This is a genomic window from Roseateles sp. YR242, assembly GCF_900109745.1.
Classification (GTDB): Bacteria; Pseudomonadota; Gammaproteobacteria; order Burkholderiales; family Burkholderiaceae_C; genus Roseateles.
Genome location: NZ_FOAV01000004.1, coordinates 230,297 through 287,967, shown reverse-complemented (window position 1 = coordinate 287,967; position 57,671 = coordinate 230,297). Strand labels below are relative to the sequence as shown.

At 65.7% G+C, this 57,671-nt stretch carries 44 protein-coding genes and 1 pseudogene (2 of these 45 running past the window's edge); 20 read left to right on the top strand and 25 right to left on the bottom strand.

The genetic code is table 11. The annotated features are described in order from the left end of the window. The 10 genes and pseudogenes from ntrC to BMY53_RS10805 form a co-directional block, all read right to left on the bottom strand. Nucleotides 1–981 carry the 5' portion of a nitrogen regulation protein NR(I) gene (gene ntrC, locus BMY53_RS10850; protein WP_092946389.1) on the bottom strand. 498 nt of this gene lie to the left of the window's left edge, so 981 of the gene's 1,479 nt are visible here — the first part of the coding sequence; its start codon is at nt 979–981; its stop codon lies beyond the left edge, outside the window. Nucleotides 982–1,025: 44 nt separating this feature from the next. Beyond that, a complete protein-coding gene (gene glnL / locus BMY53_RS10845; RefSeq protein WP_092946388.1) occupies nt 1,026–2,129 on the bottom strand; it encodes a nitrogen regulation protein NR(II) in 1,104 nt (367 codons plus the stop codon). Nucleotides 2,130–2,228: 99 nt separating this feature from the next. Beyond that, nucleotides 2,229–2,744, bottom strand: a complete 516-nt coding sequence (locus BMY53_RS10840; RefSeq protein WP_177200826.1) for a hypothetical protein — start codon at nt 2,742–2,744, stop codon at nt 2,229–2,231. A 351-nt stretch (nt 2,745–3,095) separates the two neighbouring features. Next, complete coding sequence (gene glnA / locus BMY53_RS10835; protein WP_092946386.1) at nt 3,096–4,514, bottom strand: type I glutamate--ammonia ligase; 1,419 nt, start codon at nt 4,512–4,514, stop codon at nt 3,096–3,098. Between the two features lie 334 nt (nt 4,515–4,848). Beyond that, nucleotides 4,849–5,667 carry a competence/damage-inducible protein A gene (locus BMY53_RS10830; protein ID WP_092946384.1) on the bottom strand — a complete coding sequence of 273 codons (819 nt, stop codon included), beginning with the start codon at nt 5,665–5,667 and terminating at the stop codon, nt 4,849–4,851. Next, entirely contained in the window at nt 5,664–6,635 is a 972-nt protein-coding gene (locus BMY53_RS10825; protein ID WP_255370134.1) for an EI24 domain-containing protein, read from the bottom strand. Before BMY53_RS10825 ends, BMY53_RS10830 begins: the two co-directional genes overlap by 4 nt. A 191-nt stretch (nt 6,636–6,826) precedes the next feature. Next, nucleotides 6,827–7,783, bottom strand: a pseudogene (locus BMY53_RS10820) (sterol desaturase family protein); the annotation flags it as partial. Between the two features lie 117 nt (nt 7,784–7,900). After that, entirely contained in the window at nt 7,901–8,710 is an 810-nt protein-coding gene (locus BMY53_RS10815) for a polysaccharide deacetylase family protein (protein WP_255370149.1), read from the bottom strand. 52 nt (nt 8,711–8,762) lie between these two features. Continuing rightward, the gene (locus tag BMY53_RS10810) at nt 8,763–9,845 is read right to left on the bottom strand and encodes a YncE family protein (RefSeq protein ID WP_143074026.1); all 1,083 of its coding nucleotides are present in this window, start codon (nt 9,843–9,845) and stop codon (nt 8,763–8,765) included. A gap of 504 nt (nt 9,846–10,349) precedes the next feature. Continuing rightward, nucleotides 10,350–11,162, bottom strand: coding sequence for a TIGR00266 family protein (locus BMY53_RS10805; RefSeq protein ID WP_092946380.1), 813 nt, complete (start codon nt 11,160–11,162; stop codon nt 10,350–10,352). Between the two features lie 84 nt (nt 11,163–11,246). On the opposite strand from BMY53_RS10805, the gene BMY53_RS10800 reads away from it, so the two are divergent. Continuing rightward, entirely contained in the window at nt 11,247–12,050 is an 804-nt protein-coding gene (locus BMY53_RS10800) for an IclR family transcriptional regulator domain-containing protein (protein ID WP_177200825.1), read from the top strand. 91 nt (nt 12,051–12,141) lie between these two features. Here the strand turns inward: BMY53_RS10800 and phbB are convergent, their stop codons facing one another. The 3 genes from phbB to phaC form a co-directional block, all read right to left on the bottom strand. Further along, complete coding sequence (phbB, locus tag BMY53_RS10795) at nt 12,142–12,879, bottom strand: acetoacetyl-CoA reductase (RefSeq protein ID WP_092946376.1); 738 nt, start codon at nt 12,877–12,879, stop codon at nt 12,142–12,144. Nucleotides 12,880–13,033: 154 nt separating this feature from the next. Next, complete coding sequence (locus tag BMY53_RS10790; protein ID WP_092946374.1) at nt 13,034–14,221, bottom strand: acetyl-CoA C-acetyltransferase; 1,188 nt, start codon at nt 14,219–14,221, stop codon at nt 13,034–13,036. 65 nt (nt 14,222–14,286) lie between these two features. After that, entirely contained in the window at nt 14,287–15,924 is a 1,638-nt protein-coding gene (gene phaC / locus BMY53_RS10785; RefSeq protein WP_092946585.1) for a class I poly(R)-hydroxyalkanoic acid synthase, read from the bottom strand. A 699-nt stretch (nt 15,925–16,623) separates the two neighbouring features. On the opposite strand from phaC, the gene BMY53_RS10780 reads away from it, so the two are divergent. Then, on the top strand, nt 16,624–16,908 hold the full coding sequence (locus BMY53_RS10780) for a hypothetical protein (RefSeq protein WP_177200824.1): 285 nt from the start codon (nt 16,624–16,626) through the stop codon (nt 16,906–16,908). Nucleotides 16,909–17,209: 301 nt separating this feature from the next. Here BMY53_RS10780 and pgeF read toward each other — a convergent pair whose 3' ends face one another. Continuing rightward, the gene (gene pgeF, locus BMY53_RS10775) at nt 17,210–17,986 is read right to left on the bottom strand and encodes a peptidoglycan editing factor PgeF (RefSeq protein WP_092946372.1); all 777 of its coding nucleotides are present in this window, start codon (nt 17,984–17,986) and stop codon (nt 17,210–17,212) included. Between the two features lie 41 nt (nt 17,987–18,027). Here pgeF and BMY53_RS10770 point away from each other — a divergent pair, with 41 nt between their 5' ends. Further along, nucleotides 18,028–18,576, top strand: coding sequence for an NUDIX hydrolase (locus tag BMY53_RS10770; protein ID WP_092946370.1), 549 nt, complete (start codon nt 18,028–18,030; stop codon nt 18,574–18,576). Between the two features lie 411 nt (nt 18,577–18,987). Here BMY53_RS10770 and BMY53_RS10765 read toward each other — a convergent pair whose 3' ends face one another. Together BMY53_RS10765 and BMY53_RS10760 are read right to left on the bottom strand one after the other, a co-directional pair. After that, entirely contained in the window at nt 18,988–20,916 is a 1,929-nt protein-coding gene (locus tag BMY53_RS10765) for a bifunctional diguanylate cyclase/phosphodiesterase (RefSeq protein WP_092946368.1), read from the bottom strand. A gap of 52 nt (nt 20,917–20,968) precedes the next feature. Continuing rightward, nucleotides 20,969–21,667: a transglutaminase-like cysteine peptidase gene (locus BMY53_RS10760; protein ID WP_092946366.1), complete on the bottom strand. Its 699-nt coding sequence runs from the start codon at nt 21,665–21,667 to the stop codon at nt 20,969–20,971. 132 nt (nt 21,668–21,799) lie between these two features. Between BMY53_RS10760 and BMY53_RS10755 the strand changes: the two genes are divergently transcribed. Next, complete coding sequence (locus BMY53_RS10755) at nt 21,800–22,669, top strand: HDOD domain-containing protein (protein ID WP_092946364.1); 870 nt, start codon at nt 21,800–21,802, stop codon at nt 22,667–22,669. Nucleotides 22,670–22,714: 45 nt separating this feature from the next. Here the strand turns inward: BMY53_RS10755 and BMY53_RS10750 are convergent, their stop codons facing one another. The 4 genes from BMY53_RS10750 to aceE all read right to left on the bottom strand — a co-directional run bounded on the left by BMY53_RS10750 (nt 22,715) and on the right by aceE (nt 29,993). Next, entirely contained in the window at nt 22,715–23,596 is an 882-nt protein-coding gene (locus BMY53_RS10750) for a delta(1)-pyrroline-2-carboxylate reductase family protein (protein WP_092946362.1), read from the bottom strand. Between the two features lie 10 nt (nt 23,597–23,606). Beyond that, nucleotides 23,607–25,421 (bottom strand): dihydrolipoyl dehydrogenase, encoded by a 1,815-nt coding sequence (gene lpdA, locus BMY53_RS10745; protein ID WP_092946360.1) that lies wholly within the window; start codon nt 25,419–25,421, stop codon nt 23,607–23,609. Nucleotides 25,422–25,536: 115 nt separating this feature from the next. Beyond that, nucleotides 25,537–27,264, bottom strand: a complete 1,728-nt coding sequence (gene aceF, locus BMY53_RS10740; protein ID WP_092946358.1) for a dihydrolipoyllysine-residue acetyltransferase — start codon at nt 27,262–27,264, stop codon at nt 25,537–25,539. Nucleotides 27,265–27,287: 23 nt separating this feature from the next. Next, nucleotides 27,288–29,993 (bottom strand): pyruvate dehydrogenase (acetyl-transferring), homodimeric type, encoded by a 2,706-nt coding sequence (gene aceE / locus BMY53_RS10735; RefSeq protein WP_092946356.1) that lies wholly within the window; start codon nt 29,991–29,993, stop codon nt 27,288–27,290. A 297-nt stretch (nt 29,994–30,290) separates the two neighbouring features. Between aceE and BMY53_RS10730 the strand changes: the two genes are divergently transcribed. From BMY53_RS10730 to BMY53_RS10715, 4 genes are all read left to right on the top strand, one after another. Beyond that, on the top strand, nt 30,291–32,867 hold the full coding sequence (locus BMY53_RS10730) for a PAS domain-containing sensor histidine kinase (RefSeq protein WP_092946354.1): 2,577 nt from the start codon (nt 30,291–30,293) through the stop codon (nt 32,865–32,867). After that, on the top strand, nt 32,864–33,490 hold the full coding sequence (locus BMY53_RS10725; protein WP_092946352.1) for a response regulator transcription factor: 627 nt from the start codon (nt 32,864–32,866) through the stop codon (nt 33,488–33,490). The genes BMY53_RS10730 and BMY53_RS10725 overlap by 4 nt, the downstream gene beginning before the upstream one ends. Before the next feature lie 72 nt (nt 33,491–33,562). Further along, on the top strand, nt 33,563–34,423 hold the full coding sequence (gene folD / locus BMY53_RS10720; RefSeq protein ID WP_092946350.1) for a bifunctional methylenetetrahydrofolate dehydrogenase/methenyltetrahydrofolate cyclohydrolase FolD: 861 nt from the start codon (nt 33,563–33,565) through the stop codon (nt 34,421–34,423). 220 nt (nt 34,424–34,643) lie between these two features. Beyond that, nucleotides 34,644–36,710, top strand: coding sequence for a M3 family metallopeptidase (locus BMY53_RS10715; RefSeq protein WP_092946348.1), 2,067 nt, complete (start codon nt 34,644–34,646; stop codon nt 36,708–36,710). A 7-nt stretch (nt 36,711–36,717) separates the two neighbouring features. Here BMY53_RS10715 and BMY53_RS10710 read toward each other — a convergent pair whose 3' ends face one another. Beyond that, complete coding sequence (locus BMY53_RS10710) at nt 36,718–39,579, bottom strand: M16 family metallopeptidase (RefSeq protein WP_092946346.1); 2,862 nt, start codon at nt 39,577–39,579, stop codon at nt 36,718–36,720. 441 nt (nt 39,580–40,020) lie between these two features. Between BMY53_RS10710 and BMY53_RS10705 the strand changes: the two genes are divergently transcribed. Next, entirely contained in the window at nt 40,021–40,473 is a 453-nt protein-coding gene (locus BMY53_RS10705; RefSeq protein WP_092946344.1) for a hypothetical protein, read from the top strand. Between the two features lies 1 nt (nt 40,474). Here the strand turns inward: BMY53_RS10705 and BMY53_RS10700 are convergent, their stop codons facing one another. Continuing rightward, nucleotides 40,475–40,909, bottom strand: a complete 435-nt coding sequence (locus BMY53_RS10700) for an HIT family protein (RefSeq protein ID WP_092946342.1) — start codon at nt 40,907–40,909, stop codon at nt 40,475–40,477. Nucleotides 40,910–40,976: 67 nt separating this feature from the next. On the opposite strand from BMY53_RS10700, the gene BMY53_RS10695 reads away from it, so the two are divergent. Both BMY53_RS10695 and BMY53_RS10690 read left to right on the top strand, forming a co-directional pair. Continuing rightward, on the top strand, nt 40,977–41,996 hold the full coding sequence (locus BMY53_RS10695) for a Bug family tripartite tricarboxylate transporter substrate binding protein (RefSeq protein WP_092946340.1): 1,020 nt from the start codon (nt 40,977–40,979) through the stop codon (nt 41,994–41,996). A gap of 304 nt (nt 41,997–42,300) precedes the next feature. Then, nucleotides 42,301–44,232, top strand: coding sequence for a methyl-accepting chemotaxis protein (locus BMY53_RS10690; RefSeq protein ID WP_092946338.1), 1,932 nt, complete (start codon nt 42,301–42,303; stop codon nt 44,230–44,232). 641 nt (nt 44,233–44,873) lie between these two features. Here BMY53_RS10690 and BMY53_RS10685 read toward each other — a convergent pair. From BMY53_RS10685 to uraH, 3 genes are all read right to left on the bottom strand, one after another. After that, entirely contained in the window at nt 44,874–46,181 is a 1,308-nt protein-coding gene (locus tag BMY53_RS10685) for a urate hydroxylase PuuD (protein ID WP_092946336.1), read from the bottom strand. Between the two features lie 288 nt (nt 46,182–46,469). Continuing rightward, on the bottom strand, nt 46,470–47,273 hold the full coding sequence (gene xdhC, locus BMY53_RS10680; protein WP_092946334.1) for a xanthine dehydrogenase accessory protein XdhC: 804 nt from the start codon (nt 47,271–47,273) through the stop codon (nt 46,470–46,472). A gap of 14 nt (nt 47,274–47,287) precedes the next feature. Next, the gene (gene uraH, locus BMY53_RS10675; protein ID WP_092946332.1) at nt 47,288–47,644 is read right to left on the bottom strand and encodes a hydroxyisourate hydrolase; all 357 of its coding nucleotides are present in this window, start codon (nt 47,642–47,644) and stop codon (nt 47,288–47,290) included. Nucleotides 47,645–47,711: 67 nt separating this feature from the next. Here uraH and BMY53_RS10670 point away from each other — a divergent pair, with 67 nt between their 5' ends. The 9 genes from BMY53_RS10670 to BMY53_RS10630 form a co-directional block, all read left to right on the top strand. Beyond that, nucleotides 47,712–48,434 (top strand): GntR family transcriptional regulator, encoded by a 723-nt coding sequence (locus BMY53_RS10670; RefSeq protein WP_092946330.1) that lies wholly within the window; start codon nt 47,712–47,714, stop codon nt 48,432–48,434. Nucleotides 48,435–48,503: 69 nt separating this feature from the next. Beyond that, nucleotides 48,504–49,478 (top strand): allantoinase PuuE, encoded by a 975-nt coding sequence (gene puuE, locus BMY53_RS10665; protein ID WP_092946328.1) that lies wholly within the window; start codon nt 48,504–48,506, stop codon nt 49,476–49,478. Between the two features lie 49 nt (nt 49,479–49,527). Next, nucleotides 49,528–51,315, top strand: coding sequence for a 2-oxo-4-hydroxy-4-carboxy-5-ureidoimidazoline decarboxylase (gene uraD, locus BMY53_RS10660; protein WP_092946326.1), 1,788 nt, complete (start codon nt 49,528–49,530; stop codon nt 51,313–51,315). 4 nt (nt 51,316–51,319) lie between these two features. Next, a complete protein-coding gene (locus tag BMY53_RS10655; protein WP_092946324.1) occupies nt 51,320–52,564 on the top strand; it encodes a M20 family metallopeptidase in 1,245 nt (414 codons plus the stop codon). Nucleotides 52,565–52,856: 292 nt separating this feature from the next. Beyond that, nucleotides 52,857–53,918, top strand: coding sequence for an ABC transporter substrate-binding protein (locus BMY53_RS10650; RefSeq protein WP_092946322.1), 1,062 nt, complete (start codon nt 52,857–52,859; stop codon nt 53,916–53,918). Nucleotides 53,919–53,923: 5 nt separating this feature from the next. After that, nucleotides 53,924–54,829 (top strand): ATP-binding cassette domain-containing protein, encoded by a 906-nt coding sequence (locus tag BMY53_RS10645; protein WP_092946320.1) that lies wholly within the window; start codon nt 53,924–53,926, stop codon nt 54,827–54,829. Continuing rightward, the gene (locus BMY53_RS10640) at nt 54,826–55,611 is read left to right on the top strand and encodes an ABC transporter permease (protein WP_092946318.1); all 786 of its coding nucleotides are present in this window, start codon (nt 54,826–54,828) and stop codon (nt 55,609–55,611) included. The genes BMY53_RS10645 and BMY53_RS10640 overlap by 4 nt, the downstream gene beginning before the upstream one ends. Before the next feature lie 135 nt (nt 55,612–55,746). Then, the gene (locus BMY53_RS10635) at nt 55,747–56,775 is read left to right on the top strand and encodes a porin (protein WP_092946316.1); all 1,029 of its coding nucleotides are present in this window, start codon (nt 55,747–55,749) and stop codon (nt 56,773–56,775) included. A 227-nt stretch (nt 56,776–57,002) separates the two neighbouring features. Beyond that, a protein-coding gene (locus BMY53_RS10630) for a prolyl oligopeptidase family serine peptidase (protein WP_092946314.1) crosses the window boundary here: on the top strand, nt 57,003–57,671 show its 5' portion. 1,533 nt of this gene lie beyond the right edge of the window; 669 of the gene's 2,202 nt are visible here — the first part of the coding sequence; the start codon lies at nt 57,003–57,005; the stop codon falls past the right edge of the window.

Below are 57,671 nucleotides of genomic sequence, written 5' to 3'. Positions count from 1 at the left end.
CGCAGCGCTGCGCTGAAGGAAATATCGCGCCAGCAGCGGCACGTCCTCGCGGCGTTCGCGCAGCGGGGGCAGCCGCAGGCGGATCACGTTCAGGCGGTGGAACAAGTCTTCGCGGAAGCGGCCTTCCTTGACCAGGGTTTCCAGGTTCTGGTGGGTGGCAGCGACCACGCGCACATTGGCGCGTTGCGGGCTGTGGCCGCCCACGCGGTAGAACTGGCCATCCGACAGTACCCGCAGCAGACGCGTCTGCAAGTCCAGCGGCATGTCGCCGATTTCGTCCAGGAAGAGCGTGCCGCCCTCGGCCTGTTCAAAACGCCCGCGCCGCGTGGCCTGGGCACCGGTGAAGGCGCCGCGCTCATGGCCGAACAGCTCGGACTCCAGCAGGTCCTTGGGGATCGCCGCCGTGTTGATGGCCACGAACGGACCTTCCGCACGCGGGCTGTGCTTGTGCAGCGCACGCGCCACCAGCTCCTTGCCGGAGCCGGACTCGCCGGTGATCAGCACCGTGACATGGCTCTGGCTCAGGCGCCCGATGGCACGGAACACGTCCTGCATCGCGGGGGCCTGACCCAGCATCTCCGGCATCTGGACCTGCGTCTCTTCGGCCACCGCCTCACGCTGGCTCTCTTCCTGCGCCCGGCGGATCAGCTCCACCGCACGCGGCAGGTCAAAGGGCTTGGGCAGGTATTCGAAGGCACCGCCCTGGAAGGCGGAGACCGCGCTGTCCAGATCGGAATAGGCCGTCATGATGATGACCGGCAGGCCAGGCAGCTGCTTCTTGATGGTACTGAGCAACTCCAGCCCCGAACCACCCGGCATGCGGATATCGGAGACCAGCACCTGCGGCGAATCCTCTTCCAGGGCCGCGAGCACTTCGCGGGCCTGGCTGAAGCTGCGTACCGGCAGACCTTCGCGCGTCAGCGCCTTCTCCAGCACAAAACGGATTGAGTGGTCGTCGTCAACTATCCAGATCGACTTCATCTAAGGCTCCCCTTTATCCATGTCTGCGGCTTGTGGCCCCAGGGTCAGGGTAAAGGCAGGGTGATTCGGAAATCGGTCCGGCCCGGCTGGCTGTCACAGTCGATCATGCCCTGATGTTGTTGGGCGATCGTCTGCGCCAGCGTCAGCCCGAGACCAGAGCCCCCATCCCTTCCCGACACCAGCGGGAAAAAGATGCGGTCCTTGATCTCCTCGGGCACGCCCGGGCCGTTATCTTCAATATGCAATTCCAATGCCAAGCGCCAACGCTGCTTGCCAATGGTCACTTGCCGGGCCACCCGCGTGCGCAGGTAGATGACCGCGTCACCGGCCGCAATGCGCTCGTGCAGCACCTGCGCGGCGTTCTGCACGATGTTGAGCACCGCCTGGATGAGCTGCTCGCGGTCACCACGAAAATCCGGCAGCGAGATGTCGTAATCCCGCTGCAGCTTGAGCCCACGAGGGTACTGGGCCTGCACCAGGGTGCGGACCCGCTCGCAGATCTCATGGATGTTCACATCCCCCACGACCTGGGCGCGACGGTGCGGCGCCAGCAGCCGGTCCACCAGCGATTGCAGCCGGTCCGCCTCGTGGATGATGACTTCGGTGTACTCCTCCAGCTCCATCCACAGCTCGGTCGGCTGCAGCTCCAAAGCCAGCAACTGCGCCGCCCCACGGATGCCGCCCAGCGGGTTCTTGATCTCGTGAGCAAGGTTGCGCGTCAGTTCCTTGGTGGAGCGAACCTGGTCCAGCGTGCGCTCTTCGCGGTCCTGCCGGCTTTGCTGCGCGTTCTCGATCAGCTCGATGACCAGCCGCTGCGGGTCATCCGTCTGGCTGACGATGACATGCACGGGCAGCACATCGTCATGCGCCCGCGGGCCTCGGCGGATCTGCGCATCAAAGCGGCTGCTGGAGAAGTCGTTGCGGGAGACGCCTTCCAGCGCCTCCACCAGACGGCCGGTGTCGGGAAACCATTCCAGCAGGTTGCTGCCCTGCACCGCGCGGCGTGGCAGGTTGAACAGCGTCTCGACAGCGGTGTTGGCAAATTCGCAGGTGCCATCCGGCTGCACCACCGCCACCAGCGTGGCGAGCAGGTCAAAGGCCTGATAGGGGTGTGGCGCCTGCGCGGGCGCGGGGGTTTTGGCGGTCATCGTGCAGGGGTCCAGCGGGCGTCGCCCTCATGACGACACTCGGCCAGAACCGCGATGCCAGTGATGCCCGCCGCCCCAGCGGCGCGTGGCGCCGCCAGGTCAGGACGGCAGCTTGGAGAGCTCGCGCTTGATGGCCTGGATGTCGCTTTCCTGGCGCGAGATGCTGGACTTGAGTTCAGCCACGCGGTCCAGGTACTTCTGGTAGTTGCGTTCGTTGCCCTGACGCTCCGGCTCGCCCTTGTTGTACTCCTGCTGGAGTTTGGCGAGGCGGTCCTCGGCTTCGTGCAGCTCCTGCTCCAGGACACGACGGCGGTCGCTGTCCCGGGCCTTCTGGTCCTTCGGGTCCACGCGCTCATTGGGCGCTCCCGAGGCAGTGGGGGCGGCGGCCTTGGGCTTGATTGGGGAGAAGACAGTGATGGGCGTGCCGTCGATGCTGCGGCAACCCTTCTCCTGCGCTTCCTTGGCGGAGAGTGCGTCCGTGTAGAGCACGGGTGGGCCGGGGCAGCGGTAGACCGTCGCCTGCGCCGAAGCCGTACCGGCGACGCTCGCCAGTGCGGCCAGCACCAGGGCCAGGCCTGCGTATTCTCGTAACCACCCAACCCGCTTGATTCGCATTGCTCGCATCCAAATGACCGAAGTCGATACTCATTGTGACGCAAGCCAGGCTTTTACGGGGTGGAAGACGATGGCGTCGCTGTTGCGATCTGTACGGTTCGGGAACACTCCACAACAACCGGGGGCTCGGCTGATGCCAATCGCCCAGAGCGTGAATTTCGCCTGCTGATCGGAACCCGTCATTGGGTCCCTCAAAAAAAAGGGACGACCGAAGTCGCCCCTGTCTGGCTGCCTGTTCCACCCCGCGCAACGGTCGGGCCGGTAGAACCGGCCCCGCCTGGCGCGAGGCGGGAAGGCGCTGCGAGGCGGGGGCAGTCTCCATGGCGGACACGGCACCCCCCTCGTCGGCCATCACAGCGAGTAGTACATGTCGAACTCGACCGGATGAGTGGTCATGCGGAAACGCTGCACTTCCTGCATCTTCAGGTCGATGTAGGCATCGATGTAGGCGTCCGTGAACACACCACCCTTGGTCAGGAACGCGCGGTCCTTGTCCAGGTATTCCAGGGCTTGGTCCAGGCTGTGGCAGACGGTCGGGATCTTCGCGTCTTCTTCCGGCGGCAGGTGGTACAGATCCTTCGTGGCGGCTTCGCCCGGATGGATCTTGTTTTCCACGCCGTCCAGACCCGCCATCAGCAGGGCTGCGAAGGCCAGGTAGGGGTTGGCGGAAGGATCGGGGAAGCGCGCTTCGATGCGGCGACCCTTCGGGTTGGCCACATACGGAATGCGGATCGAGGCTGAACGGTTCTTGGCCGAGTAGGCCAGCTTCACCGGGGCTTCGAAACCAGGGACCAGGCGCTTGTAGCTGTTGGTGCCGGGGTTCGTGATCGCGTTCAGGGCACGAGCGTGCTTGATGATGCCGCCGATGTAGTACAGGGCGAAATCGCTCAGGCCGGCGTAGCCGTCACCAGCGAACAGGTTCTTGCCATCCTTCCACACGGATTGGTGGACGTGCATGCCGGAGCCGTTGTCGCCAACGATGGGCTTGGGCATGAACGTGGCGGTCTTGCCATAGGCATGGGCCACGTTCTGGATGATGTACTTCTGCAGTTGCAGCCAGTCGGCGCGCTGGACCAGCGAGCTGAACTTGGTGCCGATTTCCATCTGGCCGGCGTTCGCCACTTCGTGGTGATGCACTTCGACCGGGATGCCCATCTGTTCCAGGATCAGGCACATTTCCGAGCGCATGTCCTGGCCGGAATCGACCGGGGGCACCGGGAAGTAGCCGCCCTTGACGGTGGGACGGTAGCCGCTGTTGCCGTGCTCGTATTCCTTGCCGGTGTTCCAGGCCGCTTCTTCGGATTCGATCTTCACGAACGAACCGGACATGTCCACGTTCCAACGGACGCTGTCGAAGATGAAGAACTCGGGTTCCGGACCGAAGTAGGCGGTGTCACCCAGGCCGGAGGACTTCAGATAGGCCTCGGCGCGGCGAGCCAGCGAGCGCGGGTCGCGTTCATAGGCCTTGCCATCGGTGGGATCGATGACGTCGCAGGTCAGGATCAGGGTCGGTTCTTCGAAGAACGGGTCGATGTTGGCCGTGTTCGGATCCGGCATCAGCAGCATGTCGGAGGCTTCGATGCCCTTCCAGCCGGCGATCGAGGAACCGTCAAAGGCATGGCCCGACGTGAACTTGTCTTCGTCAAAGGCGGACACGGGCACGGACACGTGCTGTTCTTTACCGCGGGTGTCGGTGAAGCGGAAGTCAATGAACTTGACTTCATGCTCCTTCACCAGGTTCATCACGTCGGCGACGGTCTTGGTGGCCATCAATCACTCCTAGGGGGACTGGATAAGAAGAAAGATTCGGCGGACGCGCCCCGCAGGACGGATTCGGCGCGGCCCGGCTAGAACTTGACCACGACCCGCCAAAAACACCGGCACCGGAATCGAGCAGCCAATCTCGAGCGCCAACTATTTAGCAGGTTGCATGCCAACAAAGCGCCACCGGCGCTCCGTCAACGAACACACAGGCGCCACCTCGGTGCATGCCGTACCGGCCCACGCGAAACGCGCGCCAGTGGGGGGCAACCAGAGATGCGCACACTGGCGCGATTAGGAGCAGCGCTGGCGGCATGACGGCAGTCACACCCAGCGCGGTGCATCATCGCACCATTTCAGTGCTGATGACAGCACCAAATTGGACGACACCATCGCGCAGCGCGCCATAGGCGGATTCAAGGGTGGATTCAAGCATGTCAGCGGGAATCTCACCGGCGGCCTTCACGCCCAGCTCGATGTGCCGGCCCCACTGGGGATGGTCCACGCTGGGCAATGAAAACACCTTGATCCCGGGGAACTCGGTCTCCACACGCTCCATCAGCGGCGTCAGCGACGCCTCCATCGCGCCCTGCACAATCAACGAGCGCTCCCGGGTGCCCACCTGGCGATGCAGCGCCGCATGGCGCTGGTCCAGCACCCACTCGATCATCGGGTGGGCCATCACCGGGAAGCCGGGCACGAAGTACACGGTGCCGACCGAGAAGCCGGGGATCTTGTTGTAGGGGTTGGGGATGATGGCGGCGCCCTCGGGGAACACCCCCATCTCCATGCGCCGGCGGGTGTCCGGATGCTCCCGCTCGGGCGTGGTGCCCTGCTCGCTGGCCATCTGCTGCACCCGCTGCCAGATCAGTTCAGCCGCTTCTGGATGCAAGGCCAGCGGGCGCGCCAGGGCCGCCGCGGCGGACTGGCGGGTGTGGTCGTCCGGCGTGGCGCCGATGCCGCCACAGCTGAACACCAGGTCGCCGGTCTCGAAGGCGGTGCGCAGTTCCCGGGTGAGTTGGTCGCGGTCGTCGCCCAGGTACTTGGCCCAGGACAGGGAGAGGCCGCGCGCGCCCAGCAACTCGATGACCTTGGCGAGGTGCTTGTCCTGGCGCTTTCCGGAGAGGATTTCGTCGCCGATGATGATGAGGCCGATATTCATGGGCGATCCTGAAGTTGGGACACATGGGGGGGCGTCGGGCCGGTCTGCGGCGCCGCAGCGTCGTCGTCCGGCGGGAAGTCTTCCACCCGAGGCGGCGTGGTGGCGTAGTTGGCCGGCAGCGCATCCATCACGGCATCCGGCGGCGCGGCTGGTGTGGCGGTGTTTTCACGGCGCATTTCCTGCAATGCGGCCAGCGCATAGTGGGTGAACCACAGCGAGCTGAAGGCAAACACCAGCGTGAAGAGCCACACGGCCAGTGGCAGCAGCACCGGTGCCAGCGCAATCGCTATGACGCCGAACGAGAAGATGGCTGCAGGTGCCGTTCCCAGGTAGCCGGTGCACATCCCCAGCAGCAGCAGGGGCAGCCGATGCTCCGAGAGCAAGCGGCGGCGCTCAGCGGCGCTGGCATGGTCCGCCAGCGCATCGAAGGTGAAGACCCGGTAGCCCAGCCAGCCAAAGATCAACGGCGGCAGCACCGCAAACAGCGGCGGGATCAGCCAGAACGGCAGCGAGAAACCCAGCAGCAGCAGGCAGACCACCGTATGGCCCAGCGACCACATCACGCTGGCCAGGAAGCCGCCACCACGCTTGCGCTCCAGACTGGCGAAGCGGCGGCGGGCGACCAGGCTCACCAGCGAAGGCGTCATCAGCAAGGCCACCAGCACCATGCTCATCACCGCCAACGGGGGCAGGACCAGGCACAGCAAGATGATTGGCGCCAGCGTGGTGCGAAAGTCCTGCCCGCCCATGCTGTCCAGCCACTTGAGCAAGCCGTCGACCAGGCTCCACGATTCGATCGTGGCGCGCACGCCGGAGACGGCGCTTTCCCAGAAAAAGTAGCCCAGTCCGGCCGACAGCACCCCCAGCACCAGCAGCGGCAGCAGAGACAGGCCGATCACCTGCGGATGCAGGCAGTACGCGGCAGCGCGCCAGAATGAATCGGCCACGCGGCCCATCGGCTTGATCATCAGTCGTCCCCTCCCGTGGACAGCCGGCCTGGTTCAACCGGGCTCGTGCTGTGGGTGTTGCTGTTATGGGTGTTGCTGTCGTGGGAGTGATGCGCCGACGGGCCGCCGGCAGCGGCGGTCGCACCCGCACCCGCACTCGCGCTCGAACTTGCAGACATGCGCGCCCGCGAAGTTGCGGCGTAAGGCCGCCGCCGGCCGAACAGGCGCTTCATGCCCAGCCATTGCTGCGCCCAGAAGCCTTCCCCGTAGTCGCGGCCGCCCGCCTCGGGAAGTTGGTCGCGCACACCGGTCGGATCCCAGCGGTCCTCGAAATTGGCGGTGCGGAAAATCACGTCCCAAATGGGAAACAGCACCGCAAAGTTGTGCCCGCCCAAGGTGCCGGCGCCGAAGTTTTCATGACCGATGCCAATGGAATGGTGCAGGCGGTGAAAGCGCGGGCTCACCAGCAGGCGCTCGCCCAGCAGGCCGAAGCTCACCCGCAAGTTGGCATGCTGCAGGTTCTCCATCAACTGCGAGAGCGCCACCAGGGCCACGAACTGGCCGGGGCCCACGCCGATCAAGCGGGCCACCAACACCACGACGCTGTCGATCAGCAGGTCGTCCAGCAGGTGGTTGCGGCTGTCGGACCACATCGTCATCTGGCGCTGGCTGTGATGCAGGGAATGCAAGGCCCACCACCAGTGCCACTGGTGCTGAGCCCGGTGCAGCCAGTAGTTCACCAGGTCGAACGCCAGCAGGTAGATCACGAAGCTGACCCAGGCCACGTCGGTGACACCCGGCCAGATGCCGTCCAGCTGGAAGGTCGGTATGCCCCAGAGCCGCATTTGCCCGGTCAGGGCATCGAAAACAGGCTCGATGGTGAAGAACATGGCCAGGCGGAACAGGCCCAGGCGCTGGATCAGCGTGTAGATCACGTCCACGCGGATGGCCCGGCGGTCCGTCACCGGCTCCGCCGGCTTCCAGCGCTGCAACGCGCCGATCACGGCCAGCATGAAGACGATTTGCAGCAGGCCCACCAGCAGCCAGCCGGTGGCGTCAAAGGCATCTTCCAGGAGGTTGCCAAAGCCGAGATTGAAGACGATGGGCTGCACCACGCCCTCGAAGAGGGCCTGCTGCGCTTGTCCAAAGAGATCGGTGAACCAGTCCATCACGTGATCGGCCTTGCTGCTTTGCTGCTGGGGTTCGGGCCCGACGCGGAGTCCGGGGGGTGTCCAGCTAGTCGGAGATTGTGCTTGCTGTTTGACGTGGTGGTGGAATGCCGCCGCTCAGTTCAGCTTGCGGGGGCGCTCCATGGCCAGCGATTCGGGCGGCTTGCGCATCCATTGCGCGTAATCCGGATGGTCATGCAGCGGCGCAAAGCACATGCCACGCTGCTTGAGCCCTTGCATCAGCGGCTCCAGCACCGCGGGCGCCCATGGGTCCTGGCGGGACCAGATGCCCAGATGGGCCAGCAAGATATCCCCCGGCTTGATACGGCGCAGGGCCTGCTCCAGCAGCGCCTGATTGGGGAAACGGTCGCTGGGCAGTTCGTCGCCCAGGAAGCCGGCGGGCTGGGCCCAGCCGACGTGCCGGTAGCCGCAGGCACGCGCGGCAGCCAGCAGGGCCGGTGAGGTGCGGCCGGCGGGGGCGCGGAAGATCATGGACATCGGCCGGCCGGTCATCTCGGCAAATCGGCGGGCCGGCTGCTTGAGTTCATCGCAGTAGTCCGCAGCCGACATTTCCACCATCTGCGGCGGCTGCTCGCCTGCGGCACGGCGGAAGCGGAAGCGGCCATCAGGCAGGTCCGCCACCCAGGCGTCGTGATACCAGGTGTGCGAGCCGAAGTCATGCCCCTGCTCCGCCAGCGCCTTCCACCAGGGGGCCCACTTGTCGTCCATCGTCTGGCCGCCGTCCTTCGTCGGCTCCTGGGCCAGGAAGAACGTGGCCTTGGCGTCAAAACGGCGCAGCGTGTCCACGATCAACGGCGCCACGCCCATGTGGCCGGTATCGAAGGTCAGGTAGACCGGCTTGTCGCAGGGCGCGGCCGGGGCGGCCGGCTGTGCCTGCAGACCGGGGCTCAGCAGCGCCGCGCACAGCAGCACCAGGCCGAGCCGACGAGGGCGGGAGGCGGCAGACGTCACCAGGACCTCACTGACGGGGCATCTGATCGAGCGTCCACACCCCGTGTGGCGACTTTCCCACCTTCACCTGGGTCAGGATCTGCTTGGTCTGCAGGTCGATCACGGTCAGCTTGCGGGCCCAGCGGGAGGTCACCAGCAGCGTGCGGCCGTCGGGCAGGATTTCCATGTCATCTGGGCCGCCAGGGGCCTTGATGACATCGGTCACGGTAAAGGTATCCAGCGAGATCTTGCTGATGGTGTTGGCGGCACGGTTGCTCACCAGCACGTGGTGGCGATCACCGAGCGCACGGAAGGAGTGAGCGCCGTCGCCGGTGTCGATGCGTTTGACCAGACGGGGCTGCGGCACACCGCCCACCTCGTAGACCTCGACGAAGTGGTCGCCGGTCAGGGCCACCAGCAGGTACTTGTCGTCCGGCGTGAGGTAGACGTCGGCGGGCAGCTTGCCGACCGGGATCTTCCAGCGCACGGTCAGCGCGTTCAGGTCAATGGCCATCAGCTCGCTGCTGTCTTGCATGCTGGCGTAGACCACGCTGCTCTTGCTGTCGATGGACAGGTGGCTGGGGGTCTTGGGCGCGGAAAAGCGCTTGGTCAGTACGAGCGGCTGCGCCTGATCCTGCGGTTGCCACTTGTAGATGTCCACATGGTCCAGGCGGTTGCCAGCCAGCACCAGCCACTTCATGTCAGGGGAGAAGCGCAGGTGGTAGGGGTCGGAAATGCCGCGAACGGTGCGCTGCACCTCGGCGGTGACCGGGTCCAGGAAGGTCAGCGAATCGCCCAGGGCGTTGGCCACCACCATGGTCTTGCGGTCCGGTGTCAGGTAGAGGTGATGCGGTTCCTTGCCGGTGGGAATGCGCTTGATCTCCCGAAAACCACGCGGGTCGATGACGCTCACGTCGGCATCCAGCGAATTGAGCACGAAGATCGGGCTGGTGGCGACGGGTGCGCTGGCGGGCAGCTTGGGCGTTGCAGATGCTGCAGGTGCTGCGGGAGTAGTGCGTGCGTGGGGCTGGCTGGCCTCGGCGGCACCGGCCAGCGTGGACAGGGACAGGACCAGGGCGGCGGCCGCGGGCCGCGCGGAAGAAAACAACATCGAAGATCCTTGAACAGTGGGCTCGGCTGCCGACCTTTGGAAAGGATTGCCGCCAAAAGAACAACTGTCGAACAACCGCCCGCCAACAGCGGGCAAATCCTGGACATCGGTCAAAGCGTGCACCGACGACGTGTGAGCAACGACGACAACGAGGCCTGAACGACACGAACGAAGGCGCGAGCAGCGCCCAAACGCGGCCCGCAATCGCCCAGGCATCGCCCAGACATCGCTCAGACACCGCCCAGGCATCGCTCAGACACCGCGCAAGCCCTGCTCAACGCCGCTCAACCGTCATTCAACACCGGAGGCGACGACACGGCAGCGACCCGCACTGTCGTTGATCTGGCTTAGACAGGCCTGAAAAACACAAAGGCAGCGCATGCGCTGCCCTCAAGTGTAGGCGGGTTGCCGGCCGGCCCTGCCTGGAACAACGGGGCCTGCACCCCGTTGTTGCGGCGCTCATCGCACAAACGGCGGCGCCGAACGGGGTGGCTGGGACGGCGTTTATTCGTCGTCGCCGCCCAGAATGCCACCCAGGAGGCCGCCGGTGGCAAAGCCGCCCAGCAGCGAGCCTTCCTCACGGGCGCCACCGCGTTGCGGGGCGGCGGCAAAGATGCGGGAAGCCAGGCGCGAGAACGGCAGGCTTTGCAGCCAGACCTCACCGGGACCGGTCATCTTGGCCAGGAACAAACCCTCCCCCCCGAACAGGGCGGTCTTGATCTTGCCCACGTACTGGATCTCAAAACTGACGTTGGGGGTGTAGGCCACCACGCAACCGGTATCCACCAGCAGGGTCTGACCCGGCTGGAGTGTGCGGCGAACCACCGTTCCACCGGCATGCACGAAGGCCAGTCCATCCCCATCGAGCTTCTGCATGATGAAACCTTCACCACCGAAGAAGCCTGTAGACAAGCGCTGTTGCAGTGCGATACCCAGGGACACGCCGCGGGCGGCGCATAGGAAAGCGTCCTTCTGGCAGATCAGCGTGCCGCCGAGCTGGCTCAAGTCCATGGGGAGGATCTTGCCGGGGTAAGGGGCCGCGAAGGCGACCCGCTTCTTGCCCTGTCCCTCATTGGAGTAGATCGTGGTGAACAGGGATTCACCGGTCACGAGGCGCTTTCCGGCGCCCAGCAGCTTGCCGAAGAAGCCGCCCTGGTTGGCGGACCCGTCCCCGAATACGGTGTCCATGCTGATTCCTGCATCCATGAACATCATGGAGCCGGCTTCCCCGACGGCCGCTTCGCCGGGATCCAGCTCGATCTCCACGAACTGCATCTCGGAGCCCTTGATTTCGAAGTCCACCACATCCATTGCCATTTGCTTCACCTTCAGACTCATCTGGGTTAATACTGGTTATCGGCCGGGATATTAACGTTTCGCCCACCTTCCTATACTGGGGACATGACGCCTATGCCTAGCGAAGACCTCGATCCCTCGCTCAAGCCTGGCGACAGCTACGTGCAGTCCTTTGCACGCGGCCTGTCGGTAATCCGCGCTTTTGGCGCGGAAGCTCCACGCCAGACGCTCACAGAGGTTGCCAAACGCTGCGGCCTCACCCGGGCTGGCGCCCGGCGCATCTTGCTTACGCTGCAAACCTTGGGCTATGTGCGCGCCGAAGGGCGGCTGTTTGAGCTCACGCCCAAGATCCTTGACCTGGGTTTTGCCTATCTTTCATCGCAACCGCTGTGGCAGTTTGCCGAGCCGCAGATGCTGCAGCTCACGGCGGAGCTCAAGGAGTCCTGCTCCATCGCGGTGCTGGATGCCAACGACATCGTCTTTGTCATGCGCACGCCCACCCGCAAGATCCTCAACGAGGCGCTGGGCGTTGGCAGCCGCTTGCCGGCCTGGTCCACCTCGCTGGGCCGGGTGTTGCTGGCGGCCTTGCCGCCGGAGGAACTGGAGCCGCGCCTGGCTGCGATCCCGCTGTCGGCCAACACGCCGCACACGCTACGCAGCCATGAGGAACTGCGCGCGGCCATCGAGCAGGTGAGGCACCAGGGCTGGTGTCTGCTCGACCAGGAACTGGAAGAGGGGCTGGTTTCGCTGGCGGTGCCCATCCAGGGCCGCCAGGGCCGCGTGATTGCGGCCATCAACATCAGCACCCAGACCAGCCGCACTTCACCGCAGCTGCTGCTGGAGCAAGGTCTGGCCAAGCTGCAGGAGACGGCGCAGAACCTGTCCCGGCTGCTGCAGATCAAGGGCTAGCGCCCTGCGCCCCTGACCGGGAGGTCAGGCGGAAAACACTGTTCTGCTGCCGGGGATCCGAGGGGATCCCCGGGGGGCTGGGCACACGGCCTCAACCCATGTGCAGGCCACCATTGCAGCTGAAATCTGCGCCGGTGGTGAAGCCGGATTGGTCGCTGGCCAGCCAGGCGATGATGGAAGCAATTTCCTCGGGTGCGCCGAGTCGTTTCACCGGGATCTGGGCAACGATCTTTTCCAGCACATCCGGGCGCACGGCCTTCACCATGTCCGTGCCGATGTAGCCGGGGCTCACCGTATTCACCGTCACGCCCTTGGCGGCCAGTTCCTGGGCCAGCGCCATGGTGAAGCCGTGCATGCCGGCCTTCGCGGCGGAGTAATTCGTCTGCCCCACCTGGCCTTTTTCGCCGTTCACGGACGAGATGTTGATGATCCGGCCCCAACCCTTGTCGACCATGCCGGGCACCACCTGCTTGGTCACGTTGAACATGCTGTTCAGGTTGGTATCGATTACCGCGTCCCAATCATCGCGGGTCATTTTCAGGAACATCCGGTCCTTGGTGATGCCGGCGTTGTTCACCAGCACATCCACGGGACCGTGCTCGGCGATCGATTTCTCGAACGCAGCCACGGTGGATTCCCAGTTCGCCACGTTGCCCACGGATGCGAAGAACTGATAACCGAGCGCTTCTTGCTCGCCCAGCCACTTCGCGTGGTCGCGGCTGGGACCACAGCCGGCGATCACCTTGAACCCGTCCTTGAACAGCTTCTGGCAGATCGACGTACCGATCCCACCCATGCCGCCGGTCACATACGCAATTTTCTGAGTCATTTCGATCGTCTCCTTTTACGCCGCCCCAACGCACGCGTCTCGCCGGGAAAGCTGCTTTAAACCTCACTAGACGCGCTGGATCATCGAACGTTCAACAGCCACCCTCACCGGCACCCCGTCAGCCGCAAAGCACTGCACGGCTCAACGGGCCGGCTCAACGCTCAAGACAAAGCGCCACGCCCATCCCGCCGCCGATGCACAGGCTCGCAATACCCTTCTTCGCATCCCGCTTGATCATCTCGTGCAGCAGCGTCACCAGGATCCGTGCCCCGGACGCCCCGATCGGGTGGCCCAACGCGATGGCGCCGCCGTTCACGTTCACCTTGCTCGTGTCCCACCCCATCTGCTGGTGGACCGCACATGCCTGGGCCGCAAAAGCCTCATTGATTTCCAGCAGGTCCAGGTCCTTGGGCTGCCACCCGGCCCGCTGAAGGGCCTTCTTCGACGCGGGCACCGGCCCGATGCCCATCGTGGCCGGGTCCACCCCGACGCTGGCGTAGGAGGCGACGCGTGCCAGCGGTTCCAGCTTCAACTCACGGGCCTTGGCCGCGCTCATCACCAGCAGGCCGGCGGCGCCGTCGTTCAGCCCGGAGGCATTGCCGGCCGTTACCGACCCGGCCTTGTCAAACGCTGGCCGCAGCCCCGCCAGCGCTTCGGCACTGGTCTTGCGGTTGATGAACTCATCCGCGGAGAACACCACTGGGTCGCCCTTTTTCTGCGGGATCTGCACCGGCACGATCTCCGCCACAAAGCGACCGCCGTCCTGCGCGGCGGCGGCCTTCTGCTGGCTGGCCAATGCCAGCTCGTCCTGCTGGCTGCGCGTCACGTGATGCTCCTTGGCCACGTTCTCGGCGGTGATGCCCATGTGGTACTGGTTGAAGGCGTCCCACAGGCCGTCGTTGATCATGGTGTCCACCAGCTTCCAGTCGCCCATGCGCTGGCCATCGCGGGAATTGGGCAGCACATGCGGGGCCAGGCTCATGCTCTCCTGCCCGCCGGCGATCACGATGTCCGAATCGCCGTCACGGATGGCCTGCGTGGCCAGCATCACCGCCTTCAGCCCTGAGCCGCACACCTTGTTGATGGTCATCGCCGGCACCGTCACCGGCAGGCCCGCCTTGATCACCGCCTGCCGGGCGGGGTTCTGTCCTGTGCCGGCCTGCAGCACCTGCCCCAGGATCACTTCCTGGATCTGGTCTGCCTGCAGCCCGCTGCGCCGCAGCAGCTCCTGGATGACCAGGGCGCCCAGGTCACTGGCGGGGATCTTGGCCAGCGAGCCGCCAAATTTGCCGATGGGGGTGCGCGTTGCCGCGACGATGACGATGTCCTGCGGTGTGCTCATGTTTCACTCTCCTGTGACGGGGGTCCTGCAAAGAATGGCGAAAGCGTCGCGTGCCAGAGGCGGGCTCAGGCCCGTTCCTTCACGTAGCGGCCTGGCGCCGGTTCGATGGCTTGATACGGGCCGCGGCCGGGCACCTGAGGCGCCGGCTTCCAGCCGCCCGCATGGCCGGCCAGCCAGGCGGACCAGTCGGTCCACCAGCTGCCGGGATGTTCCGTGGCAGCAGCCAGCCATTGCTGCGGCTGGGCCGGCAGTGCCGTGCCCTTGCCGATCCAGTGGCTGCGCTTGTTCTTGGACGGGGGATTGATCACACCGGCGATGTGACCCGACGCACCCAGTATGAACCGCTTCTTGCCGGTGAACACCTGGGTGCTGCGGTAGGCCGCTTCCCAGGGCACGATGTGATCTTCCCGCGAACCGTAGATATAGACTGGCGCCGTGATGGCCCGCAGGTCCACGGGCGCTCCGGCCACGGTCAGGCGGCCGGGATGCTTGAGGTCGTTCTGGAGATAGGTGTGGCGCAGGTACCAGCAATACATCGGGCCTGGCAGGTTGGTGGCGTCGCCATTCCAGTACAGCAGGTCGAAGGCCGTGGGGGGCTCTCCCTTCAGGTAGTTGCCCACCACATAGTTCCAGAGCAGGTCGTTGGGGCGGAGCATGCTGAAGGTGGAGGCGAGTTGTTGCCCGTGAAGCAGCCCCGGCCCGTTGGGTGCCTGTGCGCCGATGGTGAGCTCTCGCATCTGCACGGCTGCTTCATCCACGAACAGGTCCAGCACCCCGTTGTTCTCGAAGTCGATCAGCGTGGTCAGCAGCGTCACGCTGGCGGCGGGCTGCTCCCCGCGTGCGGCCAGCACCGACAAGGCTGTTGCCAGGATGGTGCCGCCGACGCAAAAGCCCAGCGTGTTGATCGTCTTGCTGCCGCCGATGGCCTGCACCACTTCGATGGCCTTGATGGCGGCGCGATCGATGTAGTCGTCCCAGGTCCAGTGCACGCAGGCGGCATCGGGGTTGCGCCAGCTCACCACAAAGGTGCGATGGCCCTGCGCCACGGCATGGCGGATCAGCGAGTTCTCCGGCTGCAGGTCGAGGATGTAGTACTTGTTGATGCAGGGCGGCACCATCAGCAGTGGCCGCTCATGCACCTCGGTGGTCAGCGGCTTGTATTCCAGCAGCTGGAACCACTCGTTCTCGAACACCACATGGCCTTCGGTGGTGGCCACGTTGCGGCCCACCTCGAAGGCGCTTTCGTCCGTCTGGGACACATGCCCGCGCTGCAGGTCCGCCAGCAGTTGCTGCACGCCGCGGGCGATGCTTTCGCCCTGCGTGTTCAGCGCGCGTTGCAGCGCCTCGGGATTCAGCGCCAGGAAATTGCTGGGTGCGGCGGCCTCGATGAACTGCTGCACGGCGAAGCGAAGCCGTGCCCGCGTCTTGGTGTCTCCGGCCACCTGTTCGGCCATGCGCTGCAGGGTGCGGGCATTGAGCAGGTACAGCTCTGCGCTGAAATGGGAGAGCCGGTTGCTGTTCCAGGACGGGTCGGCAAAGCGTTTGTCGCGCAGGGGTGCCAGGTCGATGGGCCGGCCGTCGTGAGGCTCCTGCAGGGCCTGGTTCCAGAGCGCGCTGGCCTGGCCCAGGTAGTCCTGCTGCAGTTGCTGCCAGGTGTCGCTGGGGATCTGCAGCGACTGGAACTGCTGCAGCGCCTGGGCCATGTGCTGGTTCAGGCCGCTGACGGCCTCGGTCACATGCGAGGCGAGGTGGTGGAAGTCGGAGAGATCGGGGGCACCATGGCTGGCCTTGGCGCCGAAGCCGTGGGCGCCAAAAGCGCTCGTCGAGGAAGCCCTCCTATCTGATGCACTCGCGCCGGTAGCGGTGGCGTGGGGCGCGGCGCCATTGGGCGCTTTGGGCGCTTTGGGCGCTTTGGGCGCTTTAGGCGCTTTCGCCTGGGGCGCTCTGGACGCTTTCGCCTGGGGCGCTTTGGTAGACGATCTTGAAGACGCTTTGGTCGATGCTTTGGTCGATGCTTTGGTCGTTGCCTTCACGGGCGCTTTGGAAGAGGGCTTGGCAGATGCCTTCGCAGACGTCTTGACGTCAGCGGTCTTCGCTGCACCCATCCTTGTCCTTGGCGCCTTGACGCCGGCAGCCTGGCCACCGGCGGCCGCACGCGCGGCACCGGCATCACGGGTCGGACGACCGGCACCCCCACGGGTGCGGGCAGCAGGCAAATCGCTCATAGGTCTCCTCGTTCTGGCCTGAGCAAGAAGCTTGCCACAGCAACTGCGTGTAACGACAGCGTGTGCTTCGCATATGCTCAAGTGCTTTGTAGCGCTCCCAGCTTACCCCCGCGTGACGATGTCGTACCAGCGCTTGTTCAAGCCGGTTCGCACGACGTGCCCAGACTTTGATATCGCATGTACCTTGTAGCCATCGGATGGATGTATGTGGTGCTCATGATGGCGGCGGCCGAGGCCATGAACCCGCAGGGCACGGTGCTGGGCGCCCTGGTCACCTTCGTGCTGTATGGGGTGCTTCCGCTGTCCATCGTGCTGTACGTGATGGGAGCGCCGCGTCGGCGAGAAGCGCGCCGGCGGGCGCAGGCGCAAGGGGAGCCGACTACCCACGGGGATGCCGACCTGAATGCCGCGGTAGGGGACGAAGTGACGTCCGAAGTGACTGCTGAAGAAAGGCCGAAGTAAAAGCCGAAGTAAAAGCCGGAGTAAAAGCCGGAGTAAAAGCCGAAGGAAAGCCGAAGTAAAGGCCGACGTAAGGCCTGAACTAAACGTTGAAGTGACGTCGGCATCCGTTGTCGCTGACACGGAGCTGCCGGACGCCTGAGAGGCACTTGGGGCGAAAAGGCAGTGAGGCTTTGAGGCTGAGGGGGCCCATGCGGCCCATCAAGCGTCGTGCCGCCACAGGCTGAGGCGGCATGGTCGCGGCCGAGGGTTGGGCGGAAAGGTCAGCCCCAGACTGGCGGCAGTCGCCCCAGACAGGAAGCGTTCAACGCAGCCGGATCACGGCTGCCATGCGGCCGCCGGGGCGTCCATCCACCTGCTCATGGCGATAGGAAAAAAAGCGCGACGGCTCGCTGAACGTACACCAGCCGCCACCGTACACCTGGCGTAGGCCGGCCTGCGTGAGGCGTTGCCGGGCCAGGCCGTAGAGATCGGCGCGCCACCGGGGTTCGCCAGCGGTGTTGGGTTGGAAGCGGAAGAGGGGCTGGTCGCGGGGCTGGGGTTCAACGCCGAAGGCCTGCAGCACGTCGGCACCGACTTCGAAGGCTTGGGGGCCGATGCTTGCGCCCATCCAGGCCTGGATCTGATCCGGATCGCAGCCGGTGGTCTCGCACAGGACCTGGACAGTGTTTTCCAGGACACCGCTGGACAGCCCGCGCCAGCCGGCGTGGGCGGCGCCGACACCGCGCGCGGTGGCGAACAGCACGGGCAGGCAATCGGCCACCATGACCGCGCAGGCCAGGGTGGGGTCCAGGCTGATGCTGGCGTCGGCGGGTTCGGGGTCGGCGCCGGGTGTGGCGTAGGCGGGTTCGAGTGTCAGGACCTTGTTGCCGTGCACCTGTTTCAGGAAAACGGGGGTGGCGCCGATGGCCGCTGCCACGCGACGCCGGTTCTCGGCCACGGCGGACGGGGTGTCGCCGACGGATCGGCCCAGATTCAGGCTGTGGAAGCCGTCCTTGCTGACGCCGCCTGCGCGGGTGGTCATGAAGGCGTGGGCCTGTGGGGCGGTCCAGTCCGGACGCAACCAGTCATGAAGTTCCATGCGGGGGATGATGCCATGCGCCTCCCGCTACACTGCGGGCCATGTTCCAAACCCGGCGCTTCCAGCACTGCCCCGTTTGCGGCGGCCAGATCGAGTACCGCATCCCGGCTGACGACAATCGTGAGCGGGCCACTTGCACCGTCTGCGGCACCATTCAGTATGAGAACCCGCTGAACGTGGTGGGGACCCTGCCTGTGTGGGGCGAGCAGGTCTTGCTGTGCCGTCGGGCCATTGAGCCGCGTCTGGGCAAATGGACCTTGCCGGCGGGTTTCATGGAACTGGGTGAAACCTTGGCGCAGGGCGCCGCGCGGGAAACTGATGAAGAGGCGGGTGCAGGCATTGAGCTGCAGGACCTGTATTGCATCCTGAACGTGGTTCGTGTGGGGCAGGTTCATCTTTTTTACCGTGCCCGCATGCTCAGTCCGGTGTTCAATCCTGGCCCGGAGACGTTGGAAGCCAAGCTCTTCCACGAACACGAGATTCCTTGGGAGGAGCTTTCCTTCCACACGGTCCGCTACACCCTCGAGCGCTTCTTCGAAGATCGCCGCACCAACAAGGGTTTCCCGCTGCACACAGCGGATATTGCCTGACCCCGGTTCACCAACGGACATCACCGCCTTCAGACAAGACAGGTCGCCCCCTCGAAGTCCTCAATGAGGCCAGTGATGTCCCGGTCAATCACGATGCGAGATCGCTGTCCTCTCGAAGAGCGCTGGTTGAACCCGGTGCAGTCCTCGGTGGGGGAAGGTGACGGTCCGGTGCCCTTTTCCGTAAGTCAAGAATGGAATGGCCCGCGGAGCGGGACAGGAGGGCGCCTTCCCTAGGCATGCCTGGAAAGTGATGGGCCGGGGGGTATTTGCTCCATGTCCTCCGCCCCTCCGGGGCTCCCCCTAATACTTACGCAAATACCCCCCGACCCATCACTTTCCAAACCGAGGTGCTTCACGATTAAGTACTGGCACGAGCAGCGCTTTCCCATTGCAACGCTTGATGCTGGAAGCTCAGGGCTTGATGTCCTGCGCCGAAGCCCATGGCCCCGTGATCCCATCCAGCTCGCAGTCCCACAACGCCTGCGCATCCAGCGCATCCGTCACGCCTTCGGCATATACCTTCAGCGCCAGGCTGCGCAGCATCACCACCAGGCTACGCACAAAGGCAGCGCGGCCCGCATCGGCCGAGATGCCCGACACCACCGAACTGTCCAGCTTCACGTAATCCAGCCCCGCCTGGAACAGACGATCGATCTGCGCCAGCCCGGCCCCCGCGTGCTCCAGCCCCAGCTGAACGCCCAGCGGCCGCAACTGCCGCCCCAGCTCCTGCAGCGCCTCGAAATGCTGCACCGCTGCCGGCTCAGCCAGCTCCAGCCCGATCAGCCGCCGCACCGCCGCCGGCGCCGCCTGGACCAGCTCGCGCGCCCGCGCCACAAAGCTGCCATCGTTCAGCGAAGCCGGCGCCACATTCACGCAGCGGGCCCGCTGGTCATGTTGCACCGCCGCCAACGCCAAGGCCAATGCCTGCAGGTCCGCCTCGGCACTCAGCCGGTGGCGCAAGGCCAGCGGCAACCAGCGCGCGGCCGGCTCGAACTCGCCCAGCGGGTTCAGCTTGAGCTGCAGCGGGCACTCCAGATGCAACACCTGACGCTCGCGGCCAATCAGCGGGAATTCGAGCAGACGGCTGCGCTGCTGCGCCAGCGCATCGGAAATCAGCGCCCGCCAGGCACGCTCGCCCTGGGCCACTTCATCGGACGGCGGCGCCTGACGCAGTTCGAGCACCACGCCCTCCCCCTGCTCGGCCCGGGCCAGTGCCGCATCGGCGGCGGCAAACCAGGCACTCATGGGTTGGTCGCGGGGCAGTTCCACCGCCCCCAGCGCCACCCCAATGCCGGGATCCACCCCCTGCAACCCGGCACGCAGCGCGTCAGCCAACGCGTGGGCCGTATCGCCCACCACCTTCGGTGCCGGCAGCCACAGGGCGAAGTCCGAGCCATTCAGGCGGCCGGCCAGGCAGCCACGCACCTGCTCCGGATAGACCCGCAGCGCCTGCGCCATCGCCAACAGCGCCTGGTCGGTGCCACCATGGCCCAGACGCTGGTTCAGCCCCTGCAGATCCTTCAGGCGCAACAGCACCAGCCCGGCCCGCAACGGCCCATCGTCGCGCTCCAGCGCCGAACTGAGCTCCGCCACAAACTGCCGGCGATGGGACAGCCCGGTCAGCTCATCACACAGCAACTGATGGTGCAGCGTCCGCAACTGCTCCGCCTGCGCTTCAAACATCTGACGAGTGCGCACCACCATCGTGTTCATGGCACTGGTGAGCTTGCGCATCTCCGGTACCTGGGGCTCCAGCACCGTCTCGAACCGGCCTTCGGTCACCCCCTCGGCCTGGCGCACAGCCGTGTCCAGCGGACGACGCAGGCGGGTCAGCACCACAAAGGCGGCCACGCCCGTGAGCGCACCCACCAGCAGCAGCCACAAGGCCGAACTCAGGCTGGCCTTCCACAAGGCCTCATGCACATAGGCGGTCTGCCCACGCACCTCCACCTCCCCCACGGCCCGCCAGCCGTCGGACACCTTGGCCAGGCCCGGTGCCACGCGCAGCGGCAGCAAGGCCACAAACCAGCCCGGCGCCTGCGCCACCTGTGGGGTCTCCAGATGGCGTTCGAACACGGCCTTGCCCTGCGCATTGCGCCAGCGCACGCTGTCGTAGGCACCGGCGTCAAACTGCGCCGAGATCAGCAGTGACATCAGCTCCGCGTCCCCCTTCTGCTGGGAAAGCGCCAGGGCCAACGCATTGGCGTTGTCGTTGTTCTTGAGTTGCGCCTGGGTTTGCAGCAGCTCGCGCAGCGACCATGTGCTCACGGCCACGCCGCCCAGCACAGACGCCAACACCGCGCCCAGCACCAGGCACCAGATTTGTCGAATCAGGGACATGTCGTCGATTCTCCCCTGACTCCGACGGCTTTTCCGCTCTGTCTCACCATCATCAGAAACCCTCCTCCTTGGCCCGCGCCAGCAAATCCCGCCACAGGGACAGCCGCACCAGCGGATTGCCCGCCGTGGTGGCGCCCACGCCGGTCCACAACCCCTCGCCGTTGAAGCTGAACACGGGGGTCAGGTCACCGCGTTGAGACGCCGCACGGATCTCCGGATTGATATTGTCCAGAATCAGCGGCTCAGCGTCCGGCTGCGGATAGTACGCAAGCACCATGTGGGCCTGACTGCGCCCCTGGAACTGCGCCCTCACGTACACCATCCGCAACCGCGCCTGCGGCACCCCCGCCGCCAGCAGGCTCATATATTTGGCGATGGCGTAGTCCTCGCAATCACCCCGCCCCTTGTCCAACAGCTCCAGCGGCGTGGCCCAGTAGTCGATCACACCCCACACCTCCGTGTCATCCCGGAAGGCGATGCGCTGATTGAAAAAGTTGTTGATGACTGTGAGTCGCTGACGCTCTTCGGGAACGGCCGCCGCTCGCTGAACCATCTGCAACATGGCGCGCATTTCGACCAAAGTGCGCGGTGACCGCGCAGCGGCAGATTCCTCCAGCTTGTCCCGGTCCCAGGCTCGGGCCCCTTCGGACCACAAGGTGGTCCCCAGCGCAGCCAGGCAGGCCAGCACCCCCAGCACCCGACGGGCCCGGTCCAGGGGATGAAGCAGGAAGGAAAAATGCGGCGGGCGCATGCGCTGCAATGTATCTGTGTCAGAAGGTATCCCAGGACGAACCGTGACGAGACCGGGGACAAGCGGCAATTTGCCGCAGCTGCCCCGCGTCGGGCTCCGAAAGCCGACGAGATAATCAGCAACAGAAGCATCATGAAGACACAAGCCGTCCACCAGGAACTGGACCGCGCCCGTGCCAACGGCCCGCTGCGCCAGATCCAGATCCCCCCCTGCCCCGAACTGCTGAGCCGCCTGCGGGAGGCCATGTCGGCGCATCCGCAACCCGATCTCGACGCAGTCGGGCGGATCGCCGCCGCCGACGTGGCCATGTCCGCCACGCTCCTGCGTGTGGCGAACAGTCCGTTGCATCTGGTGGCAGGCAACGTGCCTTGCACCACGGTCGGGCAGGCCATGTACCGCATCGGCCTGGATGAGAGTGCGGCGCTGATGCAGGCCTTTCTGGTTCGCCACGCCATCCCGGTGAACAGCCCGCACCTGTCCCGTTTCTGGCAACGCTCCACCAAGCGCGCGGTGGCCATGGCCTTCATCGCCAGGCAGCTGCCCGGCATGCGGGGCGACCTGGCCTACAGCTATGGCTTGTTCTGCCATGTCGGCATGCCGGTCTTGCTGCAAAGCGTGCGCGGTTATGGCGCCACCATGGTGGAAGCCGGGGCCCGGATCGACCGCCCCTTCATCGCCACCGAGAACGCCAACCACCGCACCGACCACGCCGTGGTGGGGGCGCTGGTGGTCAAGGTCTGGCACCTGGCGCCGGAGCTGATGATGGCCATCCGCCTGCATCACGACTTCGACGCCCTGGGCGACGACAGTGTGGAGCCCGAGGTGCGCAGCCTGATCGCTGCCGGTGTGATCTCCGAGCACCTCATGCGCCAGCATGAAGGGCTGGACGAGGACGCCGACTGGGCCGCCAACCGTGAAGCCGCACTGGCCTGGCTGCACCTGACGGATGAAGATCTGGAACAGTGGGACGACACGCTGCGGCCCTTGCTGGACGAGGCTTGACCCCGCCGCATGGGGGGCCGGCTGGCGCCGCCGCCTCGCGCCACCTCAGACCCGCACGGCCACCCGTGCCGCGGCCAGGTCCCAGCGGGCGCAACCCACGCTCTTGAAGATGCGGGTGCGACCATCCTCCACCGGCCGTTGACCGGCCACCAGGTCGTCCAGCGAGGCCTGCGGCTCAAACAGTCCCGCCGCCATCAGGTCGCCGGCCTCCGCCTGCGCGCCCACCGGATCGTCGACCCAGACCTGAGCCCCGCGCAGCAGCTCGGGGGGCAACTCCACCATGTCCTCCCGGAAGGCGCCTACGCCGACCACCAGGGCCCCTTCACCCACGCCAGGACGCAGCACCGGCACGCGGCTGGTGGTGGCGCAGATGATCAGGTCCCAGTCATGGCGCCCCTGTGATTCGGGCGGCAGCGGTTCAACGCCCAGCTGCTCCACAAAGGCAGGCACCCCCTGGTGCCCCTGCACATGAATCGTGGCCTGCGGATGCACGGACTGCAGGGCCTGTACATGGCTGTGGGCCTGTACCCCCCCACCGACCACCAGCACCCGGCGCGGTGCACGCCGGGCCAGATGCTGCACCGCCAGCAAGGTGACGGCAGCCGTGCGGCGGGCCGTCAACATCGGGCCGTCCAGCACGGCCAGGCGCTGGCCAGTGCGGCTGTCCAGCGCCACCACCTCACCCGAGATCGTGGGCAAGCCCAGCGAGGCGTTGAGCGGATGCACGCTCACCAGCTTGGTGATGGTCAGCGTGTCGCTCATGCAGGGCATCACCAGCAGCACACCGTCCTGGCGCAGGGGCAGCACATGGCGCGGCGGGCAGACCAGGCGCCCTTCGCGATGCTCGCGGCAGACCTGCGCCACCTCTTCCATCAGCAGTGCCCAAGGCAGGGCACGCGCGGTGGCCGCTCCGTCCAGCACTTGCATGGTGCGGCGCTTACTTCCGCGGAGGCGGGACGTCCGTGCAAGAGCCGTGTGCCACCTCGGCGGCCAGGCCGATGCTTTCGCCCAGGGTCGGGTGCGGGTGGATGGTCTTGCCGATATCCACCGCGTCCGCGCCCATCTCGATGGCCAGCGCGATCTCGCCGATCATGTCGCCCGCATGGGTGCCGACGATGCCGCCACCGATGATGCGATGCGTCTCTTCATCAAACAGCAGTTTGGTGAAGCCTTCATCACGGTTGTTGGCAATGGCGCGGCCGGAGGCATTCCAGGGCAGCAGGCCCTTCTTGAACTTGATGCCACGGGCCTTGGCCTCGTCCTCGGTCACGCCCACCCAGGCCACTTCCGGATCGGTGTAGGCCACGCTGGGGATCACGCGGGCATCGAAACGGGACTTGGCCAGCGCCTCGTCACCCAACAGTTCACCGGCGATGACTTCCGCCGCCACATGGCCTTCATGCACGGCCTTGTGCGCCAGCATGGGCTGGCCGACGATGTCGCCGATGGCGAAGATGTGGGGCACGTTGGTGCGCATCTGCACGTCCACCGGGATGAACCCGCGGTCGCTGACGATGACACCGGCCTTGTCCGCGCCGATCTTCTTGCCGTTGGGGCTGCGGCCCACCGCCTGCAGCACCAGGTCGTACACCTGCGGCTCCTTCGGGGCGCCCTCGCCTTCAAAGCTCACCTTGATGCCTTCCGGCGTGGCTTCTGCCGACACCGTCTTGGTGTTCAGCATGATGTTGTCGAAGCGCGGCGCGTTCATCTTCTGCCACACCTTGACCAGATCACGGTCAGCGCCGGTCATCAGCGTGGGCAGCATTTCCACCACGTCCAGGCGGGCGCCCAGCGTGGAGTAGACCGTGCCCATTTCCAGACCGATGATGCCGCCGCCCACGATCAGCATGCGCTTGGGCTTGCTGTCGAGTTCCAGCGCACCGGTCGAGTCGATCACGCGCGGGTCCTTCGGCATGAAGGGCAGACGCACGGCCTGCGAGCCTGCAGCGAGGATGATCGTCTTGAACTTCAGCGTCTGGGTCTTGCCGGTGCGTTCCTGACCGGCACCGCCCGTCTCTTCGACCGACAGATGGTGCGCATCCAGCAACGTGCCGTAGCCACGCACCACCGTCACCTTGCGCATCTTGGCCATCATGTCCAGGCCCTTGGTGAGCTTGCCGACGACCTTCTGCTTGTGGGTGAGCAGCTTGGGCAGCTCCACGGTGGGTTCGCCGTATTCGACGCCCAGGTCAGCGAAGTGCTTGACCTCGTCCATCACCGCGGCCACGTGCAGCAGCGCCTTGGAGGGGATGCAACCCACGTTCAGGCACACACCGCCCAGGGTGGTGTAGCGCTCGATCAGGGCGACCTTCAGGCCCAGGTCAGCGGCGCGGAAGGCGGCGGAATAACCGCCAGGGCCGCTGCCCAGCACGATCACGTCGAATTCAGCGTCGGCGCTGCCGGCGTAGGTGGCGGCTTGGGGGGCGGAGGCTTGAGCTGGTGCAGCAGCCGGGGCGGCTGGTGCTGCGGCAGCAGCGGGCGCAGGCGCTGCGGCGGGCGCCGGCGCAGCGGCCGTGTCGCTCTCCAGCGTCACGAGCAGGTCACCCTGGTTGAGCTTGTCGCCCAGCTTGACCTTGAGTTCCTTGACCACACCTGCGGCGGACGACGGAATCTCCATCGACGCCTTGTCGCTTTCCACGGTCACCAGGCTCTGCTCGGCCTTCACCGTGTCGCCCGGCTTCACCAGGACTTCGATGATCGCAACGTCCTTGAAATCACCGATGTCAGGGACTTTGACTTCTACCAATGCCATAGCTGTCTCTCAATCGTATTTAGTGCCTCCCGGCAGGTGCCTGGCTGCCGAGGGCAGCGGGGCACCCGCCGAGCGGGTGGTGGCGGTACCCCGCCACCGGGTGCTCACATCCTCATCAGAGGACGATGCGGCGGAAGTCCCCGAGCAGTTGAGCGAAGTAGACGTTGAAGCGGGCAGCCGCAGCGCCGTCGATCACGCGGTGGTCCCAGCTCAGCGACAGCGGCAGGATCAGGCGCGGCGCGAACTGCTTGCCGTCCCAGACCGGACGCGTCACGCTCTTGCACACACCCATGATGGCCACTTCCGGCGCATTGATGATGGGGGTGAAGTAGGTACCGCCAATGCCGCCCAGCGACGAGATCGAGAAGCAGCCACCAGTCATGTCGGCCGGCGACAGCTTGCCGTCACGGGCCTTCTTGGCCAGCTCGGACATTTCCTGGCTGATCTGGAAGATACCCTTCTTGTCCGCGTCACGGATCACCGGCACGACCAGCCCGGTGGGCGTGTCAGCCGCAAAGCCGATGTGGAAGTAGTTCTTCAGCACCAACTGCGCGTGGTCACCCGTGCCATCCAGCGAGGCATTGAACTCGGGGAACTTCTTCAGCGCCGCCACGGTCGCCTTGATCATGAAGGCCAGCATCGTCACCTTGACGCCGGACTTCTCGTTTTCCTTGTTCAGTTGAACGCGGAAGGCTTCCAGCTCGGTGATGTCCGCATCGTCATGGTTGGTGACGTGAGGGATGGTGACCCAGTTGCGATGCAGGTTGGCGCCGCTGATGCGCTTGATGCGCGTCAGGTCCTTGCGCTCGATCGGGCCGAACTTCTCGAAGTCGACCTTGGGCCAGGGCAGCAGACCCGGGAAGGCACCGCCACCACCCGCACCGGCCGGCGCGGCGGACTTCTGCGCAGCGGTCTGCACCGAGCCGGCCATCACGGCCTTGACGAAGCCCTGCACATCGGTTTCGGTGATGCGACCCTTGGCACCGGAGCCCTTGACCTCTTCCAGCGGCACGCCCAGTTCGCGCGCCAGCTTGCGGATGGAGGGCGAGGCGTGAGGCAGTTGGCCCTTGGGCGCGGTGGGTTCGTGCGGCGGCAGCGCGGCGGTCGGCACCTGGCGCTCGGCGGACGGCGTTGCGGCCGCCGGAGCTGCTGCGGCGGGGGCCGGCGCACTGGCGGTGGCGGGCGCCGGTGCCGCTGCAGCGGCTGCAGGGGTGGCGGCCGGAGCGCTGGCACCGCCAGTCGCTTCAATCACGGCGATGGCCGAGCCCTTGGCAACCTTGTCGCCCAGCTTGACCGTCAGTTCCTTCACCACGCCGGCGTGAGAGGACGGAATCTCCATCGAGGCCTTGTCGCTCTCGACGGTGATCAGGCTCTGCTCCACCTTGACGGTGTCGCCCACCTTGACCAGCACCTCGATGACGGCGACTTCGTCGAAATCACCGATGTCGGGGATCACGATGGTGACCGGGCCCGCCGAGGCGGCCGGGGCTGCCACGGGTGCGGGTGCGGGTGCGGGTGCTGGGGCGGACGCTTGCGCCGCCGGTGCTGCAGCGGCAGGCGCCGCAGCGGGGGTGGGCGCCGGGGCAGGCGCTGCGGCGCCGGCATCGGCCGACTCCAGCACCAGGATCACGGCGCCTTCGGCGATCTTGTCGCCCAGCTTGACCTTGAGCTCCTTCACCACGCCGGCATGCGAGGAGGGAATCTCCATCGACGCCTTGTCGCTTTCCACGGTGATCAGGCTCTGCTCCGCCTTCACCGTGTCGCCGGGTTTGACCAGCAGTTCGATGATCGCGACTTCGCTGAAGTCCCCGATGTCGGGAACCTTGACTTCAACCAATGCCATTTGTCTTGTCTCCGGGTCTGCGCTCAGGCGTACAGAGGATTGATCTTGTCGGCCTTGATGCCGTACTTCTGGATCGCTTCAGCCACCTTGGTCGCAGGGATCTTGCCTTCGTCGGCCAAGCTCTTGAGCGCCGCCACCACGATGTAGTGACGGTTGATCTCGAAGTGCTCGCGCAGCTTGGAGCGGAAGTCACTGCGGCCGAAGCCGTCCGTGCCCAGCACCTTGTAGCTGCGGCCCGCCGGGATGTAGGCGCGGATCTGCTCGGCGTAGCTCTTCATGTAGTCCGTCGAAGCAATCACCGGCCCCTGCACCTTGCTCAGTTGCTGCGTCACATACGGCACGCAGGCCAGCTCGGTCGGGTGCAGCAGGTTCCAGCGCTCGGCGTTCTGGCCGTCGCGCGCCAGTTCGTTGAAGCTGGGGCAGCTCCAGACATTGGCGCCCACGCCCCACTCTTCTTCCAGCAGCTTCTTGGCCGCCTGGCTTTCGCGCAGGATGGTGCCGGAGCCCAGCAGGTTCACCGTCAGCGGCTTCTGGGCCGCGTCTTCCAGCAGGTACATGCCCTTGAGGATCTGTTCCTCGGTGCCGGCCTTCAGGCCGGGCATCGGGTAGTTCTCGTTGAGCAGGGTGATGTAGAAGTAGATGTTTTCCTGGTTCTCGACCATGCGCTTGAGGCCGGAGTGCAGGATGACGGCCACTTCATGGGCGAAGGTGGGGTCGTAGCTGATGCAGTTGGGGATGGTGCCGGCCAGGATATGGCTGTGGCCGTCCTCGTGCTGCAGGCCTTCGCCGTTCAGGGTGGTCCGGCCGGACGTGCCGCCCAGCAGGAAGCCACGGGCCTGCATGTCGCCCGCCGCCCAGGCCAGGTCGCCGATGCGCTGGAAGCCGAACATCGAGTAGTAGACGTAGAACGGGATCATGACCCGGTTGTTCGTCGAGTACGAGGTGGCCGCGGCAATCCAGCTGGCCATGCCGCCGGCTTCGTTGATGCCTTCCTGCAGGATCTGGCCCGCGACGTCTTCGCGGTAGTACATCACCTGGTCCTTGTCGACCGGGGTGTAGAGCTGACCCTTGGGGTTGTAGATGCCGATCTGGCGGAACAGGCCTTCCATGCCGAAGGTGCGCGCCTCGTCCACCAGGATGGGCACGGTACGGGGGCCCAGTTCCTTGTCACGCAGCAGCGTGGTCAGGAAGCGGACATAAGCCTGGGTGGTGGAGATCTCGCGACCCTCGGCGGTCGGATCCAGCACGGCCTGGAAGGTGGCCAGGTCCGGCACCTTCAGCGATTCCTCGGCCTGCGGACGGCGCTTGGGCAGGTAGCCGCCCAGGGCCTTGCGGCGTTCCTGCAGGTATTGCATTTCCGGCGTGTCTTCGGCCGGCTTGTAGAACGGGATCTTGGCCAGTTCCGAATCGGGAATGGGGATGTTGAAGCGGTCGCGGAAGGCCTTGATGTCCTCGTCCTGGAGCTTCTTGGTCTGGTGAGCGGTGTTCTTGCCTTCACCGATCTTGCCCATGCCGTAGCCCTTGACGGTCTTGATCAGCATGACGGTGGGCTGGCCCACGGTGTTGACCGCGCGGTGGTAGGCCGCATAGACCTTCTGCGGATCATGGCCGCCACGGTTCAGGCGCCAGATGTCCTCATCGCTCATGTTCTCCACCATCTTCAGCAGCTCGGGATGCTTGCCGAAGAAGTGCTTGCGAACGAATGCGCCATCATTGGCCTTGTAGGCCTGGTAGTCGCCGTCCAGCGTTTCCATCATGACCTTGCGCAGCAGTTCCTGCTTGTCGCGGGCCAGCAACGGGTCCCAGTAGGAGCCCCAGATCAGCTTGATGACATTCCAGCCGGCACCACGGAACTCACCTTCCAATTCCTGGATGATCTTGCCGTTGCCACGCACCGGGCCGTCCAGGCGCTGCAGGTTGCAATTGACGACAAAGATCAGGTTGTCCAGCTTCTCGCGCGCGGCCAGGCCGATGGCGCCCAGGGATTCCGGCTCGTCCATTTCCCCGTCGCCCAGGAACACCCAGACCTTGCGCTTGGACGTGTCGGCAATGCCGCGAGCATGCAGGTACTTCAGGAAGCGGGCCTGGTAGATGGCCATCAACGGGCCCAGGCCCATGGAGACGGTGGGGAACTGCCAGAACTCCGGCATCAGCTTCGGATGCGGGTAGCTGGACAGGCCCTGGCCGTCGACTTCCTGGCGGAAGTTGTTCAGCTGGTCTTCGGTGATGCGGCCTTCCAGGAAGGCGCGGGCATAGATGCCGGGGGCGCTATGGCCCTGGATGTAGAGCAGGTCGCCGCCGTGCACGCCGTCGTCGCCATGCCAGAAGTGGTTGAAGCCACAGCCCAGCATGGTGGCCAGCGAGGCAAAGCTGGAGATGTGGCCGCCCAGGTCACCGCCGTCTTCGGGGTGCAGGCGGTTGGCACGCACCACCATGGCCATGGCGTTCCAGCGCATGAAGGCGCGCAGGCGCTCTTCCATGTCGATGTTGCCCGGGAAGCGTTCTTCCTGGTCGGTGGGGATGGTGTTGACGTAGGCCGTGTTGGCGGAGAACGGAACATCGATGCCGGCCTGGCGGGCATGGTCGATCAGCGTTTCCAGCAGGAAATGGGCACGGTCATCACCCTCGGCGCCAATGACGGCGGACAGTGCGTCCAGCCACTCCTTGGTCTCGAGAGCATCGGTGTCATTGGCGGCTGCGCCTAGGAAGGACTGGGGCTGCGCGGACATGGTGTTGTCTCCTGTTCTTAAAGGCCGGGCGGACCTGGCCAAACATCTACTAGCTTAGGCAAATGCACTCGCCACGGCACCTGCCGAAAGAGTGAGGCCCCTGGATCAAAAGGCCATGGCGGCGGAGTTTCGCATAAGCCAGGAATTTTCCAAATAGCGCGACGCGATTTCACTCTGTGAAATTTATCGAACACTTCGGGGCGCCTGGCGATGGCGGCCGGACGCTGTACGCCGATCAGGGAATGCACCAAGCCTGGTGGGTCGGGGACACCCCTGCCGCCCGGGATAATGAATCGCATGCTGTCCCGCCTCGATGTCCAAGGCTACTTTCGCCGCGCCCTGACACCCACCCAACGCCTGGTCGCCACCTGGTGGCGGCGGCAGTCACCCTCGCGTCAGGACCGCTTTGCCACATTGGGCCCGCTGCTGTCGGTGCTGCTGTTCCTGGCGGCCATCGTTTCGGCCTTCTGGTATTTGCGCAACGAGGAAATCGAACGCGAGGCCGAGGCCGTCAAGCGTGACACCGAGATGGCGCAGCAGTTGATCCGCTCCCGGCTGATTGACAACGAGGATCAATTGATCCTCCTGCAGCGCGACATCACCACCCGCGCCATGGACCAGCTGGAATTCAGCCAGCGCGCCATCACCATCGCCCGCAACCGGCCCGAGATCACCCACATCTCCTGGATCAACCAGCGGCGTGAGCGGCGCGCCAGCATCGCAGCCATCGGGGACCAGGCCGAGACGCTGATGACGGTGGACGGTGGCGACCCGTCCATGCCCAATGGCCACACCAACAGCGAACCAGAGAAAGCCTTCCAGGCCGCGCGGGACCGGCGGCTGCGGGTCTACTCCGGCCCCTTCCCAGACGCCAACGGCACCATCGTCTTTCAGCTGCAGCTGCCCCTGAGCGACCGCAACGGCTTCGGCGGCGTGCTGGTGGTGGAGTATGCGGTGGAGGCGCTGGTGCGTTATGCCGTTCCGACCGAGGTCACCAACCGCCACGCCATGGCCGTGCTGGACCCTCGCGAGCAGGTGGTGGCCAGCACCGTCACCCCCATGCCGGGCCGGCGCCTGACGCGCGCGCCCATCTATTACGAGGTGCCCATGGCACCGGCGCCGGGGCTGGTGTTGCGCGGCCAGGGCTACCGCACGTCCATCGGCCTGATCTCCAACACGCTGTTCTGGATGGTGATGGCGCTGTCGGTGCTGACGGTCTGGATGCTGCTGGGCACCTGGAAGCACATGCGCCGGCGTGCGCAGGTGCAGAACGCGCTGGCGGCCGAGACCAACTTCCGGCGCGCCATGGAGAACTCCATGCTCACCGGCATGCGGGCCATGGACCTGGACACCCGCATCAGCTATGTGAACCCCGCCTTCTGCGCGATGACCGGATTTGCGGAGCACGAGTTGATCGGCCGCAAGCCGCCCTTCCCCTACTGGCCGCCGGACCGCTACGAAGAGAACGTGCGCCTGCTGCAGCAGGAGATGCAGGGCCGCAGCCCCGCCGGAGGCTCCGAGGTGAAGGTGATGCGCAAGGACGGCAGCATCTTCGATGCCCGCATGTATGTCTCGCCCCTGATCGACCCCAAGGGCAAGCAGAACGGCTGGATGACCTCGATGACCAACATCACCGAGGCCAAGCGGGTGCGCGACCAGCTGTCCGCGTCGCATGAGCGCTTCACGACCGTGCTGGAGGGGCTGGACGCGGCGGTGTCCGTGTTGTCGGTGCAACAGGGCGAACTGCTGTTTGCCAATCGCAGCTACCGGCTGTGGTTCGGTGCCGACCCCAAGGGACACGCCATGCTGGCCGGGTCCCAACTGGGGGTCACCGCCAAGGAAGAGCCCGAAGAGGAGGGTGACGATTTCAACGGCCTGCCCCCGCAGCACCTGACCGAAATCGGCGCCGACTCCCGCGAGGTGTTCATTGCCCAGCTGGACATGTGGTTCGACGTGCGCGCCCGTTATCTGCAGTGGACGGACGGCCGGCTGGCGCAGATGCTGATCGCCACCGACATCACCGCGCGCCGTCATGCCGAGGCGCAGCAGCAGCAGCAGGCGGAGAAGGCGCAGGTCACCAGCCGGCTGATCACCATGGGTGAGATGGCCTCCAGCGTGGCCCACGAGTTGAACCAGCCGCTCACCGCCATCAGCAACTACTGCAACGGCATGCTCTCGCGCGTGCGCGGCGACAACATCCGCAAGGAAGACCTGATGGCGGCGCTGGAGAAGACCGCCAAGCAGGCGCAGCGTGCTGGCCAGATCATCCACCGCATCCGTGCCTTCGTGAAGAAGAGCGAACCGCAGCGGCAGCCGGCGTTTGCCGCCTCCATCGTGGAGGACTCGGTGGAGTTGGCCGGCATCGAGCTGCGCCGGCGCAACGTGCAGATCCACACCTACGTGGCGCAGCGGCTGCCGGTCATGCGGGTGGACCCCATCCTGATCGAGCAGGTGCTGCTCAACCTGTTGAAGAACGCGGCAGAAGCGATTGACAACGCCGCCCTGCCCCCGTCGCGCCGCCACATCGAGTTGCGGGTGGTGCCCAAACACACAGCGGAACTGGGCGCCAATATCGAGTTCTCGGTGACGGACATGGGCCCGGGATTGCCCGAAGAAGTCATCGAACGCATGTACGAAGCATTTTTCTCGACCAAAGCCGATGGATTGGGTATCGGACTAGGGTTATGCCGGTCCATCATTGAGTCGCATCAAGGCAGGATACGGGCCGAGAACTTATACAATGGGGCAGCCATCGTCGGGTGCCGTTTCGCATTCACGATCCCCGTGGATATTCCGCGACCCGAGTCCACCTTGCATGACAAAGTTCATGACAAGGACGAAGGGACTGCTCACAACACTGCCGCAACACCATGAGCCTGATTCCGAAGAAGGGTACTGTCTACGTTGTTGACGATGATGAGGCCGTGCGTGACTCCCTCCAGTGGTTGCTGGAAGGCAAGGATTACCGGGTCAAGTGCTACGACTCTGCCGAGTCGTTCCTGAGCCGTTACGACCCGCGCGAAGTGGCCTGCCTCATTGCCGACATCCGTATGGAGGGCATGAGTGGCCTGGACCTGCAGGACAAGCTGCTGGAACGCAAGAGCCCATTGCCCATCGTCTTCATCACGGGTCACGGCGACGTGCCCATGGCGGTGCAGACCATGAAGAAGGGCGCCGTCGATTTCATCGAGAAGCCGTTCAAGGAAGAGGAACTGCTGAGCCTGGTGGAGCGCATGCTCGATCAAGCCCGTGGCGCCTTCACCACGCAGCAGGAAGCTGCCAGCCGGGATGCCTTGCTGTCCCGCCTGACCACGCGTGAAGCGCAGGTGCTGGAACGCATCGTCGCGGGCCGCCTGAACAAGCAGATCGCGGACGACCTGGGCATCAGCATCAAGACGGTGGAGGCGCACCGCGCCAACATCATGGAGAAGCTCAACGCCAACACCGTGGCGGACCTGCTCAAGATCGCGCTGGGCGCGACCGCCAAGGCCGGCTGACGCTGACCGCACATTCCCGAGGCCGCTGGATCAGCGGCCTCTTTTGCTTTCTGGAGTACCTGGAGTTTTCCCATGACCGCACAACTGATCGACGGCAACGCGCTGTCCAAGAAGCTTCGTGGCGAGGTGGCCGCCCGCGCCGCCGCACTCACGGCTCAGGGTGTGAAGCCCGGGCTGGCCGTGGTGCTGGTGGGAGACAACCCGGCAAGCCAGGTCTATGTGCGCAACAAGGTGAAGGCCTGCGAGGAAGCCGGCCTGCATTCGGTGCTGGAGAAATACGAGGCCACGATGTCGGAGGCCGAGCTGCTGGCCCGTGTGGACGCGCTGAACCGCGACCCGTCCATCCACGGCATCCTGGTGCAACTGCCGCTGCCGGCGCATATCGATTCACACAAGGTGATCGAGGCCATTGCGCCGGAAAAGGACGTGGACGGCTTCCACCTGGCCAGCGCGGGCGCGCTGATGGTCGGCCAGGAAGGCTTCAAGCCCTGCACGCCCTATGGCTGCATGAAAATGCTGGAGTACATCGGCTACGACATCAAGGGCAAGCATGCAGTGGTCATCGGCCGCAGCAACATCGTGGGCAAGCCCATGGCAATGCTGCTGCTGCAGGCCAATGCCACGGTCACAGTGTGCCACAGCGCCACACCCGACCTGGCGCACTTCACGCGCCAGGCCGACATCGTGGTGGCAGCGGTCGGCAAGCGTAATGTACTGACGGCGGACATGGTCAAGCCCGGCGCGGTGGTGCTGGACGTGGGCATGAACCGTACGGAGGACGGCAAACTCTGCGGTGACGTGGACTTTGCCGGCGTGCGCGAGGTGGCGGGCTGGATCACGCCGGTGCCCGGCGGGGTGGGCCCGATGACCATCACCATGCTGCTGGTCAACACCATGGAATCCGCAGAGCGGGCCGCGTCGGCGCGCGCCTGATCGCCTCCCCGCCCCTGCCCCCGAGGCAGGGGGTGCTGGCATGCCGCTTGAAGCGGCATGACCCGCCCTCAGATGAGACAGTTGCAAGGTCAGGTCGAGGTTGGTCACGAGGGCCGACCGGTCGGGCCAAGGGGCGGGCGGATAGAAACCCCACGGTTGTCGCCGCCTCAAACGCTGAGACACTTGGGCATCTCACCTGGCTCAGTTTCCAGAGGATTGCATGGACGTCAATGCTGCTTCCCCGGCCGTTGTTTCCGACACGGCCCCCAACCCCCTGCTCTCCACCGCGTCGCTGCCCGATTTCGCGGCCATCCAGCCGGCGCATATACAACCGGCCATCAGCGAGCTGCTGGAGCAGGCGCGCGAGGCGCTGGCGCTGGTGACGGCACCGGATGCCCCAGCCGACTATGAATCACTCTCCCGCGTACTCAACGTCGCCACCGAGCGTCTGGGGACGGCCTGGGGTGCGGTGGGGCATATCAACGCGGTGGCCAATACCCCGGCGTTGCGCGAGGCCTACAACGCGGTGCTGCCGGCGGTCACCGAGTTCTACACCGGGCTGGGCGCCAATGAAGCGCTCTACGCCAAGTACAAGGCCATTGCTGCCAGCGAAGGCTTGAGCCCGGAGCGGCGGCAATTGCTCAAGCATGCCATTCGCGACTTTGTGCTGTCCGGGGCCGAGCTCTCGGGTGAAGCCAAAGAGCGTTTCGCCAAGATCCAGGAGCGCAGCGCGGAAATTGCCCAGGCATTCTCCGAGCATGTGATGGATGCGACGGACGGCTGGAGCCATTTCGCCACGGCGGAAGAACTGCAGGGTGTGCCGCCGGATGTGCAGGCCAATGCGCGTGCAGCGGCGGAGAAGGACGGCCGCGAGGGCTTCAAGTTGACGCTGCATTTCCCGGTCTACATGCCGGTGATGCAGTACGCGGAAGACCGCGCACTACGTGAGCGCCTTTACCGTGCGTATGTGACGCGGGCGAGTGAGCTGGCTGAGAAGCCCGAGTTCGACAACAGCTCGTTGATGCGTGAATTGCTGGCCTTGCGGCAGGAAGAATCGAAGCTGCTGGGGTTCAGCAACTTCGCTGAGGCCTCGCTGGTGCCCAAGATGGCCACCTCGCCGGCTCAGGTGGTTGAGTTCCTGCTGGATCTGGCGGCGCGAGCCAAGCCTTATGCGCAGCGTGATCTGGACGAACTGCGTGATTTCGCCGGCGCAGCCTTGCGCATGCCGGCCCTGGAAGCCTGGGACCTGGCCTATGTGTCCGAAAAACTGAAGGAAGCGCGCTACGCTTTCTCCGATCAGGAGGTTCGCCAATACCTGACCTTACCGCGGGTGCTGGATGGTCTCTTCCGCATCGTGGACCGGCTCTTTGGCGTGCAGCTGGTGCCGGCGCAGGCGTCGGTGTGGCATGAAAGCGTGCAGTTCTGTGAGCTGCGTCGCAACGGTGAACTGATCGGCCAGGTATATCTGGACCTCTTTGCCCGCAACGGCAAGCGCCCGGGTGCCTGGATGGATGAGGTGCGCAGCCGCTGGACGCGGCCGGACCTGCCCAACACCGGGATGGAGCAGATTCCGGTGGCGCATCTGGTTTGCAATTTCCCGCAGGGGGCGGACGGCAAGCCAGCCTTGCTGACGCATGACGACGTCATCACGCTTTTCCACGAATGCGGCCATGGCCTGCACCACCTGCTGACGCAGGTGGCGGAGTTGGGCGTGTCCGGCATCTCCGGGGTGGAGTGGGATGCGGTGGAACTGCCGAGCCAGTTCATGGAGAACTTCTGCTGGGAGTGGGAAGTCATCCAGCAGTTGTCCAGCCATGTGGACACGGGCGCGTCCTTGCCGCGCGATCTGTTCGACAAGATGCTGGCAGCCAAGAACTTCCAGGCCGGCCTGCAGACACTGCGTCAGATCGAATTCGCCCTCTTCGACATGCGCCTGCATGCTGAGCCTGGGTCAGAAGAGCGCATTCAGGCGTTGGTGGACGACGTGCGCGCGGAGGTTTCGGTCAATCGGCCGCCGGCGTTCAACCGGTTCCAGCACAGCTTCTCCCACATCTTTGCGGGGGGCTATGCGGCGGGGTACTACAGCTACAAGTGGGCCGAAGTTCTTTCAGCTGACTGCTGGAGTGCATTTGAAGAAGAAGGCGTCTTCAACCCCGCCACCGGCCGCCGCTACCTCGATGAAATCTTGTCCATGGGCAGCGTGCGCGATGCCATGGACAACTTCAAGGCGTTTCGGGGGCGGGAGCCATCGATTGATGCGTTGTTGCGGCATCAAGGGATGGCCTGAGTTCCGCTCAGGGTGTTGCAGGGTGGGGCAAGTCCTTGAACTCCCCCACCGTGGACACCACAAACCCATCCACGTTGACCCACTTGCGCCAGGCGGCATTCACCTGGCTGACGGTCAGCGCCTGAATCGCGGCGTCCCGTTCGGACTCCCGCCGCCAGTCTTCCCCCTGGTCGGCCATCACGAGCAGCCCCGAGGCCAACTGGGCATCGTCCGCGCGCGCCTGCCGCAGGCCTTCCAGCAGGTCCGTCTTCGCCCGTGACAGCTCGGCCTCGGTGACGCCGTCTGTCCCCATTCGAAGCAGCTCGGCCTTCACCAGCGCCAGCACCTGCTCCCGGTTCTGCGGCGCAAACGTGCCACCAATGACCAGCGCCGCATCGTCCCCGAAATGGGCCACCGACACCGACGCCCCCACCCCGTAACTCAACCCGGCCTTCTGCCGCACACTGGTCGACAACCGGCTCTCCATCGAGCCCCCGCCCAGAATGTGCGTTGCCACCATCAGCGGCAGATAGTCGGAGTCCCGGTCGTTCAACGCGAAGTCCAGCCGCCACCGCATCGCGGCGTTGGCCTTGTCTCGCGCCTGCGCATCAAAGCGCGCCGCCGGAATCTTGTCCGCCTTCTCGATGTAGCGCACATAGGTCGGCGCATCCGGCTTCTTCCAGCCACCAAACAGCTGCTCGATCGAAGCGTCCAGCCCTTCCGGCACCGCCCCGACCACCGCCACCCGCGCCTGGTTCGCCGACCAATATCGGGCATGGAAGGCCTTCACCGCCTCCAGCGTCGTGGCCTTCAGCATCGCGATTTGCTCATCGGTGGTCATCAAGTAGTCCGGGTCTCCCAGCGCGACCCCGCGCGCCCGGTTGTAGTGGTCCCGCACCGCCAGTTGCCGCAGCGTCTCCAGCTCCTCCCGCTGACCCTCCAGGCCCGCCAGCCCGGCCTTCAGGGCGCGGTCGAACGCTTCCTGGGGCAGCAGCGGGTGCTGCATCACTTCGGCCGCCATCTTCAGCACCTCCAGCAGCGTGTCCTTCTCGGCGGAAATCTGCAGCACCGCCCCCTGGTCGCCGCTGCTGATGTTCAGGTCGGCCCGCAACTGCACCAGCCGGTCCTGAAAGGCCTGCTTGGAGAGCCTGGCGCTGCCTTCCACCATCAGCCGCCCGACCAGGTCGGTGCCATGGTGCTGGAAGGTCTCCTTGCGCTCTCCCCAGCGCAGCTGCAATTGCAGCTGCACCGTGTTGCCACGGGTGCGCTTGGTCAAGGTGCTGACTTCAATGCCGGAAGGCAGGCGACGGGTGGACGTGCGCTCCGCCAGGTGTGCTGGCGTCGGATCAAAACGCTCACCCGCCTCCACCTTGGGCGGCCCCTGCAAGCCGGCCAGCCGTGCATCCAGTGGCGGAGCCGCCGGAATCTCTACGCGCTCCACCTGCGCCGCCGGAAGATAACGCCCCAGGGTCCGGTTGGCCGGTCGCAGATAAGCGTGGCGCACACGCTCCACGTCCGCCAGCGTCACCTTCGGAATGTCTTCCATCAGCTGGAACAACAGCCGCCAGTCCGTCGCGCCCATGCTGGAGATCTGCTGGATCAACGCCTCTGGATCCTTCATCTGTTCCCGATAGACCGCCAACGCCAGCTCACGCACGCGCACCAGCTCGGATTCTTCAAACGGCTGGCTGTTGCGTCCTTCCACGATGTCCAGCAGGCGCTGCTCCACCAGGGCCTTGTCGGCATCGGGCGGCAGCACCGCGAAGGCCTGGACGCCGCCAGGGTCGGCACCGCCCAGGCCACCCAGGCCCGCCGAGAGCGCCAGCTTCGGCTGCACCAGTTCCTTGAAAAGCTGCCCGCTGGGCTCCAGGGACAGCAGCATGCCCAGCACCATCAACGGCGCACTGTCCGGGTGTGCCATCGCCGGCACATGGTAATAAGCCATCAGCGCCGGCTGGCCGCCCACCCGCCGCACCACCACCGTCCGCTCACCGTCCTGCGCCGGCTCCACCGTGTAGGGTTTGGGCACCGGAGAGGCCGGATTGCGCAAGGGGCTGAACAGCTGGCTGATGCGCGCCAGCGTCGCCCGTGCATCAAACCGGCCCGCCACCATCAAGGTGGCGTTGTCCGGCCGGTAGAAGCGTTTGTAGAAAGCCTTCAAGTGCTCGATGGGGACGTTCTCGATGTCACTCTTGGGGCCCATGGTGTCGTGCCCATAGTTGTGCCAGTCATATGCAACCCCCATCACGCGCTTGCTCAAGACCTCGAAAGGCTCGCTCTCCCCGCGCTCGAATTCATTGCGGACCACCGTCATCTCCTTGTCCAGGTCGGACTTGGCAATGAAGCTGTTCAGCATGCGGTCGGCCTCAAGGGTCAGCGCGAAGTCGAGGGTCTTGGGGTTCGCATTGAAATTGGCAAAGTAGTTGGTGCGGTCGGTGGTGGTGGTGCCGTTGAAGCGCATGCCACGCTGGGCAAACGCCTCAGGCACCGCGCGGTGGCGCGGCGTGCCCTTGAACATCAGATGCTCCAGCAAATGGGCCATGCCGTATTCACCGGGCGACTCATGCCGGCTGCCCACCCGGTAGGTGATGTTCACCGTGGTGGTGCTTTGTGCCTCGTCCGGAAAAAGCAGCACCTGCAGCCCATTGGGCAGGCGGTATTCCGAGATGCCGCCCAATTCGCGGATGAACCGGGCCTGTCCCACTTGGGCGATGGGGCCGGCAGCGGCGGTCGAGGGCTCGGCAGCGGCACGGATCGGCGAGGTCTGCGCCGGCCGCTGCGCCCAGGCGGGCGCCCCGCAGGCCAGGCAGGCCGCCAGGGCAAGCACCGTCGGCAACGAGGCGCGAAACGGGCGCAACACAGACTTGGCAACAACAGGCGCAGCAGTCATCCGGAGGAGTTCCTTCAAGATTGGGGGGACGGGATTGCAGCAGGCGAACCTGCAGCATCGGGTTAGCGTCGGGGGAGGGCCGGGTCGCGTAGGGTCACCGTCCGATTCTCAGTGGGTTTTCCCCCGCCCCCCTGCAGGATGGTTCACCAAGTCGTCACGCCCCGCACCAAGGGCGCGATGCCCGCACGCCGCGCAAGCCGGGGACAGGTGGCGCCACTGTGCTTCGTGTTCCTTAGGGCCTTGCGGCGCAGCAGCCATCAAGGCGGGTCATCCTTGCCAGCTGCAGTTCATCGCTCTCGCCGCGCACTGCAACCCTTTGCACACACGCTTGGTCGCTTGCAGGTTGGCGCACGTCGGTCCGCTGCCTAACCTGCCCAAGGTCGATCAACGCGCCACATGCCGTGGCGCGCCCCGACTCAACGCAGCCCAGGAGCTCCCACCATGCAAACCAAGCTCATGTCCGTTCCGTCGCTCGTTCTGGTGCTGGCCGGCGCCTTCGCCGGTCTGTCCACCGGCCTGGCCCAGGCCGCCACCGATTTGGACCGAGTGGTCGTCACCGTGCGTCGCGGCGCCGAGAAGATCCACACCAACGTGCGGGCCACCTGCCCCGGCATTGAAGCCGCCCTGGCACGTTCGCTCGGTGTGGCCCAGGCGCGCCATCAACGCGAGGGCACCACCACCGTGGCCTTCCGGCTGTCCGGGTCGGCAATCAGCGAAATTCAGCAGCGTGGCGGCCCGATGGAATACCGCACCGAGGTCCGCCGTGCCGTTCGTCAACTGGCCTGCAACGCCGAAGGCCAGGACCAGTTGTATGTGATGCAGTTGGTCTTCCTCAATGAGGAGCCCTCGTCCGACCCTGCGGCTGCGGTGCGGCGGATGGCCTTGCTGGATTGATTCAGGCCAGCGCCGCTACGGCCTCGCGAACACGCGCATCCAGCTCCGGCAGTGCCACGGCCAGGCGCGTCGCTGCTTCGGTATCCAGCGTCTGGCGGCGTTCGCCCCACACCGGGTTGGGGAAATGGCTGTCCCAATCGAAGCGTGCAATGACATGCCAGTGCAGATGCGGCACCACATTGCCCAGCGTCGCGAGGTTGATCTTGGTGGGCGTCAGCGCCTGCCGCAGCACCTGTTCCACCGCGATGACGACGGCCATGCAGGCCTCCCGGTCGGTCGGCGACAGGTCACTGAACTCGGCCGCGTGGTCTTGCCAGATGACACGGTAGAAGGCCGGGAAGTCCGGCTCGGCGGCCCGAATGACACGCCAGCGCGGTGCGCTGGCCACCAACAGTCCGCCAGGGTCGCGGCACAAGGGGCAATCAGGGTGTTCCATGGTGAGAGGCGGCCAAGGCCGCTGGCTAAGATCGGGCGACTCTAGCTGAGCCGACAAGGAGCGCCACATGGCCGTTCGCGAGCCCGATGCCCGACGCAGATCTCTCATGGTGGGCACGGCCGCCAGCATGGTGGCTCGGGTGCTGCCTGGTGGGCTTGCGGCAGCCGTACCGCTGGCGGCCCGGGCCGAGACCTGGCCGGCCAAGCCGCTGCGCTGGGTGGTGGCCTACCCGGCCGGTGGCGGCTCCGACTTCCTGGCCCGCCAACTGGCCCCCGCGCTAGGCCGCCAACTCGGGCAGACCATCATCATCGACAACCGCCCCGGTGCGGCCGGGGTGATCGGCACCGACAACGCCGCCAAGTCCGCCCCGGACGGCTACACCCTGCTGACCGGAGACAACGGCGCCATGGTGTTCAACGGGGCGCTCTACAAGAAGCTGCCCTATGCCCCGTCGGATTTCACGCCGGTGGCCTTCATGGCCCGTTTCCCGCTGCTGCTGGTGGTCAACGCCCAGGCCGGCTTCAGTTCCGCGCAGCAATGGCTGCAGCAGGTGCAGGCGCGGCCCGGCCATTACAGCTACGCCTCTCCCGGCGTGGGCAGCCCGCACCATCTGGCCATGGAGCTGCTGAAGGACCGCACCCACAGCTACCTCGTGCATGTGCCTTACCGGGGAACGGCCTTCGCGACCCAGGACCTGATCGGCGGCGTGGTGCCCATGGGCATCCTGGACACTGCGGCCGCACTGCCCCACCTGCGCAGCGGCCGGCTGAAGGCCCTGGCCGTGCTGTCACCCCGACGCATCGCCACCTTGCCGGAGGTGCCGACCTTCGACGAGGTGGGGGTGAAAGGCGTGGACGTGAGCGCCTGGCAAGGCCTGTTCGTGCCCAAGGGCACCCCGGACGCCATCACCACGCGGCTGGGCACCGATGTGGCCAAGGCTCTGGCCGAGCCGGAACTGAAGGCGCATCTGGAGGACTACGGCCTGGAGGTGGCCCCCACCGACGGCGCCACGCTGGCGCGTTTCATCCAGCAGGAAACGACCCGCTGGCATGCGCTGATTCGCAGCCGCGGCATCAGCGCGGAGTAGGCCGACCCCGCAGGCTTTTCCTCGCGTGGGCGATGGCAAAACCAGACGAAACACACAGACGACATAATTGGGCGAACAGCGATTCAATCAATGACGGGGTAGCGCTGTCTCGGAGCCGCGCATTACTTCACGTAGAACTCGAATAGCAAGAGGTTATCCCCCTGCATTTGAGGGGCAGGGTAACCGCTATTCGCTCAACGGGCCCTACAGTTTGACCTGCGCCAACAAAACACCTCCATAGGCGCGGGAGAGACAACGTCGGTCCCCCCAGTCCTGCCACGCACCCAGTCGGTGCTCGCCTGCCATGAATCAACAGAATCCAGTCCGTACGACGGTTGCCCGTCGTGTATCTCTTTTGGCCAGTTTTGCCATTGCCGTCATGTTGGTGGTGATCTGTGGCGCACTCTCGTGGGTGCTGACCAATCAGGCACGGCAACGCACGACGGACTACATGGCGAGCGAGGCTTCGTCGGTGGCCCGTGTGGCGGACGCCCTGGACCGCACGGCCCGGGACTCGGCCAACCGTCTGTACGACGTGCTGGCCAGTGACCTGCCGGACGGCCAGTTCGTGCTGGACGCGGAGGGCGAGCTTTCGCACGACGGTCACAAGATCAATGGCAACCTGGACTTGCCGGACCGCTTTACACGCCGCACGGGTGGCGTGGCCACCATCTTTGCCAAGAAGGGGACGGACTTCATCCGTGTCACCACCTCGCTGAAAAAGCAGGATGGCTCGCGTGCGATGGGAACGCTGCTGGACACAGCCGGCACCGCGTATGCAAAGGTCAACGCTGGCGAGACTTATGTCGGCCCGGCCACGCTGTTCGGCGTGCCTTACATGACGCGCTACACGCCGGTGAAGAATGCGGCTGGCAAGATCGTCGGCATCCTGTTCATCGGGTTTGACATGCGTGGCCTGCAGGATGAGCTGGTGCAGCTCGCAGGTGCGGTGAAGCTGTTCGAGACGGGTGGCTTGTATCTGCTGGATCCGGGCAAGTCGGCGGAGGAAGCGCAGTTGCGTGGTCACCCGACTTCCAAGGGCAAGAAGCTGGCTGAGGTGATCAAGGCTGACCAGGCCGAGCAGTTGGTCAAGCGTCTGGCCGAGGACAAGGACGGCGTGCTGGAAGACGTCACGGCGGTCTACAACACCAACCACAAGGACGCTTTCGCCGTGGCGCAGCGCTCCAAGGCGACGGGCTGGTGGGTGGTGGCCGAAGCCTCGCGGTCAACGGCGCTGGCCTCGCACTACAACACCCTGTGGGCGCTGTGGGGCCTGATGGGCCTGGCGGTGGTGCTGCTGGGTCTGGGCATTACCTGGCTGCTGGGCCGCTGGGTGGGTTTGCCGATGGTGCAACTGAACAATGCGGTGGCTGCAGTGGCTGCCGGCGATCTGACGCAGCCGGTGCGTGTGAGCCAGCAGGACGATATGGGCGCGCTGGCAGCCGGTGTGGAGCAGATGCGTCAGCAATTGGCTCGCACCATTACCGAGGTGCGCCATGCCAGCGACAGCATTGGCACGGCCAGCGCTGAAGTGGCTGCCGGCAGCCGCGATCTGTCCGCACGGACGGAGCAGTCCGCGAGCCATCTGCAGGAAACGGCTTCGGCGCTGGAGGAGCTGGCGGGCTCGATGAGCCAGACAGCCGCCTCGACGCAGCAGGCGCATCAGCTGGTGGGTGAGTCCGACCAGGCGGCGCAGCGTGGTGGCGTGGTGGTGCAGCAGGTGGTGAGCACGATGGAGGAGATCAGCCAGGCAAGCCGGCAGATCAGCGACATCATCGGCACCATCGATTCGATCGCGTTCCAGACCAACATCCTGGCGCTGAATGCGGCGGTGGAAGCCGCACGGGCTGGTGAGCAAGGCCGCGGGTTTGCGGTGGTGGCCTCCGAGGTTCGCCATCTGGCGCAGCGCAGCGCTGAGGCGGCCAAGCAGATCAAGGGTCTGATCACGGCCAGTGGTGAACGCGTGGAGTCGGGCGCCCGTCTGGTGAGCGATACCGGTGCGGCGATGCAGGCGATCGTGAGCAGCGTGCGGCGGGTGACCGACATCATTGGCGAGATCTCGACCGCCTCGCATGAACAGGCTCAGGGTGTGACCCGGATCAACGGCGCTGTCGCTCAGTTGGATCAGGGGACACAGCAGAACGCCGCCCTGGTGGAGGAAAGCACGGCAGCGGCCGAAAGCCTTCGGGAGCAGGCGCATCGCCTGGTTGAACAGGTCGGGCGCTTCCGGGTCTGATACCGGTCTGGCTGGCTCTCTCTCTCAATGAGAAAAGGACCGCGCTCTGCGGTCCTTTTTTTGTCTGCGCGTCGGGGTGGAATACCTTCTCTGACCCACGGTGGAAGCGACGATCCGGCACCCTTTTCCTCCATGCCAGGGCCAGTGGCCCTGGCGCTCCCTAGGCATAAACAGTCCACTGGACTGTTTATGTCCGAGGTCGCTCCCCCGCCCCTCCGGGGCTCCTCCTAATACTTACGGAAAAGGGCACCGGATCGTCGCTTCCCGACCGAGTACTCCCACCAGAGAATCAGCGCCTGACCACCATCACTTCGATTCGTCACGTATGGGGACGGTGCTAATACTTACGGAGAAGGGCACCGGATCGCCGCTTCCCGACTGAGTACTTCCGCCAGGGAATCAGCGCCTGACCAATCACTTCGATTCGTCACGGGATGGGGACGGGCGCTTCGGTGCGAGAAGGTCTCGGCCCGCCGCAGTCAAGTCGTTGAAGTCCTGGGTTCGGAAAGTGACAGGCCGGGGGGCATTTGCGTAAGTATTAGGAGGAGCCCGCGGAGCGGGCGGGGGACATGGAGCAAATGCCCCCCGGCCTGGCGCTTTCCGGCGCGGGCAAAGAACAATCAGCGACGCCACCAGCCCCGTCAACGCGCCTGGAACCAGCGTCCAAGAACAGCTCGTTCTTCGTCGGTGATGCCAGTGGCGTTGTTCAGCGGCATGGACTTTTGGACCACCGCCTGCTGATAGATCTCCTGCGCATGCTGTTCGATCAGTTCCGGTGTGTGGAGCTGGATCCGTTTGGGCGCGAGGGCTGCGTTGTGGCAAGCCTGGCAGCGGTCCTGCACGATGTGGTGCACTTGCTCGAAAGTGGGTGGTCCCTGTGTGGCTGGAGCACTCGTTGGCGCAGTGCCAGAGGCGGCAGCAGAACTCGAAGAAGAGCTCAAAGCAGAGGTCGAAGCAGAGGTCGAAGAAGCATTCAGAGAGGTCGCCGCCACCGGCGCATCAACCGTCCCATTGCCCGCCATCCCGACAGGTGCCAACGCCACGATCAGCGCCACCAGCAAGACCGCCACCATCACCAGCAAGGGCCACGCATTCACCCCCTTGTGACGCTTCACGAACCAGGTCCGCACCAAGGCCCCCACCAACATCAGCGCCACCAGCACCAGCCAGTTCCAGGAATGGCTGTAAAGCATCCCGTAGTGATTGGAAAGCATCGCAATCAGCACCGGCAGCGTGAAATAGGTGTTGTGCACGCTCCGCTGCTTGCCCCGCTGCCCAAACACCGGATTCACCGGCCGGCCCGCCCGCATGTCCTCGATCACCTGCTTCTGCCCCGGAATGATCCAGAAGAAGACGTTGGCGCTCATCATCGTGGCGATCATTGCGCCCACAATCAGAAAGGCCGCCCGGCCCGCAAAGAGCTGACTCGCCCCCCACGCCGCCACCACGATCACCGCCGCCACCAAACCCAGCACCACCCCATCATTACCAATGCTGCCGTCAGCCTTGCGACCAAAACGCCGGCAGATCTGGTCATACAGCAGCCAGCCACCCGCCAGAAAACACAAGGCCCCCGTTACCGCCGCCGGGGCACTCCAGTCGTGCACCCGCTTGTCGATCAGATAGGTGTGGGCATTGAAGAGATACAGCAACGCAAACAGCGCAAAGCCACTCATCCACGTCCAGTAACTCTCCCAGTAGAACCAGTGCAGATGCTGCGGCAGGTGACCCGGCGCCACCATGTACTTCTGCGGGTTGTAGAAGCCCCCGCCATGCACCGCCCACAGCTCGCCGTCCACCCCCTTGGCCCGCAAGTCCCCCGCCTCCGGCTTCACCAGATGGTTGTCCAACCAGACGAAGTAAAAGGAGGCCCCGATCCAGGCAATGGCCACAATCACATGCAGCCAGCGCAGCAGCAGGTTGGCCCAGTCAAGCAAATAGCTGTCCATCAGACACATTCAACAAGGACCGGACCACCACTGCGGGCGCTGTGATCCGGCTGAACGTCGCGCCAGGAAACCCGCCAGCATCATGCAGCGATGATGCGGAGGTCCCCCATGTGTTCTGGGCGCCGCGGCGACGTGACCAAAGTGTATACAGCTATGCGCAGGTGCTACCCCGCAATACCCCCGGGCGATCCCCAGGACGTCGCGCCACAAGCACATCAGCGGGCGGCGACCGCACGTACCAACCCGCACAGCCGTCAGAAAACATCCGGACCAGACGGACGGACCGCGTCAGCCCTGCATCACCTGCGCCACCACCGCCAACGCCACCATCTCCGGCTGCTTGCCCTGGATGCCCGGAACACCGATGGGGCAGATCACACGGGAGAGTTCTTCCTCGGTGAACCCGCGCGCTTCCAGACGGTGCCGGAAGGTGGCCCACTTGCTCTTGCTGCCGATCAGGCCAATGGATGCCAGGTCGTTCGCCACCCGCTGCCGCCGCAAGCACGCCGCCAGGATGTCCAGATCCTCCGCATGGCTGAAACTCATGATCAGCACCCGCGCACCCGGCGCCAGCGAACCCACCGCCCCCTGCACCGGTTCGGACTGCTCCGCGCGGACGTTGTCCGGCAAGGGCTCGGGAAACACCCCCTCACGGCTGTCGATCCAATGCACCCGGGCCGGCAGACGCGCCAGCAAGGCCACAATGGCATGACCCACATGCCCGCCACCGAACAAGACCACCGGCCGCCAGCCCTGCTGGTTGCCCAGACGCTCCCCCAGCCCGGCAATGGCACTGGCATCCAGCCACTCGAAGGTCAGCCACACCACACCGCCGCAGCACTGCCCCAGACTGGGCCCCAGCGCAAAACGCTGCCGCGGCTCCAGAACCCGGCCCGCCGCCAAGGCCGCACGCGCCCGGGCCGTGGCGTCAAATTCCAGCTGACCGCCACCAATGGTGCCGACCAGGTCCGACGGCGTCACCGCCATCCAGGCCCCCACCTCCCGCGGCCCGCTCCCTTCCACCTGGTCCACCCGCACCAGCACCGCCGGGGCTTTTGCCAGGCGAAGCGCCAAGGTCTGCCAGGAACGCATGGACCGGCTGCCGCTCAACTGCCCCGGTAGGTCGAATACGACCACGGGCTGGCCAGCAATGGCACGTGATAGTGCGCCGAGACGTCGGCAATGCCGAAGTCCAACGGCACCTCGTCCAGGAACGGCGGTTGCGGCAACACCACCCCACGGCTGTCAAAGTAGGCCGCCACGCCAAACACCAGGCGGTACCGCCCCGCCGTCAAGGTCTCACCTTCCAGCAATGGCCCATCCGCCCGCCCGTCCGCATTCAGCCGCAGCGCCCGCACCAGCACCGGCCCGCCAGCCCCATCAAGCCGGAACAACTGGACCGACATGCCCGACGCGGGCGTGCCATGCATGGTGTCCAGCACATGAGTGGTGAGCTTTCCCATCGGGTGTCTGGCGCTTTGTCGCGCGGAGATTGGTGAATGGGCCAAAGTGTATACACTCCGGAGCACAATGAGCGAGTCCCCCTTCCAGCCCGCTGCGGCCGACCTGGCTGCCGGCAGCTCCGTGACCGAGCAAATCACCACGGCCATCACCCAGGCCATCGTGGAGCGTCGGCTCATGCCCGGCACCAAGCTGGTGGAACAGCAGATCGCGGACATCTTCGATTGCTCCCGCACCCTCGTGCGGCAAGCACTGAACCAGCTCAGCCGGGACCGCCTGGTGAAGCTGGAGCCAGCACGCGGCGCCTTCGTCGCCCAACCCAGCGTGGAAGAAGCCCGCCAGGTCTTCGAGGTGCGCAAGATGCTGGAAGCCGCCATGCTGGCCGACCTGTGCCAGCACATCACCGCCACCCAGGTGCGCCAGTTGCGCAGCCACCTGAAGCAGGAACGTGAGGCCATCACCCGCACCGATGTGCCGGGCCGCACCCGGCTGCTGGCCGACTTCCATGTGGTGCTGGCCCGCATGCAGGGCAATTCGGTGCTGGCCCAGATCCTCACCGACCTGCTGTCGCGCAGCTCGCTGATCGCGCTCATGTACCAGAGCTCCCACTCGGCCGCCGAGTCCCAGGCCGAACACGAGGCCATCGTGGATGCCCTGGAAGCCCGGGACAAGCGCGCGGTGCTGAAGCTGCTGGACGCCCACCTGGGCAATGTGGAAGCCAACCTGCGCCTCAACCCGCGTGTGCAAGACCTCAAGGCCGTGCTGCAGATGCCGCGCAAGAGCCCACGTTGACACAGGCCCCCGCCGACGCCCTCCGTCAACCTACCGCCACCCCAAGCCGCCACCCACGCCGCCACCATCATGACGCCGCCCGCCCCACGCCTCGCCCCCACCTCGCCGGCCTATCCGCGCGACCTCGTCGGCTACGGTGAACACCCGCCGCACGCCCAGTGGCCCGGCCAGGCCCGTATCGCCGTGCAGTTCGTCCTCAACTACGAGGAAGGTGGCGAGAACTCGGTGCTGCATGGCGACGCCGGCAGTGAGCAGTTCCTCTCCGAGATGTTCAACCCGGCCGCCTACCCGGCCCGGCACCTGAGCATGGAGGGCATTTACGAATACGGCTCGCGCACCGGCGTGTGGCGTCTGCTGCGGGAGTTCGAGAAACGCGCCCTGCCCCTGACCGTGTTCGGCGTGTCCATGGCGCTGGAGCGCCATCCGGAACTGACCCAGGCCTTTGTCCAGCTCAATCACGAGATTGCCTGCCACGGCTGGCGCTGGATCCACTACCAGGGCCTGGACGAGGCCATCGAGCGCCAGCACATGGACATCGGCATGGACATCATCCAGCGCCTCACCGGGGAACGCCCCTGCGGCTGGTACACCGGTCGCGACAGCCCGCACACACGCCGCCTCGTCGCGGACTACGGTGGCTTCGAGTACGACAGCGACTACTACGGCGACGACTTGCCCTTCTGGCTGCAGGTGCGCAAGACCGACGGCACGCTCGCCCCCCATCTGGTGGTGCCCTACACGTTGGACTGCAACGACATGCGCTTTGCCCTGCCGCAAGGTTTCAGCCATGGCGACGAGTTCTTCGAGTACCTGCGCGACAGCTTCGACGTGCTCTATGCCGAAGGCGCGGAGGCGCCGAAGATGATGAGTATCGGCATGCACTGCCGGCTGCTGGGCCGCCCCGGCCGCATGCGCGCGCTGCAGCGGTTCCTGGACCACATCGAGAAACACGACCGCGTCTGGATCACCCGCCGGGTGGACATCGCCCGCCACTGGCGCCAGACCTATCCCTTCGATCCGTCCACGGCGTTTGTCTGGGGGTGACGCTCCCCTACCCCCTCCGCCTCCGGAACCGCGACCACCTGCCGACACGATGAGCACCATCCCCTCCCTCACCCTGGCCTCGCTGGCCACCGCCAGCCGTGAGGCCTTTGTCGCCGCGCTGGACGGGGTCTACGAGCATTCCCCGTGGATCGCCGCCCGAGCCCATGAACGCCGCCCCGCAGGTGGCTTCCCGAGCGCCGCTGCACTGAAGCTGGCCCTGGCCGAGGTGGTCCGCATCGCCACGGTCGACGAACAGCTCGGCCTGATCCGCGCCCACCCGGAACTGGCGGGCAAGGCGATGGTGGACCAGCGCCTCACCGCCGAATCCACCCACGAGCAAAGCAAGGCCGGCCTGACCCATTGCACGCCGGAGGAATTCAGCCGCCTGCAGCAGTTGAACGCCGACTACAACGCCCGCTTCGGCTGGCCCTTCATCCTGGCAGTCCGCGGGCCGCGTGGCCTGGGCCTGTCGCGCCAGCAGATCATCGACACCTTTGCCCGCCGCCTGCTGGGCCATCCGGATGTGGAACGGGCGGAATGCCTGCGCAACATCCATCGCATCGCCGAGATCCGGCTGAACGACAAGTTCGGCATCACCCCCGCGCTGGGCGAACAGGTCTGGGATTGGGCCGAGGCGCTCGCCCGCTTCTCGGACCCCGGCTTCGCCGAGCAGGGCCAGTTGACCGTCACCTACCTGACGCCGGCACACCAGGCCGCCGCAGCTCAACTGATGACGTGGATGCGTGAGTCTGGCTTCGACGAGGTCTCGCTCGACGCTGTCGGCAACGTGGTCGGTGTCTATCACGGCAGCGCCCCCGATACGCCGCGACTGCTCACCGGCAGCCACTACGACACGGTGCGCAACGGCGGCAAGTACGACGGCCGCCTCGGCATCCTCGTGCCCATGGCCTGCGTCCGCGAACTGCATCGCCAGGGGCGGCGCTTGCCCCACGGGATCGAGGTCATCGGCTTTGCGGAAGAGGAAGGCCAGCGCTATCAGGCCACCTTCATCGGCTCCAGCGCCCTGACCGGCCATTTCGACCCCGCCTGGCTGGAGCAGCGCGACGCCGACGGCGTCACCATGCGGGAGGCCATGCAGCAAGCCGGTCTGCCCGCCACCATGGACGCCATCCGCGCGCTTCATCGCGATCCCGCCCGTTATCTCGGCTTCGTCGAAGTCCACATTGAACAGGGGCCGGTGCTCTGCGAACTGGACCTGCCGCTGGGGGTCGTCACCTCCATCAACGGCAGCGTGCGCTACCTGGGCGAGGTGCGCGGCCTGGCCGCCCACGCCGGCACCACGCCGATGGACCGCCGCCGTGACGCCGCCGCCGCCGTGGCCGAGCTGATCCTGTACGTGGAAGAGCGGGCCGCGGCCGTGCCCGACGTGGTCGGCACCGTGGGCCAGTTGCAGGTACCCGCCGGCTCCATGAACGTGATCCCCGGCCGCTGCCTGTTCAGCCTGGACCTGCGCGCCACCACCGATCAGGCCCGCGACGCCCTCGACACCGACGTGCGCGCCGCCCTGGAGACCATCGCCCAACGGCGCGGCGTGAGCATCCAGCTGCAACGCACCATGACCGCTGCGGCAGCCCCGAGCGCGCCTGCGTGGCAGCAGCGCTGGGAAGCCGCAGTCCTGGCGCTGGGCCTGCCCGCGCACCGCATGCCCTCGGGCGCGGGCCATGACGCGATGAAGCTGCACGAACTGATGCCGCAGGCCATGCTGTTCCAGCGCGGCCTCAACCTGGGCATCAGCCACAACCCCCTGGAGTCGGTCACCACCGACGACACCGAACTCTGCGTACAGGCCTTCCTGACGCTGCTGGAAGGGCTTTGAAGCCATGACGCTCCACGACACTCACTACCAAGCCCTGGACGCCTGGGTCGAGGCGAATTTCGACGACGAGGTGGCCTACCTCCAGGCCCTGGTCCGCGTGCCCACCGACACGCCGCCGGGCAACAATGCCCCGCATGCAGAGCGCACCGCCGAGCTGCTGGCCGGCATGGGCCTGGAAGCCGAGCGCTACCCGGTGCCCGAAGACGAAGTGCGCCAATACGGCCTCAGCTCGCTGACCAACCTGATCGTGCGCCGACGTTATGCCGATGGCGGCCCCGTGGTCGCCCTCAATGCCCACGGCGACGTGGTGCCCCCCGGCGAAGGCTGGACCCACGACCCCTACGGCGCCGAGGTGGCCGACGGCCGCCTCTATGGCCGCGCCTCGGCGGTCAGCAAGAGTGACTTCGCCACCTACACCTTCGCTCTGCGCGCACTCGAGTCACTCGGGCTGCCCCTGCGCGGCGGCGTGGAGCTGCACTTCACCTACGACGAGGAATTCGGCGGCGAATTCGGCCCCGGCTGGCTGCTCCGCCAGGGCCTCACGAAGCCGGACCTGCTGCTCGCTGCGGGCTTCAGCTACCAGGTGGTCACCGCCCACAATGGCTGCTTGCAAATGGAAGTGACGGTCCAAGGCAAGATGGCACACGCCGCCATCCCCGATACCGGCGTGGACGCGTTGCAGGGCGCGGTGGTGCTGCTCCAGGCACTTTACGCGCGCAATGCGGTCTACCGTGGCACCACCTCTCAGGTGGCCGGCATCACGCATCCCTACCTCAACGTGGGCCGTATCGAAGGCGGCACCAACACCAATGTCGTTCCCGGCAAGGTGGTGCTGAAACTGGACCGCCGCATGATCCCGGAGGAAGACCCGGTGGCGGTGGAGCAGGAGATCCGCGACGTCATCGCCCACGCTGCCGCCAGCGTGCCGGGCATCACCGTGGATATCCGCCGGCTGCTGCTGGCCCACGCACTGCAGCCATTGCCGGGCAACCAGCCACTGGTGCAGGCGCTGCAACGCCATGGCGAGGCCGTCTTCGGTGAACCCATTCCCACCTCCGGCACGCCCTTGTATACCGACGTGCGCCTGTATGGGGAGCACGGCATCCCCGCCGCGATCTATGGCGCGGGCCCGCGCACCGTCCTGGAATCCCATGCCAAACGGTCGGACGAACGCGTCGAACTGGCCGATCTGAAGCGCGCCACCCAGGTAGTGGCCCGCACGCTGTTCGACTTGCTGAAGGCCCCCTGACCGATCACCGACGACTCCCCTCCCCCCACGACGCCCGGCACCGACCGGGCGTTTTCATTTGCGCAGCCGCCAGCGCACCAAAAGAGGGATGCTCAAACTGTATACAACCCAGCGCGGTGCCTGTATTCAAAACTGCCTGCCCCAAGCGGTTGCCGCAAACGATTTGGGGATTGCCGAAAAGCGCCTCTCTCCATTGGCATAGACCTTGCGATTTGTCTGCCCGTTGTCCGCCTGAGCAGCGCCCTCGACACAGCCGCCGCTCACGCCCCTGACTGCCCCTGGAGACACATCAATGACTGCCCGCTTCCCCCGCCGCCACTGGATCGTCCGCGCCCTGCTCACCAGCGCCCTGGCAAGCAGCGCCCTGCTTGGCCACGGCCTGGTCCAGGCCCAGACCACGCCAATCAAGTTCCAGTTGGACTGGCGCTTCGAAGGTCCCTCCGCCCTGTTCCTGCTGCCCGCCGCCAAGGGCTACTTCAAGAACGAGAAGCTCGATGTGAGCGTGGATGCCGGCAACGGCTCGGGCGGTGCAGTGACGCGCGTGGCCTCCGGCGCCTATGACCTCGGCTTCGCCGACATGGCCGCCTTGATGGAATTCCACGCCAACAACCCGGATGCCCCCAACAAGCCGGTCGCCGTGATGATGGTCTACAACAGCTCGCCCGCCGCCGTGCTGGCGCTGAAGAAGAGCGGCATCAAGACCGTGGCGGACCTGACAGGCAAGAAGCTGGGCGCACCGGTCTTCGATGCCGGCCGCCGTGGCTTCCCGCTGCTGGCGCGCGCCAACAAGCTGGGCCCCGTCACCTGGATCAGCATGGACCCACCGCTGCGCGAGACCATGCTCGCCCGGGGTGACGTGGACGCCATCACCGGCTTCTCCTTCACCTCCCTGCTCGGCCTGGAAGCCCGCGGTGTCAAGGCGGCGGACGTGGTGGTCCTGCCCTACCCCGACAACGGCGTGAAGCTCTATGGCAACGCCATCATCGCCTCGCCCCGCATGGTCAAGGAGCATCCGGAAGCCATCAAGGCCTTCCTGCGCGCCTTTGCACGCGGTGCCCGCGAGGTGATGAGCAAGCCTGACGACGCCATTGCCTATGTGAAGGAGCGCGACGGCATCATCAATGTCGATCTGGAAAAGCGCCGCCTGCACATGGCCATCGATGCGGCCATCAATACCGCCGACGCACGTGCTGAAGGCTTCGGCCGTGTCGCCGCGCCGCGCCTGTCGCTGATGGCCAGCCAGGTCTCCGACACCTATGGCACCAAGACGCGCGTGGACCCCGCCGCCGTGTGGAACGACAGCTTCCTGCCTTCCGCCGCAGAGCTGGCCCTGCCTACGCCCGCGAAGAAGTGAGCCCCATGCCGTCTTCCACGCCCCAAGCCCCGGCCACGCAGGAGGCGCCTGCGGCCACGCAGGAGGCGCCTGCCACCACGCAGGAGGCGCCTGCGGCGCCGGCCCCCTTCGTGGAATTCCGCGATGTCTGGCTCGCCTACAACCCGACGCTGGAAGCCCAGGGCCACTATGCCGTCGAAGCCATCGACCTGAAGGTGGCCCGGGGTGAATTCATCGCCATCGTCGGGCCGTCGGGCTGCGGCAAATCCACCTTCATGAAGCTCAGCACCGGCTTGAAGGCGCCGTCGCGCGGCGAGATCCGTGTGGATGGCCGTACCGTGCATGGCCCGCTGAAGATCAGCGGCATGGCCTTCCAGTCCGCCTCGCTGCTGCCATGGCGCACCACCCTGGCCAACGTGATGCTGCCGCTGGAGATCGTCGAGCCCTACCGTTCGCAGCTCAAGTCACGCCGTGCCGAATTCGAGGCGCGTGCGCGAACCCTGTTGGCCCGTGTTGGCCTGGCCGGTTATGAAGACAAGTTTCCGTGGCAACTCTCCGGCGGCATGCAGCAGCGCGCCAGCATCTGCCGCGCATTGATCCATGAGCCGCAACTGCTGCTCCTGGACGAACCCTTCGGTGCGCTGGATGCCTTCACCCGCGAGGAGCTCTGGTGCATCCTGAGGGACCTGCAGGCGTCGCAGGGGTTCAACGTGATCCTCGTCACCCACGACCTGCGCGAGTCGGTCTTCCTGGCCGACACCATCTATGTGATGAGCAGAAGCCCCGGCCGCATCGTGCTGCGCCGCGAGGTGCCGCTGCCTCGGCCCCGGGACCTGGACCTCACCTACACGCCAGCCTTCGGCGAGATCGTGCAGGAGTTGCGCAGCCACATCGGTGCGCTGAAGAAACCCGCCATGGAGGTCAGCCCATGAGCGCCGCCCCACCCCATCGCGGCCGCCGCTTCCTGCGCCGCCACGTGCATTGGCTGCTGCTCGTCAGCATCCTGCTGGTGTGGCAATGCCTGTGCGGGCTCTTCGACGTCTCCGAGTTCATCTTCCCCAGCCCCTGGCGCATCGCCGATCAGCTCTGGGAACACCATGCCACCATCCTCGCCCATGCCTGGCGCAGCTTCTGGGTGACGATGGTGGGCTTTGGCCTGTCCATCGTGGTGGGGGTGCTGCTGGGCTGCCTGATGGGCAGTTCCCGGCTGGCCTATGACGCGATGTATCCGTTGACCACGGCCTTCAACGCCCTGCCCAAGGCGGCCTTCGTGCCGGTGCTGGTGGTGTGGTTCGGCATTGGCGCCGGGCCGGCCATCCTGACCGCCTTCCTCATCAGCTTCTTCCCCATCATGGTCAATATCGCCACCGGCCTGGCCACGCTGGAACCGGAGCTGGAGGACGTGCTGCGTGTGCTGGGCGCCCGCCGCCGGGATGTGCTGCTCAAGGTGGGGCTCCCCCGCGCCATGCCGTTCTTCTTCGGCGCGCTGAAGGTGTCCATCACCCTGGCCTTTGTCGGCACCACGGTCTCGGAGATGACCGCCGCCAACGAAGGCATCGGCTACCTGCTGGTCTCCGCCGGCTCCTCCATGCAGATGGGACTGGCGTTCGCCGGCCTGGTCGTGGTGGGCGCGATGGCCATGGTCATGTATGAACTCTTCGCCTGGCTCGAGCGTCGCCTCACCGGCTGGGCACACCGGGGGCAGTCGTCATGAGCGGCCACCCTCCTTCCATCCCGCTTGCGCCTCCCTCCCGGGAGCCCCGTGCACGCGCCTGATCCGGGCAGGGATATTCCCCTTTGCAGTTTGCAATTCCCTCCAACATTGATTCAAGAAACACGGAGCTACTTCATGACCCACAAGACCCTGTCGCTGACCGCAAGGGCGGCCCTGGGCACGCCGTCGGCGCTGCTGGTGCTGGCACTGGCCGGCTCACCCGCCTTCGCACAGAGCAGCGTCTCGCTGTATGGCCTCGTCGACGTGAGCATCGGCGCCAGCCGCACGGCCGGTACGGCGGATTCGATCAAGAACGTGGACAGCGGCAAGATGACCACGAGCTTCATCGGCTTCAAGGGCAGCGAGGACCTGGGCGGCGGCCTCAGTGCCATCTTCCAGCTGGACAGCTTCCTGCGGGCCGATGGCGGCCTGAATGGCCGCTTCACCGGTGACTCCTTCTGGGCCCGCAACGCCTGGGTGGGCCTGGCCAGCAAGGAGTGGGGCAGCCTCAAGCTCGGCCGCAACACCACGCCGCTGTTCGTGGCCACGCTCAGTTTCAACCCCTTCGGCGATTCCTTTGGTTATTCGCCCAGCATCCGCCACGTCTTCAGCAGCAACACCGTGACCGGGGACTCGGGCTGGAGCGACTCGGCGCTCTACACCACCCCACTGATCGGCGGCGGCTTCGTCGGCACGGCCTTTGTGGCCGCCGGTGAGGGCTCCGGCGGGCGCAACACCGGGCTGGGTGGCGGCTGGTCGGATGGTGGGCCGCTGGCCGGGTCTCTGGTCTACCAGAAGGTGGGCAAGAACAACGGCACCACGGCGGTGGACGACACCACCGCCTGGCTGGGCAGCGTCTCCTACGACCTCTCCGTGGTGAAGCTTTTCGGCCAGTACGCCAAGGTGGACAACACGACCCGGAACATCGACTACAAGCTCTACGAAGCCGGCGTGGCCGTGCCTGTGGGCAACGGCAAGGTGCTGGCCCAGTACGGCCAGATCTCGCCCAGCGCCGGTGGCAAGCGCAAGACCATCACCGTCGGTTATGACCACTCGCTGTCCAAGCGGACCGATGCCTATGTCGTGGCCATGAGCGACAAGGTTGAAGGCATCACCAACGGCAACGGCTACAGCTACTCGGTGGGTATCCGCCACCGGTTCTGAGGTCCCGAGCACGCACGGGGACTGCGGGGGACTGCGAGGATGGCAGCACACTGCAGGAGACACTTCGGGAGACATCGCGGGGTGGTGCTGAGGAACCTCGGTAGTTCCCCTGAGTGACCGAAGCCACTCCGGGCAGGACTGGGCACAATGCCCCCACTGCGCCCACCACGGCAGGCCACAAGCCCTGTGGTGGGTGGTGTCTTACCGACTCCCAGGAGTTTCGCCTCATGACTTCCCGTCTTTCGCTGGGCGCCGCCCTCGTGCTGGGCCTGTGCGCCAGCGTCACGGCCACGGCCCAGACCCCGCCAGCCGCCGGTGCCGGCAACACCAGCAGCGCCGCCACCACGCCGCCGCTGACCTATCCCGCCACCCGCAAGGTCGAGCAGTCCGACGCCTATCACGGCACGGTCGTCCAGGACCCCTACCGTTGGCTGGAGGACGACAACAGCCCCGAGACCAAGGCCTGGGTCCAGGCCCAGAATGCGGTGACCGACCGCTTCCTGCAGGCCATGCCGCAGCGCCTGCCCACGCGCAAGCTCTACACCGAGCTCTACAACTTCGAGAAATTCGGTGTGCCCTTCAAGGAAGGGGGCCGCTACTTCTGGACCCGCAATGACGGCCTGCAGCAGCAGGCGGTGCTCTACACCGCCCGCACGCTGAAGGACACGCCACAGATTGCCCTGGACCCCAACACGCTGTCCAAGGACGGCACCGTGGCCCTGTCCGGCACCGCCATCTCGCGTGACGGCAAGCTGCTGGCCTACGGCATTGCCGGCGCCGGCTCCGACTGGCAGACCTGGAAGGTCCGCGACCTGCAGACCGGCCAGGACCTTCCCGACACCATCGAATGGGTGAAGTTCTCCACCGCCTCCTGGACGCCGGACGGCAAGGGCTTC

Coding starts and splice junctions, on each gene's coding strand:
- folD (WP_092946350.1), top strand. CDS start 33,563: ATGACCGCACAACTGATCGACGGCAACGCGCTGTCCAAGAAGCTTCGT.
- BMY53_RS10655 (WP_092946324.1), top strand. CDS start 51,320: ATGACGCTCCACGACACTCACTACCAAGCCCTGGACGCCTGGGTCGAG.
- aceF (WP_092946358.1), bottom strand. CDS start 27,264: ATGGCATTGGTTGAAGTCAAGGTTCCCGACATCGGGGACTTCAGCGAA.
- BMY53_RS10830 (WP_092946384.1), bottom strand. CDS start 5,667: ATGAATATCGGCCTCATCATCATCGGCGACGAAATCCTCTCCGGAAAG.
- BMY53_RS10755 (WP_092946364.1), top strand. CDS start 21,800: ATGAAGACACAAGCCGTCCACCAGGAACTGGACCGCGCCCGTGCCAAC.
- glnA (WP_092946386.1), bottom strand. CDS start 4,514: ATGGCCACCAAGACCGTCGCCGACGTGATGAACCTGGTGAAGGAGCAT.
- BMY53_RS10650 (WP_092946322.1), top strand. CDS start 52,857: ATGACTGCCCGCTTCCCCCGCCGCCACTGGATCGTCCGCGCCCTGCTC.
- glnL (WP_092946388.1), bottom strand. CDS start 2,129: ATGACCGCCAAAACCCCCGCGCCCGCGCAGGCGCCACACCCCTATCAG.
- BMY53_RS10760 (WP_092946366.1), bottom strand. CDS start 21,667: ATGCGCCCGCCGCATTTTTCCTTCCTGCTTCATCCCCTGGACCGGGCC.
- BMY53_RS10825 (WP_255370134.1), bottom strand. CDS start 6,635: ATGATCAAGCCGATGGGCCGCGTGGCCGATTCATTCTGGCGCGCTGCC.
- uraD (WP_092946326.1), top strand. CDS start 49,528: ATGAGCACCATCCCCTCCCTCACCCTGGCCTCGCTGGCCACCGCCAGC.
- puuE (WP_092946328.1), top strand. CDS start 48,504: ATGACGCCGCCCGCCCCACGCCTCGCCCCCACCTCGCCGGCCTATCCG.
- aceE (WP_092946356.1), bottom strand. CDS start 29,993: ATGTCCGCGCAGCCCCAGTCCTTCCTAGGCGCAGCCGCCAATGACACC.
- phbB (WP_092946376.1), bottom strand. CDS start 12,879: ATGACTCAGAAAATTGCGTATGTGACCGGCGGCATGGGTGGGATCGGT.
- xdhC (WP_092946334.1), bottom strand. CDS start 47,273: ATGCGTTCCTGGCAGACCTTGGCGCTTCGCCTGGCAAAAGCCCCGGCG.
- BMY53_RS10700 (WP_092946342.1), bottom strand. CDS start 40,909: ATGGAACACCCTGATTGCCCCTTGTGCCGCGACCCTGGCGGACTGTTG.
- BMY53_RS10725 (WP_092946352.1), top strand. CDS start 32,864: ATGAGCCTGATTCCGAAGAAGGGTACTGTCTACGTTGTTGACGATGAT.
- BMY53_RS10710 (WP_092946346.1), bottom strand. CDS start 39,579: ATGACTGCTGCGCCTGTTGTTGCCAAGTCTGTGTTGCGCCCGTTTCGC.
- phaC (WP_092946585.1), bottom strand. CDS start 15,924: ATGGCCCAGGCGCTGCAGCAGTTCCAGTCGCTGCAGATCCCCAGCGAC.
- pgeF (WP_092946372.1), bottom strand. CDS start 17,986: ATGGAACTTCATGACTGGTTGCGTCCGGACTGGACCGCCCCACAGGCC.
- BMY53_RS10690 (WP_092946338.1), top strand. CDS start 42,301: ATGAATCAACAGAATCCAGTCCGTACGACGGTTGCCCGTCGTGTATCT.
- BMY53_RS10685 (WP_092946336.1), bottom strand. CDS start 46,181: ATGGACAGCTATTTGCTTGACTGGGCCAACCTGCTGCTGCGCTGGCTG.
- BMY53_RS10805 (WP_092946380.1), bottom strand. CDS start 11,162: ATGGCAATGGATGTGGTGGACTTCGAAATCAAGGGCTCCGAGATGCAG.
- BMY53_RS10645 (WP_092946320.1), top strand. CDS start 53,924: ATGCCGTCTTCCACGCCCCAAGCCCCGGCCACGCAGGAGGCGCCTGCG.
- BMY53_RS10670 (WP_092946330.1), top strand. CDS start 47,712: ATGAGCGAGTCCCCCTTCCAGCCCGCTGCGGCCGACCTGGCTGCCGGC.
- BMY53_RS10790 (WP_092946374.1), bottom strand. CDS start 14,221: ATGAGCACACCGCAGGACATCGTCATCGTCGCGGCAACGCGCACCCCC.
- BMY53_RS10810 (WP_143074026.1), bottom strand. CDS start 9,845: ATGTTGTTTTCTTCCGCGCGGCCCGCGGCCGCCGCCCTGGTCCTGTCC.
- BMY53_RS10705 (WP_092946344.1), top strand. CDS start 40,021: ATGCAAACCAAGCTCATGTCCGTTCCGTCGCTCGTTCTGGTGCTGGCC.
- BMY53_RS10730 (WP_092946354.1), top strand. CDS start 30,291: ATGCTGTCCCGCCTCGATGTCCAAGGCTACTTTCGCCGCGCCCTGACA.
- BMY53_RS10765 (WP_092946368.1), bottom strand. CDS start 20,916: ATGTCCCTGATTCGACAAATCTGGTGCCTGGTGCTGGGCGCGGTGTTG.
- BMY53_RS10695 (WP_092946340.1), top strand. CDS start 40,977: ATGGCCGTTCGCGAGCCCGATGCCCGACGCAGATCTCTCATGGTGGGC.
- lpdA (WP_092946360.1), bottom strand. CDS start 25,421: ATGGCATTGGTAGAAGTCAAAGTCCCTGACATCGGTGATTTCAAGGAC.
- BMY53_RS10800 (WP_177200825.1), top strand. CDS start 11,247: ATGACGCCTATGCCTAGCGAAGACCTCGATCCCTCGCTCAAGCCTGGC.
- BMY53_RS10715 (WP_092946348.1), top strand. CDS start 34,644: ATGGACGTCAATGCTGCTTCCCCGGCCGTTGTTTCCGACACGGCCCCC.
- BMY53_RS10750 (WP_092946362.1), bottom strand. CDS start 23,596: ATGCAAGTGCTGGACGGAGCGGCCACCGCGCGTGCCCTGCCTTGGGCA.
- BMY53_RS10635 (WP_092946316.1), top strand. CDS start 55,747: ATGACCCACAAGACCCTGTCGCTGACCGCAAGGGCGGCCCTGGGCACG.
- uraH (WP_092946332.1), bottom strand. CDS start 47,644: ATGGGAAAGCTCACCACTCATGTGCTGGACACCATGCATGGCACGCCC.
- BMY53_RS10640 (WP_092946318.1), top strand. CDS start 54,826: ATGAGCGCCGCCCCACCCCATCGCGGCCGCCGCTTCCTGCGCCGCCAC.
- BMY53_RS10770 (WP_092946370.1), top strand. CDS start 18,028: ATGTTCCAAACCCGGCGCTTCCAGCACTGCCCCGTTTGCGGCGGCCAG.
- BMY53_RS10840 (WP_177200826.1), bottom strand. CDS start 2,744: ATGCGAATCAAGCGGGTTGGGTGGTTACGAGAATACGCAGGCCTGGCC.
- BMY53_RS10780 (WP_177200824.1), top strand. CDS start 16,624: ATGTACCTTGTAGCCATCGGATGGATGTATGTGGTGCTCATGATGGCG.